Genomic DNA, 57671 nt, shown 5'->3' with positions numbered 1-57671 from the left:
CAACTCACATGCCTCTGCCTGTCAGGATTGTACCTGTGGCCCGCTGGACCAGTTTGAATCGGTGGTTTTATAGGCATGGAATACACTTTTAAAAGTGACCTACTTTATTATAAATTAATGTAAATCAGCCAGATGAGTGTGTTGTGGTGCTTGCCTGCTTACATTCTGTAAGTCAGATGCCTTCCTGCCTGCGGGGCTGACAGAGCGAGCATTACATAATCATTATTTTATTACACGACCTTCCCATCCTCTGAGGAAGGCTGCAACACAACACTGAGAACAGTCATTCCTCCTTTCACTTTTAACGTAAAGGAGATTCCCCATGAACACATCCCCCGCATTGCTGAACGACCAGCTTGTCGATATGACATTCATCACCACCTACACCGAAATGACGGATAAATGGTTCTACAAACTCATCAGCGAAGGCCAGTTCCCGAAGCCCATCAAGCTGGGTCGCAGTTCCCGCTGGCTGAAGAGTGAAGTCGAAACTTGGATGCAGCAACGTATTGCGGATTCACGCGGTAACTGATTATATCTGTCAGAACGAACCTCGAAATAAGTATTTTTTTTGTTGTGTTCTGATATGGCTAACCCTGGAGTAAAAAATGAGCGCGTTAAATATATGGCCCCGCACTAGAGAAGGCTTTGTTATATATTTATCGTGATTATCCGTACAGTATATATATTATATACACACTCATGCATGCACTTATATACTCATGGTATCTATTCACAATATACTCTTTTACAGGGTTAAGTATACAGGGTGAGAGTATACTGTTAAACAATGGTAATTAACACTGAAAGTTAACGAAACAATTTGAGTTAATGTTTAAATGAGATACTAGTCAGGGAGGCATTATCATGAAGTATGATTTTAATGCCTTCTTCAAAATTACACAAAAGGGTCCTCATAACGCATATAAATAATTCCCGCACGGGCTCCCTGGTAAGGTGGTTAATAAATTGCGATAACGGATAATGGTTAAGGTAAATCTCATTCAACATCATATGAATATCTGTCAGTTAAACATTCACCACCAGTAATCGCATCTGCGTTTGTTGATAAATATCCGACAGCACTCTGCCTTTCCACCCTCTGACACATTAATCCCCATTCGTGTATTCATCACTGCCATTCGTTATGGCAGGGAATTCGCTCGCCTGAAACAAACAAAAAGGAGTAACACTTATGACCAATAGTAAATTTGGCCCACTGAATTCTGGTTATATGAAACGTATCAGAGATGTCACCTACCTGGCGACAAATGCCCATGCCAGAACATGCGTATTCACCTTCGTTCTCAGACTGCCTGAGTATCGCGATAACGATGATAGCATTACCAGTACGCCTGACCTGAAGGCAGGGTTAATGGAACGTTTCACTGATGCACTGAGAGCCCGTATAACAGCCCATCAGAAACGACGTAAGCGGGAAGGCCTCCAGGTATGTCCAACGAACCTGAGATATGTCTGGGTACGTGAAACTGGAGAGCGCGACAAATCGCATTACCACGCTGCAATATTCGTTAACAAAGATACCTTCAACGGCTTAGGGAATTATTCAAAGGAAGGCCATAACCTGGGGAGTTACATCTGCGAGGCCTGGCTGAGTGCGCTGGGTCTGCTCGAATTTCCTGAATACCGAACGCTTGTTTCCCTCAACAACACGCCACACTATCTGGAGCGTCTTCGGGTGGACCGCTATAGTCAACAGTTACTGGAACTATGGCGCCATCTGGAATACTTTGCCAAAGAACGCACCAAGTCCTACAGCAAGGAAGAACGCTCATTCGGGGGAAGTGTCAGATAAGCAAAGAGAGCGTTGGGGGATACATTCTCCCTTGCAGTGATGCAGTTCATTTTCCTCCTGTTCAAGGTTATTCTAGAGGCATTCAGCTCGAGTCAACCATTCAGAAGCACAAAGACCAGCTCTCAAAGAAAAATCTTTCCAAACAAATAACCGGAGCTGTCGCTCCGGCTCGGATTCACTCATTACTCAAAGTAATCCATATCTAGCTTGGGCATTTTAACCAAACGGGAAGAAACACCGACTTCGTTCTCAATCATCAAATGAACCAGGCGTTCACCATCAACCAAAACCATGCCCTCAACGGAATGGGCAAAATCTCGTGCCTGAGAAGTAAAACCGGAAGTGGTGATAAACACGCCACGTTTGGCCTTTTGTCCCGCCAGCGCACCATAAAAAGCCTGGAGTTCCGGGCGGCCAACTGTGTTCTGCCAGCGTTTAGCCTGTACGTAAACCTTTTCGAGTCCCAGTTTATCGAGCGAGATGATACCGTCGATGCCACCATCACCGCTACCTCCCACACGTTGTAGGTCATCCCGATGTCCGCCATATCCCAGACGATGAAGAACATCCAGGACGATAACCTCAAAACGTGCTGGGGAGACTTGCAACAGATTTTCTAACAGCTCATCAGCAACCGCGTCCCGTAGCTCTTTTAACGCCTGATCAAGTCGATCATCCGGGCTGCTTTTTGCCAGCTCTTCCTGATTCAGTACCACTGGTCTTGGATCAAGATCGACAGCATCTGGCTGCTGTTTTAGCTTCACGTTCATGAAATTAAACGCCAGATGGTTCACTTCCCCGTCAGTGAGTGGCTGGGTATGGGCATGTACCCAATTAACCCCTTCTGGCGTTAAGCACCACTTTCCTCTGGATAAACTTTGCGATAAACCGGCTCGCTTCAGGCGGTCATGTGCCCAACCAGCCCGATTTTTATAAACTAACTGACCGCTGGCAATCACTTCTGCCCGCTGATTATCATCAAGATTAAGTGCATCAGCAGCGGCTTCGTGCGCATCGCGAGCCGGTACGCCATTGGGTTTATCAGCCAAATAGCGTAGCAATGGCTCAATAAATTTATCGTAGGTAGGAACAGCCATAGAAACATCCCTGATAATGTTTTTATTGGATAGGTTGGTAGCTTAGCGTGATGAACATGTATATGTACCCACTGTTACCAATTTAACTGACTAAGGTAAACCTCATCTCCACATCATAAATCAGAAAATATCATCCCAGCCATCCCATCCAATCTCTTCTTGGTCTTCTCCCAGTCCGGCATTACCTGTCCCATGAGCCGGTAGAAGCGTTCACTATGGTTATGCTCGGCCAGATGGCAGAGCTCATGCAAAATCACATAGTCGATGCATTCCCGGGGAGCTTTGACCAGGTTTGGGTTAAGGGTGAGCCGACCGTTAGGTGAGCAACTCCCCCACTGTGTTTGCATGGTGAGAATGCGCAATGGTGGCAGAGCGTTGACCCACAGAGCCTGCTCGAGCATGGCCTCAAGCCGTTTGGCGAAAACATCCTTGGCACGGGTTTTATACCAATCAATAAGAAGTTGCCGGACCTTTTCATGGCTCTTCTGACGCAAGGTAACTTCCAGCTTTCCGCGCAACATTTTTACGCGTTGTACCCCCGCAGGTTCTTCAATTACCTTCAGCAAGTATTGTTTGCCAAGGTAATAATGGCTCTCGCCGCTGATATACTTCCGTGGCGTAATATACTCAAGCTGTTTGCGGAAATCTCGAAGCTGCTGGTAAATCCAGCGTCCTCGCTTTTTCACTGCCGTCAGGACGGCCAGATCATCAGCCTCTTCAGGTGCAGAGACAACCACCCGGCAATCAGGATGCACCTTAATCAACACGCGGCTTCTTGCATAGGGACGAGGCTCACGATCAAAGTTGATCCACTCGTCTCCGTAGATAAAGCTCATAGCCTGCGTTTGCGTATGAATGGGCACAGCTTACACTCCACTCAATCCGACACGGGTAATTTGTACAATCATCTCGACGATCTTCTTCGCCTGGTCCATACCGCCGCCAATAGCTTTGCATTCTTTAAACATCAATGGCAGCAGCTTTTTCCTGATATCTGCTTCAATGTTCTGCGGGTTTATCGAGTTTTCGGCCACCGAGGTTTCAACTGAACGATCCACATCAAACGCCAGTTTTATCCACTTATCCTGAACTTGCGAATCGGTAATCGAGAAGACCTCTGGCAGAATTTTCTTGAATACGCCAAAGTAAGCCTGAGCATGGTGGTTACCGGCGAATGCATCTGGAATATCATTCAAACGGCGTTCCTGCACCTGCTCTTCAAACTCCCGGAAAAGCATATATTGCTTGAGCGGATGCTCGAATAACTTCTCAGCTTCTTCGATAGCTTGCCGTAATAGCTTAGAGAATGCCTCCTGCGCATAGGGATCATCACGCAGTTCTTGTTCGATCATACGAGTAACACGCGTTTTTATGATGTCGGTTTCGTTACGGATTTTATCTTCGCTCCACTTTTCTGGCTGCGCTTGTCCCATCTTGTTTACTTCGTAAACACCATCAGGTTCCCGAACTTCTACACCAACAACATGCTTATCGAGTAACTTTTTGACCTGCTCGGCATATTCATCATAGTCGATACGCTCACCGGCATCTTGCTGCACTAACTGGCGTAAACTGGAGAACTGCATCACCGTCTCTTTGTAATGACGGCGATCATCTTCACTAAAGCTCTTGTCTTCAAAGAAGGTGGCTGATTGCAATGCAACTTTTAAGCAACTGGCAAATTCAGTCAGTGCCTCGTAAAAGTCTTCACGTATTTTCAGGTGCACATCTACCAGTTCGCCATTTTTTTCTTCAATGCGTGGTACCAATACCTGACGCAGTTGCTCGGTATCTTGCCTATTCTTCACACCGTCAAAAATCGCCCACAGGTTTTTATAAAGCTGCGGTAGACGTTTGTATTCGGTGCTCATCTGATTATAGAGCCCGGCAAGATCATCAATCTCGTAACCACCCTGGGTGCGGGATGCGAGTTTCTGGTACTTCTCTATGGTGGTATCCAGCTCTTTAAGAATGCCGCGATAATCAATGAGCAGTCCGAATTTCTTCTTAGGGTGCAAACGGTTAACTCGTGCTATCGCCTGAATCAGGTTGTGTCCTTTGAGCTGCTTATCGATGTAAAGCACTGCGTTCTTGGGCTCATCAAAGCCGGTTAGCAGCTTATCGACCACAATCAGCAATTTCAGCGAATCGTCTTTATCAAAGCGGTCTATCACATTTCTGGTGTAGGATTGTTCATCCTGTTGACCGACATTCTCTTTCCACCATTTAACAACTTCAGGTGTGGTAGATTCATCAACTTCGGTGTTACCTTCACGAGTGTCAGGGGCGCTGATCACCACCGCGGATTCAAACAGCCCGACCTCATCCAGATATTTCTTGTACTTGATGGCAGCGGCTTTACTGTCACAAGCAAGCTGACCTTTTAAACCTTCGTCGATGTTTTTCACGAAGTGATTGGCAATATCTAATGCAATCAGACGAATACGATCGTCTGCGGTGTAGATCTGCCCTTTACTTGCATATTTGCGTTTAAGATCGGTTTTTTGCTGGTCGCTTAATCCTTCGGTGATTCGCTCAAACCAGCTATCGAGAGCACGTTCATTCACATCCAGATCGGGAATGCGCTCTTCATAAAGTAGTGGCGTTACGGCTTTATCATCCGTTGCTCGCTGCATCGTATAAGCATGGATGATAGAACCAAATTTATTGGTCGTTTTATCATCTTTCAGCAATGGAGTACCAGTAAAAGCAACGAATGCGGCTTTCGGCAACGCCTGCATCATGCGGATATGGTTTTCACCCCCCTGGCTACGGTGGCCTTCATCAATCAACACAATAATATCTGAACTGGTATTGATGCATTCAGGCTGCCTGATGGCGGTATTAAACTTCTGGATCAACGAGAAGATAATACGCTCAGTGCCCTTACCAATTTGTTCTGCCAAACGCCTGCCGGATGTCGCGATCGCCGCTGACTTGTCCCTCTTCCCAGAGAGCTCTCCACTGGAGATAAAGGTACGGCTAAGCTGGTTTTCCAAATCGACGCGGTCGGTAACTACCACAATGCGGCATTGCTTTAAGCTTTCATGCAAGATCAGCGCTTTACTCAGAAATACCATCGTCAACGATTTACCCGAACCGGTGGTATGCCAAATAACGCCACCTTCACGGCTACCATCAGGTCTTTTGGTATTGATACGCTCAATCAAGCGTTTGATACCAAAAACTTGCTGATAGCGAGCAACAACCTTGCCGACTTTTTTATCAAACAGCGTATAAAAGCGAATCATGTCCAGCAGACGTTCAGGCAATAATAGGCTGATTAACAGCTTATCTTGCCCGGTCACAGCCAACTCTCCCGCAGCGACCAAACCTTGGAACCAATCCCCAACAGCTACTGGTCGATGACCAAATAGCTTATCTAGCTGTTCAGGCAGAAGCTTTTGATTCTTGATGACATACATTTCAGCATCAGAAAGGTCCTCTTCACGCCAGGTGGCCCAGAATTTAGCCGACGTTCCACAGGTACCGTAACGGCCATCATGGCCATTAATCGACAACAGTAACTGACTGTAAACAAACAGGCGTGGAATTTCATCGTGGCGCTGGTTACGGAGAGTTTGTGATATCCCTTCACCAATGGTTGGCATTTTTTTTGCGTTTCCATCCGGACGCTTGGCTTCAATGACCACCAATGGAATACCATTCACAAAACAGACGATATCTGGCCTACGTGATTCAACGCCGTTAGCACGCGTTACCGTGAATTCCTCAGTAAAAACAAAACTGTTATTCGTTGGATGGTGCCAATCAATTAAGGCAATGGTTGGGTTTGCCTTTTTACCATCGATAAACTCGGTAACGGAAATACCGTACATCAAATGGTTATAGAGACGCTCATTGGCAGTGAGTAGCCCCTGATTCAAGGCAGGGCTGTTGACTTCAGCAATCAGATTATCAATAGCCTTGTCGGAAAGAGAATATTCTTTTCCACCATACGTAAAAGTACGCTTTGCCAGTTGCTCCCTGAGCAGGTGCGTCAACAAAACCTGATCAGGTTTGCCTGCTCGGGCAGCCAGAGCTTCTTCAGGAGAAAGGTAAGACCAGCCAAGGTTAGTCAGCAGCGCCAAAGCCGGAAGCTTAGCACTGTATTCTTCCTGAAATTTTGGGGCATATTGGGTGCTCATTTTACTCCCTTATCTTTAGGATCGACCTTCCACTGCAGCAACGCTGTAATATCCTGCCTCCCCTTCTGCTGCTTTCAAACGACGCTGTTGTTAGGCAAAAAGGTCATATTCAGCTTGGGTTTTATTATCCGCCATTTTCTTGATTACCTCTTCTGCCTGAGTAAGCCAAAGCGTGTCTGACTGAAAACGACACTCAACACGGGGGCGCGGCCATCGTCACTTTGAAACAGCAGGAACTCACCCACTGGGATTTGAGGTAGATGTTTATCCGTCACGCCGCATCCGTTTTCACCCGGCGTTTACCCGTGAGCAATTGCTGAATCAGCGCCTTTTTTTCTTGTTTTAAGTAGCTAATTTTTTGTTGTTGTACCGCAATCAGGTTATCAACCACAATCAGGACAGAAGCAATTTTTTGTTGTTCATCTAAGCATGGACATAAAAAGGTCAATTTTTCAAAATCCGATTTTGACAATTCTAAAAATGTCGAACCAGACGACTTCCTAACTAACTCTTTAACATTGAAATTAAAAAGATAGTAAAGAAAATCAACAGAAAAATTAGAGTTAGGAACTAGATTCTTAAATCCCTGATTGGTAGTTATTTCTGTTGTAGAAATAGCCATCGAACCAATAGTTGCTCTTGTACAAATAAGTAATGTTCCCTTGGGAAGCTTCTTGGCCGAACTGTTTTTTAAACCTTTTTCTGATATTGTCTTATTTGTACTAAACACATATCGACTCTTCAGGGATGTCACGTCAGTAGGTGTTAACCAGCTAATATTCCCGTTCCAATACTCTTTCTCAGTAGTATCCGGCGTACCTCCGGAAAAAATACTTCCCATTTCACTTACTTTAACTGTACTCCACGCCTGATTGAACCCCTCCAAGCGTTTCTTTCCTGTGAGTAGTTGCTGCATCAGTGCTTTTTTCTGCTGCTGACTATTGCTTAACAGTTTCTCAGTAATTGTGGTTGCCTTATCCCAAGTAGAAAGGATTTTAGCAATTTTCTTTTGTTCTGATAATGGTGGCACTAATGCTTCGACTTTTCTCAACTCTGAAAGAGAAATTTCTTGTAAAGCGGACCCCCCTACTCTGCGCATCAAGTCAGTTCGGAATTTTGTTGAGCGCAGCGCCCATAAAAGAAACTCTGGAACTATTTTACTTTTGTCTGCTGCTATTCTAGCTAATCCTCTAGTGATATTAATGCCAGAAAGACTTTCATCAATAAGATGAGCCAGCCCCACCTCACCACGTAGGGCCAGCACAATATCCCCCTCTTCGAGGATTGTTTTTTTATAAGCCTGATGAATTTCTAACGAGGTCTTGATCATATCATCAAGATTAATGTAATCTTTAGTTAAATCAATAACTCGGAGACAAGGAATACCTTTAGGTAAGTTGTCCCCCGTCTGAACAATTCCATATGAAATTTGCTTACTGCAAATTTCACTTAGCATGAAAATACCCCATCCCTTAGGCACCATATCCTAGTTCCTCCAGATACTTAGCCATTTCTATTTCCAACGTTGCCATCTGTCCTTTAAGTTGCTCGCGCTCGGCACGTACAATCATTAGATCAATTAGCTCTTCGTCTTCAAAGGTATCGACATAACGGGGAATATTCAGATTGTAGTCGTTATCGCGGATCTCTTGCAGGCTGGCAATATGGGCATACTTATCAATATTATCACCATTTCGATAAGCACTAACAATGTCACGAATATTATCACCAGTGAGCTGGTTTTGATTCTTACCCAGTTTAAACTCACGGCTGGCATCGATAAACAACACGTTATCGTCTACTTTCTGCTTTTTAAAGATCAGAATTGCAGCTGGAATACCCGTCCCGTAAAACAGTTTTTCAGGTAACCCAATCACTGCATCAAGCAAATTTTCTTCAATCAGCTTTTGGCGGATCTTACCTTCGCTAGAACCCCGGAACAACACACCATGTGGAACCACTACTCCCATACGCCCCGTTTTCGGCTTCATGGTCTCGATCATATGCAGAATAAAAGCAAAATCACCCTTAGTTTTTGGCGGCAAACCTCGACGAAAACGACCAAATTTATCGTTTTCTACCTCATCATGCCCCCATTTATCCAGCGAGAAAGGCGGGTTAGCGGTAACCACATCAAACAGCATTAGATCGCCATTCTTATCTAACAACTTCGGATTACGAATGGTGTCGCCCCACTCGATTTTGTGGTTATCCTCACCATGCAGGAACATATTCATTTTCGCCAATGACCAGGTTGAACCGATGGCTTCTTGGCCATAGAGTTCATACTGTTTGGAGCCATGATGCTGCACTACCTTACGACCACATTTCATCAGTAAGGACGCAGAACCGCAGGCGGGATCGCAAATAGTATCTCCCGGTCGTGGCTCTAAGAGTTCAGCCATAAGTTCAGACACTTCCGGTGGGGTATAGTACTCACCCGCCTTCTGACCACTGTTTGCAGCAAACTTTCCGATCAGGTATTCATACGCATTACCGATTACGTCCAGCCCGCCCACGCGACTAGGCTTAAGGTTCAGCTCTGGGTTAGCGAACTCCACTAGCAGGTCTTTGAGAATCCCGTTCTTTTGCTTCTCTTCACCTAGTTTATCTGTGTTAAAAGAGATATCTTGGAAAACGCTTTTCCCTGCATCTTTCAGCTTAGTACCATTGGCTTCTTCAATCGCGTGAAGGGCCTCGTCGATACGCTCGCCGTTACCAGGTTCATTACGACGCTCATACAGCGCATAAAAACTGGCCTCTTTTGGCAGAACGAATCGTTCGTTCTTCATCATTTCTTCGATCAGTTCCGGCTCGTCACCATACTCTTTTTTGTATCCATCATAGTGATCCTGCCACACATCAGAAATGTACTTCAGGAACAACATAGTAAGGATGAAGTCTTTATAGGTATCAGGGCTGATAGTGCCACGGAAGATATCGCACATGCCCCATAGCACCCTGTTAATACGGTCTTGATCTATTTTGTTGCTCATAACCTATTTATCCTTAAGTAATTTTTGCAAAATGCCAAGCTCAAGTTGGTGGCGATTATTTTGTAACTTACTGATAAGTTTATCTTCTTCCTGCCAGACTCGTTGAAGCTCAATAAGTTGTCGTTGCGTATGCGCAGATGGAACAGGAATCTCCACATCCAACAATGCTGCTTTAGTAATAAGCTGGATGTTTGTACCACTGCGATTAAACATCTGTTGTGTCATCGGGTGGTTAAGTACCCAACACAGGTATTCAGGAGCTATCTCGCGCTCTTCCCTTCGAAGGGTAACGATCAGAAACTGGCTGGTAGCTACCACTGGGATGTCACTGCTACAGACAACCGCGACGTTCCGGTTCCCCCTGGCGGCAACGACAATTTCACCTTGTCTGAGGAAAGGCGGCTCAACACGTTGCTCCCAACTAATCGCCGGTAAAGCTTCATAATCTCTCTGCCAATCCAGCTCGAGGTCCTTAATTTGTAATATGCGTACATCTCCGTCAGGTACTGGCTCTATCGCCCCTCGAAATGTATAGCCAGACCGGATAGTAGCGACATCACCTAACTTTATTAACGTTGTTGGCATAAAGACCTCGGTTAGGTGCACCATTCCTGATGCACTTGTCGTCAAGTAGGATTCAAGGGCCGGGGGTTTTGAACCCATTCTGGCCCTTTCGTTGATAATCCGTGCTCACTCCTGCCGCTTTAACTCTTGTTACTAAATCACCACCATAACCAGAACATTTTCGCGAATTTGCTCAGCAATTTGGTGAGAGACAATGATCCATGTAAAGTCATGGAGTTAGCATCAGGTCCTGCTTGGCGTGATTCAGTTGTTACGCGAAATGTGATAATCTGCTTTTGCAGATCATAAGAAATTTGATAAACTGCCATATGAACGACCTCCAATCCTAGTTTTAGACGCTTTGGGTTTGAGTCAACGCGACAGGTTGCCTCCTGTCGCACCACTCACATCACTGTCTGTACACTTGATACTGTAGTAAAAGTGAGTTGGTAGAAGCATCATGAAGTAAAAATAGAGTATCGTCAATAGCATTTTATCTACAGTATTCCTTCTACAGACAAGAGATGAACTGTAGTCAGCAATAAAATAGAATAATAAGGTAAGAAAAAACTCCCTATAACAAGCTGTTTTATAAAGATAATTATCTTGCATTTCTGACTTTTCAAATAAAGTAATCTCCTTTCCCAGCTATTGCTGAGGCCCAAAAAATTTTTATGCTTTTTTGTTAAACGAGCCAGCAAATACGTTTTCAGCGCTAGCAAGCCCATCAATGTGATCTCCATACCACTGCATCATCTCCCGTCTTCCCTCTAGATAATGCGCATGGTTGTACGTACCGCGAATCGCATTCTTATCCACATGAGCAAGCTGTGTCTCTATCAAGGCCGAGTGGCTCCTTGTATATATAGAACGATGCATACATTGCAGAAGAAGGCATTGTTGATCACCGTCTAAGCTTTGCATAGTCAAACGGCGTAATCCCCTTCTCCCGGTTCGCATCCAGAAAATCCGCCCACCACTGCAGCATCAACTTACGTTCGTCAATAAACTCCGCCTTATGGATATAAGCTGCTCGTACTGTGTTGCGTTCCATATGGCTCATCTGCCTTTCCACCGCATCCTTCGACCATAGTCCTGACTCAATTAACGAACTACAGGCCATTGTGCGGAAGCCGTGCCCGCAAACCTCAACCTTAGTATCATATCTCATGACCCGTAGCGCACCGTTTACGGTGTTTTCACTCATTGGCTTACGCGGATCATGATCGCCAATAAAGATCAGCTCATGTTCGCCACAGAACTGTTTTATTTGCTTCAGGATCGCCAGCGCCTGCTTTGAAAGCGGCACCAGATGAGGTGTACGCATTTTTGACCCTCTTTGAGAATGTTTCACGCCGGGAATAGGCTCTCGCACAGGCGGGATCGTCCACATTGACGTTTCGAAATCGATCTCCGACCAGCGAGCAAAACGCAGCTCACTGGAGCGAATAAAGATAAGCAGAGTGAGTTCGGTTGCCCAACGGGTTAGTGGCCTGCCGGTGTAGTCATCTATTTTCTGAAGTAATTCAGGGATGCGCTTTAACTCCAGCGCCGGACGGTGTTGCCGATTACTGGAAGCAACCGCCCCAGCCATCTCTTGCGCCGGGTTGTAATCAATCAACCCGCTTTGCACTGCATAACGCATGATAGCCGTGGTGCGCTGTTGAAGACGGGAAGCCACTTCAAGACGTCCAGATATCTCTACGGCTTTAATTGGAATTAACAGATCACGGGTACCCAGTTCAGCAATGTTGCAAGCACCAATTGCCGGGAAGATATTGTCCTCTAGGCTCTTTTTAACGCGATTAGCATGATCTTCCGACCATTTTTGGTTGGTCACGAGCCACTCTCTGGCAACCTTCTCGAAAGTAATAATCTCTTTCGCCTGCTCTTCTTTCACAGCACGTTTATGCTCACGAGGATCGATACCAGCAGCTACCAACCTTCTGGCCTCTTCTCTTTTCTTCCTGGCATCAGCCAGCGAAACATCCGGGTAAACACCGAATGCCATCAAATGTTGTTTACCACCAAAACGGAAACGAAATCGCCAATACTTAGAGCCGTTAGGTTTTACAAGTAAGAGCATGCCGTCGCCGTCAACAAGTGAATACTCTTTGTCTTCAGGTTTTGCAGAACGAACTTTAGTATCCGTTAGGGCCATAATGGACCTCCTTCCATTGGTATCTCGTGAGTATACAAGCAATATCGAATCGGCAAATATACTCATTAGTATACTCACAAGCTTGTTGATGTGGGTGGACTCAGGTTGACTTCAGTTGGGGAAAAAAGCTGGAAAAGACTTGTGTAGCGCGGAGTTCAGACATAAAAAAAGACCTCAGTTGAGGTCCATTTACATGCTTTTGGTGCCGAAGGCCGGACTCGAACCGGCACGTATTTCTACGGTTGATTTTGAATCAACTGCGTCTACCGATTTCGCCACTCCGGCACGGAAGGGATGCGGAAAACGTTGTGGATTATACCTGTCGTGCGCCACCATGCAAGCGCCAGCGTGTGTCTGGCTCGCTAAGTGTTGAAAATTTCAGCATTACCTTTCTTACCTGTAACCATCATCACAGTTTGCCCTCTTCTTAACCCCCCCTTCTGCGAGGCGTCCCGTTTCCCCATGCTCTACACTTCCAGTTCAACACCACACTGAGGGAAACACGATGTCGATGATAAAAAGCTACGCCGCAAAAGCGGCGGGCAGCGAACTCGAACTCTATGAATATGATGCGGGCGAGCTCAAGCCGGAAGATGTCGAAGTCCAGGTCGATTACTGCGGTATCTGCCATTCTGATTTGTCGATGATCGACAACGAATGGGGATTCTCTCAGTATCCGCTGGTTGCCGGGCATGAGGTGATTGGTCGCGTGGCGGCGCTCGGCAGCGCGGCGCAGGATAAGGGTCTGAAGGTTGGTCAGCGCGTCGGTATTGGCTGGACGGCGCGCAGTTGCGGGCACTGCGACGCCTGTATCAGCGGCAATCAGATTAACTGCCTGGAAGGTTCCGTTACCACTATTCTTAATCGCGGCGGCTTTGCCGAGAAGCTACGAGCCGACTGGCAGTGGGTGATCCCGCTGCCGGAGAGTATCGATCTGGCGGCCGCTGGCCCATTATTGTGCGGCGGCATTACGGTGTTCAAACCGCTGCTGATGCACCATATCACAGCCACCAGCCGTGTCGGGGTGATCGGCATCGGCGGGCTGGGGCATATCGCCATTAAGCTGTTGCATGCGATGGGCTGCGAAGTGACCGCGTTCAGCTCCAATCCGGCGAAAGAGCAGGAAGTGCTGGCGATGGGAGCGGATAAGGTGGTCAACAGCCGCGATCCGGATGCGCTAAAAGCGCTGGCGGGCCAGTTCGATCTCATTATTAACACAGTTAACGTCGATCTCGACTGGCAGCCCTATTTTGAAGCGCTGGCCTACGGCGGTAACTTCCATACCGTCGGTGCAGTGCTGAAGCCGCTGCCGGTACCGGCGTTCACCTTAATTGCCGGGGATCGTAGCATCTCCGGTTCGGCGACCGGGACGCCATTCGAGCTGCGCAAGCTGATGAAGTTTGCCGGGCGCAGCAAGGTGTCGCCTACCACCGAGCTGTACCCGATGTCGCAAATTAACGAAGCAATCCAGCATGTGCGTGACGGCAAGGCCCGCTACCGCGTGGTGCTGAAAGCCGACTTCTGATCGTCTTTGCCGGGAGGCGTAAGCTTCCCGGCTATTCTCCCCGCTATTCCAGGCAGGTAAAATTCTCCTCACAATCTCCGCAATTTAGCGGTGAAGAGTGCATCACGGTTGCCTATACTCCAGGCAGGATAAATGGAGGAAATCTCAATGAGCGCACCCCTGCTAATTGCCCGCACGCCGAACACCGAACTGTTTTTACTGCCAGGCATGGCCAACCGTCACGGGCTGATTACCGGCGCGACCGGGACCGGTAAAACCGTCACACTACAAAAGCTGGCCGAATCGTTGTCCGAGATTGGCGTACCGGTATTTATGGCCGATGTGAAAGGTGACTTAACCGGCGTAGCCGAAGAAGGACAAGCCTCTGAAAAGCTACTCGCCCGCCTGAAAAACATCGGCATTACCGACTGGCAACCGCATGGTAATCCGGTCACGGTGTGGGATATCTTCGGCGAAAAGGGTCACCCGGTGCGAGCCACGGTATCTGACCTCGGGCCGCTGCTGCTGGCTCGTCTGTTGAATCTCAACGACATTCAGTCCGGCGTGCTGGATATTATCTTCCGCATTGCCGATGACCAGGGCCTGCTGCTGCTCGATTTCAAAGACCTGCGGGCCATCACTCAGTACATCGGCGATAACGCTAAATCCTTCCAGAATCAGTACGGCAATATCAGCAGCGCTTCGGTCGGGGCTATCCAGCGCGGACTGCTGTCGCTGGAGCAGCAGGGAGCGGCACACTTCTTTGGCGAACCGATGCTGGACATCAAAGACTGGATGCGTACCGACGCCAGCGGCAAAGGGATGATTAATATCCTCAGCGCCGAGAAGCTCTACCAGATGCCCAAACTGTACGCCGCCAGCCTGCTGTGGATGCTCTCAGAACTGTACGAACAGTTGCCGGAAGCGGGCGATCTGGAGAAGCCAAAACTGGTGTTCTTCTTTGATGAAGCGCATCTGCTGTTCAACGATGCCCCGCAGGTGCTGCTGGATAAAATCGAACAGGTGATCCGTCTGATCCGCTCGAAAGGGGTCGGCGTGTGGTTCGTCTCGCAAAACCCGTCGGATATTCCGGACAACGTGCTTGGTCAGTTGGGGAACCGCGTGCAGCACGCCCTGCGCGCGTTCACGCCGAAAGATCAGAAAGCGGTGAAAACCGCGGCGCAAACCATGCGCGCCAACCCGGCATTTGATACCGAAAAAGCCATTCAGGAGCTGGGAACCGGCGAGGCGCTGGTGTCGTTTCTGGACGCCAAAGGCAGCCCGTCGGTGGTTGAACGGGCGATGGTGATTGCTCCCTGCTCACGGATGGGACCGGTGACGGACGACGAGCGCAACGGGCTGATTAATCACTCTTCGCTGTACGGCAAATATGAAGAAGATATCGACCGAGAGTCCGCCTATGAACGTTTACAGCAAGGTGTGCAGGCCAGTACCGAGCAGCAAAATACGCCTCCCGCCAACGGTAAAGCGGTCGAGGTGGACGGCGGTATTCTCGGTGGATTGAAGGATATTTTATTTGGCAGCACAGGGCCGCGCGGCGGCAAGCGCGATGGCGTGGTACAGAGCGTGGCGAAAAGCGCGGCGCGACAGGTTACTAATCAGATAATCCGCGGCATGTTGGGGAGTTTGATGGGCGGGAGAAAACGCTAGCCCGTATTACGTTGCCGGATGGCGGCTTAACGCCTTATCCGGCCTATGGGTCCGGAGTAGGCCTGAAAAGCGCAACGCCATCAGGCCTACGATTACTGTGATTACGATTTACGCAGCATCAGCCACAGGCTTATCAGGAAGAAGCTGGCGCTTGGCAGCAGCGCACCGATAATCGGCGGAATGCCGTACACCAGCGTCAGCGGGCCAAAGATTTGGTCCAGCACATAGAACACAAAACCGAAGCTAATCCCCGTCACCACACGCACCCCCATCGGGACGCTACGCAGCGGACCAAAGATAAACGACAACGCCATCAGCATCATGACCGCCACTGATAGCGGCTGGAAGACTTTGCTCCACATATTGAGCTGGTAGCGTCCGGCATCCTGGCCGCTCGACTTCAGGTACTTCACGTAGTTATGCAGACCGCTAATCGACAGCGCGTCAGGATCCAACGCCACGACGCCGAGCTTGTCGGGCGTCAGGTTGGTTTTCCAGGTGCCGCTCACCGTTTGCGAACCGGTGATTTGTTTCGGATCGGTCAGGTTGGATTCATCCACCTGCGACAAACGCCAGACCTTCTGCTCCGGGTCAAACGTCGCGCTCGCAGCGTAACGTACAGACTGCAGACGACGCTTGTCGTTAAACGAGTAGATGCTAATCCCGCCCAACTCGGCCTCGCCTTTCACCCGCTCGATGTAGACAAAGCTGTCACCGTCTTTCGCCCACAAACCCTGCTGGGTAGAGAGCAGCGAGCCGCCGTACATCTGCTGCGCACGGTAGTTACGCGCCATCTGTTCACCCTGCGGTGCGACCCATTCGCCAATGGCCATCGTCAGCAGCACCAGCGGAATCGCGGTTTTCATCACCGACAACGCCACCTGCATACGGGTAAAGCCAGAAGCCTGCATCACCACCAGTTCACTGCGCTGGGCCAGCATGCCCAGCCCCAGCAATGCCCCCAGCAGCGCCGCCATCGGGAAGAAGATCTGGATATCTTTCGGCGCACTGAGCAGGGTATACAGCCCGGCGCCCATCGCATCGTAGCTCCCCTGCCCGGCTTTTTTCAGTTGGTCAACGAACTTGATGATCCCGGAGAGCGACACCAGCATGAACAGCGTCATCATGATGGTGGTGAAAATGGTTTTACCGATATAGCGGTCAAGTACACCAAAAGGCTGCATTATACCGCTCCTTTACGCATAAAACGGGCACGCAAGCGGCGCATCGGCACCGTATCCCAGAGGTTAAGCACAATCGCCAGCGCCAGATAAGCCAGGTTAACCACCCACATCCAGAACACCGGATCCAGCTTACCTTTACCACCGTTCGACTTCAGCGATGTCTGAACCAGGAAGAACAGCAAATAGAGCAGCATTGCTGGCAGCATCGACAACACGCGACCCTGACGCGGGTTTACCACGCTCAGCGGTACAACCATCAGCGCCATCATAAATACGGTGAATACTAACGTGATACGCCAGGTCAGCTCCGCGCGGGCGCGATCGGTGTCGGTCGCCAGCAGCGTACGCATGGTCATCTGTTCGGTATCGTTTGGATCCAGCGCCACGGCCTGATGGCCGATAATCGCCTGATAATCCTGGAAGTCGGTAATGCGGAAATCGCGCAGCAGCGCGGTACCTTCAAAGCGCGTCCCCTGGTTTAGCGTCACAACCTGAGAGCCATCGCGCAATTGGGTAAGATGTCCGGAATCGGCTACGACGACCGAAGGACGAGCGTTGCCTTTCGGGCGGATTTGCGCGAGAAACACGTCTTTGAAGTTGCTGCCGTCAACGCTTTCGATAAACAGCACCGAACTGCCGTTGGTCGCCTGCTGGAATTGCCCCTGAGCAAGCGCCGCCATACCGGGGTTCGCTTTCGCCTCTGCCAGGACTTCGTCCTGATGTCTGGAGGACCACGGCCCGGCCCACATCACGTTGACCGCCGCAATAATACTGGTAAACAACGCCAGCACCATCGCCGCTTTAACAAGCACAGCCTTGCTCAGCCCACAGGCATGCATGACCGTAATTTCACTTTCGGTATACAGTTTGCCCAGCGTCATCAGCAGCCCGAGGAACAGGCTTAAGGGCAAGATAAGTTGCGCCATTTCTGGCACGCCCAGCCCCAGCAGCGAGAGCACCAGATTTGCCGGGATATCACCGTCAACAGCCGCACCAAGGATCCTGACCAACTTTTGACAAAAGAAGATCAAAAGCAGGATGAATAGGATCGCAAGTTGGCTTTTGAGCGTTTCCCGAACCAGATATCTTATGATTATCACTTTAAATACGCCCGTAAAAACCCGTCTTTTGCCGGAATTTAGCTTGTTTCATGGCTTAAACGTCATTTATTCTCTTGAGTCGTCGAAATCGTCGCTAAGATCATTATACTCAACGGATCCACCTCTCAGAAATTGTTCTGACGTGCCAATGCCGTAATAACGTTAAGATTAACACGAAGTCACCGCAACAGCGGGTATGAGTTACGAAAGCTTGCAATTCTATCCGTAGCCACCGCCGTTGTCTTTAAGATTCAGGAGCGTAGTGCATGGAGTTCAGTGTAAAAAGCGGTAGCCCGGAGAAACAGCGGAGTGCGTGCATCGTCGTGGGTGTCTTTGAACCACGCCGCCTCTCTCCGATTGCAGAGCAGCTCGACAAGATCAGCGACGGGTACATCAGCGCACTGCTGCGTCGTGGCGAACTGGAAGGCAAACCGGGTCAAACCCTGTTGCTGCACCATGTTCCTAACGTTCTGTCTGAGCGAATTCTCCTTATTGGTTGTGGCAAAGAGCGCGAACTTGATGAGCGCCAGTACAAGCAGGTCATTCAGAAAACCATCAATACGCTGAATGATACTGGCTCAATGGAAGCCGTCTGCTTTCTGACTGAGCTTCACGTCAAAGGGCGTAATAACTACTGGAAAGTGCGCCAGGCCGTTGAGACGGCACAGGAAACGCTGTACAGCTTTGACCAGTTGAAGACCAACAAAAGCGAGCCGCGTCGCCCGCTGCGTAAAATGGTCTTCAACGTGCCGACCCGCCGCGAGCTGACCAGCGGTGAGCGTGCGATCCAACACGGTCTGGCAATCGCCGCTGGCATTAAAGCGGCGAAAGATCTCGGCAACATGCCGCCAAATATTTGTAACGCAGCTTATCTGGCCTCTCAGGCGCGTCAGCTGGCAGACAGCTACAGCAAAAATGTGGTGACCCGCGTGATCGGCGAGCAGCAGATGAAAGAGCTGGGTATGCACTCTTATCTCGCCGTCGGTCACGGTTCGCAGAACGAGTCGCTGATGTCAGTCATCGAGTACAAAGGCAATCCGTCCGAAGACGCGCGTCCGATTGTGCTGGTCGGTAAAGGGTTAACCTTCGACTCCGGCGGTATCTCCATCAAACCAGCCGAAGGCATGGATGAGATGAAGTACGACATGTGCGGCGCGGCGGCTGTGTACGGCGTGATGCGCATGGTGGCCGAGCTTCAGTTGCCCATCAACGTCGTCGGCGTACTGGCGGGCTGCGAAAATATGCCGGGTGGCCGCGCGTATCGCCCAGGCGACGTGCTGACCACCATGTCTGGTCAGACCGTTGAAGTGCTCAATACCGACGCCGAAGGCCGTCTGGTGCTGTGCGACGTGTTAACCTACGTCGAGCGCTTTGAGCCGGAGGCGGTGATTGACGTTGCGACCCTGACCGGCGCGTGCGTGATTGCGCTGGGCCATCACATCACCGGCCTGATGTCGAACCACAACCCGCTGGCGCATGAGCTGATCGGTGCGTCCGAGCAGGCTGGCGACCGCGCGTGGCGTTTGCCGCTGGGTGATGAATACCAGGAGCAGTTAGAGTCTAACTTTGCGGATATGGCGAACATCGGCGGACGTCCTGGCGGCGCCATTACCGCGGGCTGCTTCCTGTCACGCTTTACCCGTAAGTACAACTGGGCGCACCTGGATATCGCTGGTACCGCATGGCGTTCAGGGAAAGCCAAAGGCGCAACCGGTCGTCCGGTTGCGTTACTGTCGCAGTTCCTGCTCAATCGCGCGGGTTTTAACGGCGAAGAGTAAGTTTAAGATTGCCCCGTAGGCCGGATAAGCGTAGTGCCATCCGGCAAAACGCCTGATGGCGGCGCTAATACGCCTTATCAGGCCTACGGTGTGCATCATGGCAACGCATTTAAATCCACCACAAGAAGCCCCATATATGAAGAATGCGACGTTCTATCTTCTGGACAACGACACACAACAAGATGGTTTAAGCGCCGTCGAGCAACTGGTGTGTGAAATTGCCGCAGAACGTTGGCGGGCTGGCAAGCGCGTGCTTATCGCCTGTGAAAACGAAAAGCAGGCTCTTCGACTGGATGAAGCCCTGTGGGCAAGACCGGCAGAAAGCTTTGTTCCGCATAATCTGGCGGGCGAAGGCCCCAGAGGCGGCGCGCCGGTAGAGATTGCCTGGCCGGAGAAACGCAATAGCAGCCCGCGCGACCTGCTCATCAGTTTGCGCGTTGGCTTTGCAGATTTTGCCACCGCTTTCACAGAAGTGATAGACTTCGTTCCTTACGAAGATTCTTTGAAACAATCGGCACGCGATCGCTACAAAGCTTACCGCGTGGCTGGTTTTAACCTGAATACGGCAACCTGGAAATAATGGAAAAGACATACAACCCACAAGATATCGAACAGCCGCTTTACGAGCACTGGGAAAAGCAGGGCTATTTCAAACCTAACGGCGATGAAAGCAAAGAGTCCTTCTGCATCATGATCCCGCCGCCGAACGTCACCGGCAGTTTGCATATGGGTCATGCTTTCCAGCAAACCATCATGGATACCATGATTCGCTACCAGCGCATGCAGGGTAAAAACACCCTGTGGCAGGCTGGTACCGACCACGCGGGTATCGCTACCCAGATGGTGGTTGAGCGTAAGATTGCCGCTGAAGAAGGTAAAACCCGTCATGACTACGGTCGCGAAGCGTTTATCGATAAAATTTGGCAGTGGAAAGCGGAATCCGGCGGCACCATTACCCGCCAGATGCGCCGTCTGGGCAACTCCGTTGACTGGGAGCGCGAGCGTTTCACTATGGACGAAGGTCTTTCCAATGCCGTGAAAGAAGTCTTTGTTCGCCTGTACAAAGAAGACCTGATTTACCGTGGCAAGCGTCTGGTCAACTGGGACCCGAAACTGCGCACCGCTATTTCTGACCTGGAAGTGGAAAACCGCGAGTCTAAAGGCTCGATGTGGCACATCCGCTATCCGCTGGCCGACGGCGCGAAAACCGCAGACGGTAAAGATTACCTGGTCGTCGCCACCACCCGTCCGGAAACCATTCTGGGCGACACCGGCGTGGCCGTGAATCCGGAAGATCCGCGCTATAAAGATCTGATCGGCAAATTCGTTATTCTGCCTCTGGTTGACCGCCGTATTCCGATCGTCGGCGACGAACACGCCGATATGGAAAAAGGCACCGGCTGCGTGAAGATCACGCCTGCGCACGACTTTAACGACTATGAAGTCGGTCGTCGTCACGCCCTGCCAATGATCAACATCCTGACCTTTGACGGCGACATCCGCGAAACCGCGGAAGTGTACGATACCAAAGGCGAAGAGTCTGACGTTTACTCCAGTGAAATCCCGGCTGAGTTCCAGAAGCTGGAACGCTTTGCCGCGCGTAAAGCGATCGTCGCTGCCATCGATGCGATGAGCCTGCTGGAAGAGATCAAACCTCACGATCTGACCGTTCCTTACGGCGACCGTGGCGGCGTGGTTATCGAACCGATGCTGACCGACCAGTGGTACGTCCGTGCCGACGTGCTGGCAAAACCGGCGGTTGAAGCGGTTGAAAACGGCGACATTCAGTTCGTACCGAAGCAGTACGAAAACATGTACTTCTCCTGGATGCGCGATATTCAGGACTGGTGTATTTCCCGTCAGCTGTGGTGGGGTCACCGTATCCCGGCATGGTATGACAACGACGGCAACGTATATGTTGGCCGTACCGAAGATGAAGTGCGTCAGGAAAACAACCTCGGCGCCGACGTTGCGCTGCGTCAGGACGAAGACGTTCTGGACACCTGGTTCTCCTCCGCGCTGTGGACCTTCTCTACCCTGGGCTGGCCGGAAAATACCGACGCGCTGCGTCAGTTCCACCCAACCAGCGTTATGGTTTCCGGCTTCGACATTATCTTCTTCTGGATTGCCCGCATGATCATGATGACCATGCACTTCATCAAAGATGAAAACGGCAAGCCGCAGGTTCCGTTCCATACCGTCTACATGACCGGTCTGATTCGCGACGACGAAGGCCAGAAGATGTCCAAATCCAAGGGCAACGTTATCGACCCGCTGGATATGGTCGACGGTATCTCACTGCCGGAGCTGCTGGAGAAACGCACCGGCAACATGATGCAGCCGCAGCTGGCTGAGAAGATTGCCAAACGTACCGAGAAGCAGTTCCCGAACGGCATCGAGCCGCACGGCACCGACGCCCTGCGTTTCACCCTGGCGGCGCTGGCCTCTACTGGCCGCGACATCAACTGGGATATGAAGCGTCTGGAAGGTTACCGTAACTTCTGTAACAAGCTGTGGAACGCCAGCCGCTTCGTGCTGATGAACACCGAAGATCAGGATTGCGGCTTCAACGGCGGCGAAATGACCCTGTCTCTGGCCGACCGCTGGATCCTCGCTGAATTCAACCAGACCATCAAAGCGTACCGCGAAGCGCTGGATAACTTCCGCTTCGATATCGCCGCGGGCATTCTGTACGAGTTCACCTGGAACCAGTTCTGCGACTGGTATCTGGAGCTGACCAAGCCGGTAATGACCGGAGGAACTGATGCTGAACTGCGCGGCACCCGTAATACGCTGGTCACCGTGCTGGAAGGCCTGCTGCGCCTGGCGCACCCGATCATCCCGTTCATCACCGAGACCATCTGGCAGCGCGTGAAAGTGATTTGTGGCAACACCGCAGATACCATCATGCTGCAGCCGTTCCCGGAATATAACGCGGCTCAGGTAGATGAAGCGGCGCTGGCCGATACCGAATGGCTGAAGCAGGCGATCGTTGCCGTACGTAACATCCGCGCGGAAATGAACATTGCCCCGGGTAAACCACTGGAGCTGTTGCTGCGTGGTTGCAGCGCGGATGCGATGCGTCGTGTGAACGACAACAAGAGCTTCCTGCTGAACCTGGCGCGTCTGGAAAGCATCACCGTGCTACCTGCCGATGACAAAGGTCCGGTCTCCGTGACCAAAATCATCGACGGCGCCGAGCTGCTGATCCCGATGGCTGGCCTCATCAACAAAGAAGATGAGCTGGCGCGTCTGGCGAAAGAAGTGGCTAAAATCGAAGGTGAGATTGCCCGTATCGAAGGCAAGCTCTCCAACGAAGGTTTCGTTGCCCGCGCACCGGAAGCGGTCATCGCCAAAGAGCGTGAGAAGCTGGACGGTTACGCAGAAGCCAAAGCGAAGCTGATTGAACAGCAGGCGGTCATCGCCGCGCTGTAATCATCGTGCCTGTACGTTTGCCGGATGGCGCTTGCGCTTATCCGGCCTACGGGCACCGTCAACGTAGGTCGGATAAGCGTAGCGCATCCGACGCCGCAGACAATAAAAGCCTCTGACGCATATGCTCAGAGGCTTTTTATTGAATTATCCTCGCTTGCGCTTCCCCTCACCGCAGTGGTATTAACTGCATATGTCTCACTTTTATGTCATGAGTTCGCTATGAGTGCCATTACCTCCGTCGCGGCAACGCTGCGCCGAATTTCTGCCGATGATAACGCCGCAATTGCCCGCGTTATCCGCAAAGTTTCCGCTGAATACGGCCTTACCGCCGATAAAGGCTACACCGTTGCCGACCCTGATCTGGACGAATTGTTCCAGGTTTACAGCCAGCCGGGCGCGGCCTACTGGGTGGTTGAGCAAAACGGTGAAGTCGTGGGCGGCGGCGGTGTTGCACCGTTAGGATGTAGTGAACCAGACATTTGCGAGCTGCAAAAGATGTACTTCCTGTCGAGCGCGCGCGGTCAGGGGCTGGCGAAAAAACTGGCGCTGATGGCGCTTGAACATGCCCGTGAGCAAGGTTTTAAGCAGTGCTATCTTGAGACCACGGCTTTTCTGACTGAGGCAATCCGCCTGTATGAGCATTTAGGCTTTGAGCATATCAGCGAAGCGCTGGGCTGTACCGGGCACGTAGATTGTGAAGTGCGAATGTTAAAGCCCCTCTGACCTTACGCCGAGAGGCTTTAACCGCGTTACTGCATCTCGGCTGAGAGCATCAGTCGAATAACGCCAGCCGCGCGAGCGGTTGGCAGCTTCAGCACCTGTGACCATAAATCTTGCACCATTTCACAGGCGACTTTCTCTTTGCCCACGCCTTTACTCGGATCGGCCATGATTTGGATATCCGGTCCAAAGCGTTGTACCAGCCCCGGACTGATGGATTGCAGATCCTGAAGCGCCAACTGTTTTTCTTCCGCCGTAACCGTATGTTTGTTCGGGCCATAGGCCGCGTGCATCATACTCATGTCGCTGGCCATACGACGGTTCATGAGCTCGCGCGGAATAATACGCACCGGGTTAATCCCGCCTTTCACTGCCGGGAACAAAAAGCGAAAACATTCGTCATTGCCCACTTTTGCCACCGCGGCAATCTGCTCGAGATTAATCTTCATATACTCGATCACGTTGGCATCAGGCGCTTGCTGCAAACGCGCCATCTGTACCTGTAGGATCTGCGGCTGAATAGCGTCGATAATCTGTTGCTCGCTTTTCCCCGCCTCTTTCAGCTGCGTTGCCTGGGTGAGGATGTTCTGCCACAGCGCTGGCTCCTGCTCCTTAAGCACCTGATAAACGGGCATGGACAGCATCGCGTTTTCAAATTTCTGCGCATCCGTCAGACCATAATCCGGGCTTTCGCGTGGGATCAGGTAGTGCACATCAAACAGATTCCACGCGATAATCGCCACCACAAAGACCACCGCGCCGGAGACCTTGCCCAGCCAGCCTTTTTTGCGAAACATGCCGACGACGATAGCAATCACCGCCCCGATATAACCTGCCAACAAAACGTGTACCCAGTTCATTAACCATCCTTATGCCAAATCGTCTCTGTTACAGGGATATATTTCCCCTTCGATGTTTTGATTATTACGGCAGCAGCGAGCTATTTCCAGCCACCAGATTTTGCTAACAGAAACAGGAAGGATTAAACCGCGCGGCGATGGGCACGCGCGTCAAAGAAAGGAACTAAGCTGGCACACCGCTGTGAAAGCGGAATTCATCGTCAGGAGAGGTGATCAACGCGGCTTCTACTTCGCCAAAAAACTGCACCCGGCTACTGATATCATCGGTTGAAACCTGCTGCGCCAGCGCCAGGTAATCCTGATAGTGCCGCGCCTCGGATCGCAGCAGCGACAGATAAAACGCCTGCAAATCGTCATCCAGATACGGTGCGAGCGCGGCGAACCGTTCACAGGAACGCGCCTCAATGTAAGCCCCGCAAATCAGTTTATCGATTAACGTCAGCGGCTCGTGGGTGCGCACCTCTTTGAGCATGCCTTTGGCGTAACGGCTGGCGGTAATCTTAATATAGGGAATGTTGCGTCTCATCATCGCCTCACGCACCTGCCAGAAATGATGCAGTTCTTCTTTGATCAGCAAAACCATGCTGTCGATAAGCTTGCGTCCCCACGGATCGTCGGTTTGCGGCATCACGCTTTTGCTTATCTGTTTATTCAGCGCGATAAAATCCGGCTCATCCCCTTCTCTGAAAGCAAACGCTTCATAGGGTTTCAGCCAGTCCAGCAGCGCCTGAGATCCCTGTTTATCTGCGACATACTTACGCACCAGCAGCATCGCCGTTTGCGCCGCTTTCAGCTCACAGACGAGGTGGTCGGTCAATAACAGAGGCAGATTAGCCGGGTCTCGCGCTTTATCAAGCCAGGCCTGGGGCGTTTTACAGTGCAGGAAATTGTGGATCGGGGAGAGTATTTGCAGATAATCCATACATTGTCCTTGGCCTGCGGCAGCCTGGGCTACCGCAGGTCAGTAGATGACTTAGTGACGCACGCCGTCATCATCTTCGTCGACGAGATCTTCATCGTCGCCGTCTTCACCTTCTTCGCCGTTCGGGTCTTCAAAATAGGTGCCCCAACCGTCGTATTCCACATCATATTTTTCAGCCAGGTTCATCAGTTGCTCAACCTGAGCATCGATCAACTCCGCATTCAGTGCACATTCGCTCAAAATGTCACAGCAAATAACCGTGTCGCCTTCTTCCACTTCCAGCTCTTCCGGCTCGGTCACTTCATAACCCAGCTTGAAGGCTTCTACTGCCGCTTTTTCCAGGGTTTCGAAGTCATCCGCGGAAAGGTGATGCTCAATGGTGTACAGCGCGTCTGGATCGCTGCCATCTTCGAGTAACTCTTCAATAATCAAGCGCGTTTCTTCACGCTGTTCTTCCAGTAGTTCCGGGTTTGCCATGGCTCGTTCCTCATAATGTCCTGCCGATACTCTTATTGTCACATACCGCTGTCATTGCCTCCACCTTTCCTGGAAAGATTTGTTAAACAAGGTTGCAAATGAATAAACATCCATATAAATTGAATTTTAATTCAATAAATGGCCTAAGCCATGTGAGGGAACCATGTCTGCGTTTTATCATAAACATTTTTTGAAACTGCTTGATTTCACCTCTGCTGAACTCACGTCACTGCTCCTGCTCGCCGCGCAGCTAAAGGCAGATAAGAAAAACGGCACTGAAGTCGCAAAGCTCACCGGTAAAAACATCGCGCTCATCTTCGAAAAAGACTCAACCCGCACCCGTTGCTCTTTCGAAGTTGCCGCATACGACCAGGGCGCTCGCGTGACGTATCTCGGGCCAAGCGGCAGCCAGATTGGCCATAAAGAGTCGATCAAAGACACCGCCCGCGTGCTCGGCCGCATGTACGACGGTATTCAGTATCGGGGACACGGCCAGGAGATTGTCGAGACGCTGGCGGAATATGCCGGAGTTCCGGTGTGGAACGGATTAACCAACGAGTTTCATCCCACCCAGCTGCTGGCGGATCTGTTAACTATGCAGGAACACCTGCCGGGTAAAGCGTTTAATGAGATGACGCTGGTCTACACCGGTGATGCCCGCAACAATATGGGCAATTCCATGCTGGAAGCCGCTGCGTTAACCGGGCTGGATCTGCGCCTGGTCGCACCGCAGGCCTGCTGGCCAGAGGAAAGTCTGGTTGCAGAGTGCAAAGCGCTGGCGCAGAAAAACGGCGGCAATATTACGCTGACCGAAGATGTCGCCGCGGGCGTGAAAGGTGCGGACTTTATCTATACCGACGTCTGGGTATCAATGGGCGAAGCAAAAGAGAAGTGGGCCGAACGTATTGCGCTGCTGCGTAAGTACCAGGTTAATAGCACGATGATGGCGTTGACCGGCAATCCACAGGTGAAATTCCTGCACTGCCTGCCCGCGTTTCATGACGATCAAACCACGCTTGGCAAACAAATGGCACAGGAATATGGTCTGCACGGCGGTATGGAAGTGACCGATGAGGTCTTTGAATCACCCGCCAGCATCGTATTTGATCAGGCGGAAAACCGGATGCACACCATCAAAGCGGTGATGGTGGCGACGCTGGCGAAGTGAGGGCATGGATGAAAAGAATGCCGGATGGCGATGCTAAGCATCTTATCCGGCCTACAACCGCGCTCTCGTAGGCCGGGCAAGGCGAAGCCGCCCCCGGCAAATACGCTTATGCCACTTGCATTTTCACTACGGCTTTGCGTACCAGCGCTGGAGCACCGACCGCGCACAGCGGTTTATGCACTTCACCCGGATAGAACACCACGAAATCACCTTCGTTCAGCACCACCGTTTTCTCCTGTACCCCTTCCGGCAGGAAGGCGATATCTTTATCCGCCAGCCAGTCAGTTTCCGGCGCGCCCGCAGGCTGCGTGCTGAAGGCCATTCCTTCCTGGCCTTTGAGCAGGATCTGAATATCCAGATAGCGAGCGTGATATTCGGCGCGGCGCTGTGCAAACGGCTCCGTCATATCTTCGGCAATCAGATAAAACAGGCGATCGCCGTCAATGTCGTGCTTACCTTTTTCCGTCGCATCCGTCACATGCGCTTTAATGTGTTCAATTGCCTGACGCAGCTCTTCCGGCAGCCAGGCATCCAGGTTGTGAATATTGCCAACAATCATCTCAAACCCCTTAATTAAAACATCGTTTCATTTTAGTTGTTATACGAAAAAACGGCCTGCCATACTACTGCTATTTGCCGATATTTTGCGTCAACGCATGTTTATCGCTGATGGTGTTAAATAATTGCTAACTCTCAGCAACAGGTTATGCATAAACTTTGCATAACTTTCGGCTACCCTTTTTCAACCAGATCAGTAACCAACTGTTATTAAAAGTTTTATTAGAAAAACCAGCTATCGATCACAGTTCACCTCTCCTTCGCTATCCTTCTTCATCGTCATATTTATTTTGAAATGAACTTTACCGCGCAAATAATAAAATCATATATTCGCATAATAATTCACAACACAGAAAAAAGCACAAATAAATCAATGTATTACTTATATTACAGCACACTAAAAGTGTACATAAAATTAACACCGATAAATAACAAGACATATTCCCGCGTAGTAATTCAATTATTCATGTTTTTATTTTATTAATTCTCCGAGCCATATCATAAATTAAACATCAAAAGTCAAATATCGACCTGACTGTGAAATAAATCACGTTTCCTCATCAAATAAGATCTAAATATAGATTCCGAAATCAGCTGAAAAGTCATGACTGCAATAAATATTATTTGCAGGCACATCCTCTTTATTTTTTAAAATCGTATTAAAGGAATAATGATGGAAAAGCATTATGTCGGGTCTGAAATCGGTCAATTACGTAGCGTAATGCTACATCGCCCTAATCTCAGCTTAAAAAGGCTGACGCCATCAAATTGCCAGGAACTGCTTTTTGATGATGTTCTTTCGGTAGAGCGTGCAGGAGAAGAGCATGACATTTTCGCCAACACGTTACGTCAGCAAGGGATTGAGGTTCTGTTACTCACTGATTTATTGACACAAACCTTAGATGTCCAAGATGCCAAAGACTGGTTGCTGGAGACACAAATCTCTGATTATCGCCTTGGCCCCGCTTTCGCCACGGATATTCGTGCCTGGCTTGCAGATATGCAGCATCGGGAACTCGCCCGGCATTTAAGCGGTGGGCTAACCTACGGAGAAATTCCTGCCTCAATCAAAAATATGGTGGTCGATACTCACGATATTAATGACTTTATTATGAAGCCATTACCAAACCACTTATTTACCCGCGACACCTCATGCTGGATATATAACGGTGTGTCAATTAACCCAATGGCAAAAACCGCGCGGCAAAGAGAAACCAATAACCTGCGGGCGATCTACCGTTGGCACCCTCAATTTGCTGATGGTGAATTTATTAAATATTTCGGCGATGAAAATATTAATTACGACCACGCCACATTAGAAGGTGGAGATGTGCTGGTCATTGGTCGCGGCGCGGTACTCATCGGTATGTCGGAACGCACCACGCCGCAGGGCATTGAATTCCTTGCCCAGTCGCTGTTTAAGCATCGCCAGGCTGAACGCGTCATCGCGGTTGAACTGCCGAAACATCGCTCCTGTATGCACCTCGATACCGTCATGACCCACATTGATATCGATACCTTCTCCGTCTACCCGGAAGTGGTACGCCCGGATGTCCAGTGCTGGACCCTGACGCCAGACGGGCGCGGCGGCTTGAAACGCACCCAGGAAAGTACTCTGGTACATGCCCTCGAAAAAGCGCTGGGCCTTGACCAAATCACGCTGATAACCACCGGAGGCGACGCCTTCGAAGCTGAACGCGAACAGTGGAATGACGCCAACAACGTCCTGACGCTACGCCCCGGTGTGGTCGTGGGCTACGAGCGCAACATCTGGACCAACGAGAAATACGACAAAGCGGGCATCACCGTTTTACCCATTCCTGGCGACGAACTTGGACGCGGACGCGGCGGCGCACGCTGCATGAGCTGCCCACTGGAACGCGACGGTATTTAAGGAAAAGTCATGGAAAACAAACCTACTCTGGTTGTGGCGTTGGGCGGCAATGCGCTGCTCAAACGCGGCGAGCCGCTGGAAGCTGACATCCAGCGCAAGAACATTGAGCTGGCGGCAAAGACTATCGCTCAGCTCACACAGCAATGGCGCGTAATTCTGGTGCACGGCAATGGCCCGCAGGTTGGACTTTTGGCGTTGCAAAACAGTGCGTATGCCAGCGTCACCCCCTATCCGCTCGACATTCTCGGCGCGGAAAGTCAGGGAATGATTGGCTATATGCTGCAACAGGCGCTGAAAAACCAGCTTCCACAGCGTGAAATTAGTGTGCTGCTGACTCAGGTTGAAGTCGATGCCCGCGATCCAGCCTTCAGCAATCCGACCAAATATATCGGACCGATTTACGACGACGCTCAGGCTAAAACGCTACACGCGGAAAAGGGCTGGATTTTCAAAGCCGATGGCAAAGCGTTCCGCCGCGTTGTGCCCTCTCCACAACCCAAACGTATCGTTGAAAGTGATGCCATTCGTACATTGATCGCCCGCGATCATCTGGTGATTTGCAACGGCGGAGGCGGCGTACCGGTGGTGGAAAAAGCCGATGGCTACCACGGCATTGAAGCGGTGATCGACAAGGATCTCTCCGCCGCCCTACTCGCCCGCCAACTCCATGCCGATGCGTTGCTGATCCTCACCGATGCTGATGCCGTGTACCTCGACTGGGGCAAACCTACCCAGCGCCCGCTGTCCCAGGTCACCCCGGAACTGCTCGGTGAAATGCAATTCGACGCCGGTTCAATGGGCCCCAAAGTCACCGCCTGCGCGGAATTCGTCTCTCACTGTCGGGGAATTGCTGGCATCGGTTCACTGGCCGACGGTCCGGCCATTCTCGCCGGCGACAAAGGCACGCTAATTCGTCTCGAAACCACCGACGCTAACGCGTAGGACTTTTTTTTGCCGGATGACGGCTTCGCCTTATCCGGCCTACATAAGGACATTTTCATGACTGTTAACCTGAAAAATCGCAATTTTCTCAAACTGCTGGACTACACCCCGACGGAAATCCAGTACCTGATCGATCTGGCTATCGAGTTAAAAACGGCAAAAAAGGCCGGGCGCGAAAGACAGACGCTGGTCGGTAAAAATATCGCGCTGATCTTCGAAAAAACCTCAACCCGTACCCGCTGTGCCTTTGAAGTCGGCGCTTTCGATCAAGGCGCGCAGGTGACCTATCTCGGCCCAAGCGGATCGCAGATCGGCCATAAAGAATCAATGAAAGATACTGCCCGCGTGCTAGGCCGCATGTACGACGGCATTGAATATCGCGGATACGGCCAGGACATTGTGGAGGAACTGGGGCAATTTGCCGGAGTTCCTGTTTGGAATGGACTGACAAATGAATTTCACCCCACCCAGATCCTCGCGGATCTGATGACCATGCTGGAACACGCCCCGGGTAAAACCTTGCCGGAACTGAGTTTCGCTTATCTCGGTGACGCCCGCAATAACATGGGTAATTCGCTGATGGTTGGCGCAGCGAAAATGGGGATGGATATCCGTCTGGTCGCACCTAAATCCTTCTGGCCTGACGAGGCACTGGTTGCCGAATGCCGTGAAATTGCCAGCGTGACTGGCGCACGCATTACGCTCACAGAGGATGTTGAGGAAGGCGTATACGACGTCGATTTCCTCTACACCGATGTCTGGGTCTCTATGGGCGAACCCAAAGAAGCCTGGGCAGAACGCGTTAGCCTGATGACGCCCTATCAAATTAACCAGCGGGTCATCAACGCAACCGGTAACCCCAATGTGAAATTTATGCACTGTCTGCCCGCCTTCCATAACGAGCACACAAAGGTTGGACGTGAAATCGAAATGGCCTACGGCCTGAAAGGGCTTGAAGTCACGGAAGAGGTTTTTGAGTCAGCTCATTCCATCGTCTTCGACGAAGCAGAGAACCGGATGCATACCATTAAAGCGGTAATGGTAGCGACCCTCGGCGACTAACCCCAGCGGGCGTATGTCGCCTGACGGCATATGCCCAAGCTATCCGGAGAACATCATGGGCAAATTCAAATTTCCCAGCGCATATACCATCCTGTTTATTCTCATTGCACTCGTCGCGGTTATGACCTGGATAGTCCCGGCAGGGAAATACCAGATGGCGATGAATGCTACTCTGGGCAAAGAAGTGCCAGTTGCCGGTACTTATGCCCCCACAGAGGCGCACCCGCAAGGTTTTACCGCTGTACTGCTGGCCCCGATTGACGGTCTTTACAACCACGAAACCTATACCGCAGGCGCTATTGATGTGGCGTTGTTTGTCCTGATTATTGGTGGGTTTCTCGGCGTAGTAAACAAAACAGGCGCCATCGACGCAGGTATCGAGCGCGTGACGGTCAGGTTGAACGGTAAAGAGGAGTGGATGATCCCCATTCTGATGGGACTTTTCGCCGCCGGAGGTACGATTTACGGGATGGCGGAGGAATCACTCCCTTTTTACACATTGCTGGTTCCGGTCATGATGGCCGCACGCTTTGATCCGTTGGTTGCCGCCGCCACCGTTCTGCTCGGCGCGGGCATTGGCACACTCGGCTCGACAATCAACCCTTTCGCAACGGTTATCGCGGCTAACGCCGCCGGGATCCCCTTCACCCAGGGAATGCTGATGCGCATTCTGCTGCTGGTCGTCGGCTATGTTATCTGTGTGGTGTGGGTCATGCGTTATGCGCGCAAAGTCCGCAATCACCCGGAGTTGTCGATTGTGGCGGATAAAATGGAGGAAAACCGTGCGCATTTTCTCGGCAATCGCGGCAATACCAATCTTGAATTCACAGCCACGCGTAAGTGGATCCTGCTGATATTCGCCGCCGCCTTTGCGGTAATGATTTATGGCGTCGCGGTACTCGGATGGTGGATGGCAGAAATATCCGCAGTCTTTCTGGGTTCCGCTATTATCGTCGGCGTGATTGCCCGCATGAGTGAAGAAGCCTTCACCAGTACCTTCATTGACGGTGCGCGGGACCTGCTTGGCGTGGCGCTGATTATCGGCATTGCACGCGGTATCGTCGTGGTGATGGACAACGGCATGATCACCCACACTATTTTGCACAGCGCCGAAAATTTAGTCTCCGGTCTGTCCACCACCATTTTCATCAATGTAACCTACTGGCTGGAAGTATTGCTCTCCTTCCTGGTCCCTTCCTCGTCTGGCCTGGCGGTGCTCACGATGCCCATTATGGCCCCGCTGGCCGACTTCGCGCATGTACAGAGGGATCTGGTCGTCACCGCGTATCAATCCGCTTCCGGCATTGTGAATCTGATTACACCCACCTCAGCCGTCGTGATGGGTGGGTTAGCCATCGCCCGTGTTCCTTACGTGCGCTACCTGAAATGGGTCGCCCCGCTCCTGCTCATTTTGACGTTACTGAACATGGCCGTCCTGAGTATCGGCGCGATGTTGTAGCCCTTTTAGCCGTCGGATCCCGACGGCTTTTTTGAGCGCATTCTCGTTTTTCTGCGCAACCGCCCGTTTGAGCCGTTATTGATACTGCAAATGTGGTGAATTTCGCCATCACATTGATACAAATGATAAACTTAGGGTGTATTTATGAAGGAATTCGATGATTACTCGACCAAAGAGCAGAAACAATTGGCGATTTGTCAGCGCCTGATTAGCGAAAAAAGCTACCTTTCTCAGGAAGCGCTTCGCCGCGATCTCCAACACCATGGTTTTACCGGAATTAGTCAGTCAACGGTATCCCGTCTGCTGAAACTGCTCGGGGCTATAAAAATAAGAAATACAAAAGGGCAAAAAATTTATTCTGTAAATCCGCAGTCGCGCCCCGCTCCTGATGCTGCCCGATCGATTGCTGAAATGGTGGTCAGCGTTGAGCACAATAGCGAATTTATCCTCATCCACACGGCGGCAGGTTATGGCCGTGCCGTTGCCAGAATCCTCGATTACCACGCGTTACCAGAGATTCTGGGTGTCATCGCTGGCAGCAGTATTGTCTGGGTTGCGCCGCGAGTTGTGCAGCGAACGGGGCTGGTGCACAAGCAGATTAACTATCTATTTAAAATGAATTAAAATTCATAAGAACCGTTTGCGGTGAATAAATTGTGCATTTTCCGCTTGATCCCATAACGGAGCTGAGTATAATCGCGGACAATTTGCCGGGAGGATGTATGGTTCAGTGTGTACGACATTTTGTCTTACCGCGTCTGAAAAAGGACGCTGGCCTGCCGTTTTTCTTTCCGTTGATCACCCATTCCGAGCCCCTCAATTGAGGGGCTTTTTTTTTGCCCAGGCGTCAGGAGATAAACATGGCTAACCCGCTCTATCAAAAACACATCATTTCCATAAACGACCTCAGCCGCGATGACCTCAATCTGGTCCTCGCGACGGCGGCGAAATTAAAAGCTAACCCACAGCCGGAGCTGTTAAAGCATAAGGTTATCGCCAGTTGCTTCTTTGAAGCGTCAACCCGCACCCGTTTATCCTTTGAAACCTCCATGCACCGCCTGGGCGCCAGCGTGGTGGGTTTTTCTGACAGCAGCAACACGTCGCTGGGCAAAAAAGGCGAAACCCTGGCCGATACCATTTCCGTCATCAGCACCTATGTCGACGCCATCGTCATGCGTCATCCGCAGGAAGGCGCCGCACGTCTGGCTACAGAGTTCTCCGGTAACGTTCCGGTACTGAACGCAGGCGACGGCTCCAACCAACATCCCACCCAAACGCTGCTGGACCTGTTTACCATTCAGGAAACGCAGGGTCGCCTGGACAATCTGCACATCGCCATGGTGGGTGACCTGAAATATGGCCGTACCGTCCACTCCCTGACCCAGGCGCTGGCGAAGTTCGAAGGTAACCGTTTCTACTTCATCGCCCCGGACGCACTGGCCATGCCGCAATACATTCTGGATATGTTGAACGAAAAAGGTATCGCCTGGAGCCTGCACGGCACTATCGAAGAGGTGATGGCGGAGGTCGATATCCTCTACATGACCCGCGTACAAAAAGAGCGTCTGGACCCGTCCGAATACGCCAACGTGAAAGCACAGTTTGTCCTGCGCGCCAGCGATTTGAACGGCGCCAGAGCAAACATGAAGGTGCTACATCCGCTGCCGCGCATCGATGAAATCACCACCGACGTCGATAAGACGCCGCACGCCTGGTATTTCCAGCAGGCTGGCAACGGCATCTTCGCCCGCCAGGCGTTACTGGCACTGGTACTGAATAACGAACTGGCACTGTAAGGGAGAAAAAAAGATGACACACGATAACAAACTGCAGGTTGAAGCCATCAAACGTGGCACCGTGATTGACCACATTCCCGCACAGGTTGGTTTTAAGCTGCTGACGCTGTTCAAACTGACGGAAACCGACCAACGTATCACCATCGGTCTGAACCTGCCGTCTGGCGAGATGGGCCGTAAGGATCTGATTAAAATCGAAAACACGTTCCTGACCGACGAGCAGGTAAACCAGCTCTCCCTGTACGCCCCGCAGGCAACGGTAAACCGCATTGACGATTACGACGTAGTGGGTAAATCACGTCCGAGCCTGCCTGAGCGTATCGATAACGTGCTGGTTTGCCCGAACAGCAACTGCATCAGTCATGCTGAGCCGGTTTCTTCCAGTTTTGCAGTGAAAAAACGTGCCGATGACATCGCACTCAAATGCAAATACTGTGAAAAAGAGTTTTCGCATTATGTGGTGCTGGCCAACTAATTGGGGTTGGTTATGAGATCCCGGCTCCCGTTACACATAAGCATTCGCAATGCATCGAGGCGGCAAGTCCGATTATCACTGGGAGCATAGTAAACTATGTGACCAGGGTAAGAGGACGTAGCCAACGAAGAGGCAGTGTGAAGGATGACGTGTATAATGGGCGGGAACATTCTACTACCGCTGTAAATTCAGGAGAAATCATGAGCAAGACTATCGCGACGGAAAATGCACCAGCAGCAATCGGCCCATACGTTCAGGGCGTTGACCTGGGTAGCATGGTAATCACTTCCGGTCAGATCCCGGTCGATCCGAAAACCGGTGCCGTAGCGGAAGACGTATCCGCTCAGGCACGTCAGTCGCTGGAAAACGTAAAAGCTATCGTTGAAGCAGCAGGCCTGAAAGTGGGCGACATCGTAAAAACGACCGTTTTCGTTAAAGACCTGAACGATTTCGCCACCGTAAACGCGACCTACGAAGCATTCTTCACCGAGCACAACGCGACCTTCCCGGCGCGTTCTTGCGTAGAAGTTGCCCGTCTGCCGAAAGACGTGAAAATCGAGATTGAAGCGATCGCCGTTCGTCGCTAAGTCTCCTTGTGCCGGATGGCGGCTTCGCCTTATCCGGCCTACGCAAGCGTAGTTTGTAGGCCCGGTAAGCGTGAGCGCCACCGGGCATTTATCACATCACGCCAAACAATTTCGGCAGGAACAGCGAAATCGCCGGAATGTACGTCACCAACATCAACACCAGGAATAGCACAAGGTAGAACGGCAGCATCGCCTTTACCACCTGTTCTATTTTCTGCTTACTCACCGCACTGGCCACAAACAGCACCGACCCTACCGGTGGCGTAATAAGGCCGATCCCTAAGTTCACCAGCATGATCATGCCAAAATGGACTGGATCAATGCCGAGTGCGTTGGTCACTGGCAGCAGAACCGGCGTCAAAATCAGGATCAGCGGCGCCATATCCATCAGCGTACCGATCAGCAGCAGCATGATGTTAATGCACATCAGAATGACGTATTTGTTGTCCGAGATGCTGGTGAAAGCTTCAGTGATACGCATCGGCAATTGCATATAGGTCATAACGGCGCCGAACGCAGCGGCAAAGCCTATCAGGATCATGACGATCGTGACCGTTTTCACCGTGCGGAACATCAGCTTTGGCAGCTCAGACCATTTATAGTCACGATAGATAAACATGGTGACAAAGAAGGCCCAAAGGCAGGCAATCGCCGCAGATTCCGTCGCGGTAAAGATACCTGACAGGATGCCGCCCATGATGATCACAACCGTCATCAGGCCCCACAGCGTATCGACGAAAATCTTCAGCGCCTGGCGAAACGGTACGCGTTCCCCTTTTGGATAACCGCGCTTGTGCGCAAAAGCCACGCACATTACCATCAGACTGAAACTTAACAGCAGGCCCGGTAGGATCCCGGCGATAAACAGTGCGGCAATCGACACCGTTCCGCCTGTAGCCAGCGAGTAAATAACCGAGTTATGGCTGGGCGGCGTAAGAATCGCCTGCACCGAACCACTGGCCGTTACCGCCGCGGCAAAGTCGCGCGGATAACCTTTTTTATCCATTTCCGGGATCATTACCGAACCAATGGATGCGGTATCCGCTACAGACGATCCAGAAATAGCGCCAAAAAAGGTTGATGCCACAATGTTTACCAGCGACAGTCCGCCGCGAATAAAGCCAACAAAAATATAGGCAAAGTTCACCAGTCGCCGCGCAATTCCCCCTTCGGCCATAATAGCCCCGGCCAGAATAAAGAACGGGATCGCCAGCAGGGAGAACTTATTCACCCCGCTGGTCAGTTGGATCATCACAGCTTCCAGCGGAATATCAATGTACCAGGCGCCAATAATGGCGCTAATCCCTACCGCGTACGCTACCGGTACCCCAATTGCCAGCATAATGCCGAGCGTAAAGACGAGAATAAATGCATCCATCTGCTTTCCTTTCTGAAATGGGGGCGGTAACTAGCTGGTCGATCCCAGCATGACAACGGGACGTTGGTACTGTGGACCACGGAAAATCTTTTCTGCGATAAACAGCAGCGTTATGGCAGAGCCAATCGGCAATGGAAGGTAGTTTTGCCCGGCGCTTAAAAGCGGGAATTCGGCCACGGGCTGTCCCCACAGCTCAAGACAGAGATTGGTTCCGTACCAGAGGATAAAAAGGCTTATCGCCACTAACATAACGTCAGCGATTACAGAGCAATAACGGCGGGAAGCATCACCCAGACGGTCAATCACCATACTTACCGCGATATGCGAGCCTGCGCGATAGCTCACCGCCGCGCCAATAAAGGTGAATGTCACCATACACAGAATAGCGACGGGTTCAGGCCATGACAGGGCGTTATTCAGAACATAACGCGCGAATATACCAATGGGGATAATGGCGACCATGACTAATAATGCGATACCGGCAATCCACATTGACACCCGATAAAGAAAATCCATTACCGATGAATAGCATTCACCCATAATCATCACCTCGAATTAATCAAAAGATTCAGGCGGAGGGTTGATATCCTCCACCTGATGAATTACTTCACATCCTGAATTCGTTTGATCAAATCCTGGTGGTCTTTACCGTAATTATCCCGCACTGACTGCGTGGCTTTATAAAAATAGTCCGTATCAATATCGTGGAACTGAACGCCGTTGGCTTTCATGGTCTCCAGCGATTTTGCATTATAATCCTGCCAAAGTTTTCGTTGCTCTACCTGTGCTTCTTTGGCGAGTTTAATAATGAGGTCCTGGTCTTCTTTTTTCAACTTATCCCATTTGGCTTTCGAGAACAGAAAAAGCTCAGGAATAATAAAGTGTTTGCTCCAGGTATAGTTTTTCACGACCGGCAAATAGTTATGCGCAACAAACGTTGGCGGGTTATTTTCCGTGCCATCAATAACGCCGGTCTGCATACCGCTAAATACTTCACTGACGCCCATGACAACGGAGTTAGCGCCCATCGCTTTCAGGGTATCCAGCGCTATCGGACTCCCTTGAACACGGATTTTCATACCGTGTAAATCTTCCGGTTTCACCACTGGATTTTTGGTGATCAGGTTGCGCGTTCCGGCATCCATCCAGCCGAGGAACACCAGCCGCGATTTGGCGTTGGCCGTCAGGCGGTCGCCAATCTCCTGACCAATCATGCCGTCGAGAACCTTATGCAGATGGTCTTCATCACGGAAAATATATGGCAGGGTAAACACGTTAATTTCAGGGAGAATAGCGGCGACTGGTGTCATTGAGACACGAATAATATCGATAGCGCCTAATTGTGCCTGCTCAATCATCTGTTTTTCGTCGCCTAACACGCCACCGGGAAAGGTTTTAATCTCCAGACGACCTTCGGTGGCGGCGCTAAGTTTTTCCCCCATATGTTTCACGGCAACAACGTTCGGGTAATCAGCCGGATGCACATCTGCGGCGCGAAAGGTTTGTGCCAGCGTTGCATGACTCGCCAGTAATACAGACGCGCCAATACACAGACTTAACAGGTTTTTTGTCAGTTTCATTTGTCCTTCTCCAGAAGTTCATAATATCCATTAACAGGAATAGCTTGCAGAGCAAATGACTGCCGGAATTAAAAACGGGCAGCGAGAAACTTTCTTAACGACGTTACCTGCGCAGACTAACTGGTGTAACAATTTATTTCGATGACTACGTTCACAAAAAATCGCAGATAGTTAAATTTTTTAGCACACTGTTTCATTTTTGCAATGTAGATCGTTTTATTGATAAAAAAACAACGCAAGAAAGGCGATTTGATACTAACAACCCGCGTTAGTATTTCAATAAAAATAAAACACCAATATTTCGGGAGAATATCTTTCGAATGAAAAAGTGAAATGCAGGATGGTATTAACACCATCCTGCAGAAGAGAAGTTGAGGATTACTGCCAGCCGTAGCGGCGGCTATAAAAACCTTTCACAAGCTGGGTTAATGTCATGTAACCCGCCAGAATCGCAATCAGCCACGGGAAGTAGCTCAGCGGCAGCGCCTGCAATTGCAGATAGCTGGCCAGCGGCGAGAACGGTAATGCAATGCCCACCACCATTACCACCAGCGTCATCAGCATCAGCGGCCATGCGGCGCGGCTTTGGATGAACGGCACGCGACGGGTACGGATCATATGCACAATCAGCGTTTGCGACAGCAGGCCCACCACGAACCAGCCAGACTGGAACAATGTCTGATGTTCAGGCGTATTGGCATGGAAGACGAACCACATCAGGCAGAAAGTCAGAATGTCAAAGATCGAGCTGATCGGTCCAAAGAAGATCATAAAGCGGCCCAACTCGGCGGGATTCCAGCGCTGCGGCTTTTTGATCTGCTCTTCATCAACGTTATCAAACGGAATCGCCACCTGGGATACATCGTACAGCAGGTTCTGAATCAGTAAGTGCAACGGCAACATCGGCAGGAACGGTAAGAAGGCGCTCGCCACCAGCACGCTAAACACATTACCGAAGTTAGAACTGGCCGTCATTTTGATGTACTTCAGCATGTTAGAGAAGGTACGGCGTCCTTCGATTACCCCTTCTTCCAGCACCATCAGGCTCTTTTCCAGCAGGATGATATCAGCCGCTTCACGGGCAATATCAACCGCACCATCAACGGAGATACCAATGTCCGCCGCGCGCAGCGCCGGAGCGTCGTTAATGCCATCCCCCATAAAGCCGACCACATGACCTTCGCGCTTGAGCAGTGTGACAATACGCTCTTTGTGCATTGGTGTCAGGCGGGCAAACAGCGTGGTGCGCTGGGCAAGCGTTGCCAGTTCGTCATCGCTTAACCCCTCAATGCTGCTACCGATAACCACATCGCCCGCATCCAGTCCCACTTCATGACACACTTTCGCCGCCACCAGCTCGCTATCGCCCGTCAGAATTTTCACCGTAATACCGCTGGCTTTCAGCGCTTTAAGCGCCGGTGCGGTGGTCTCTTTCGGCGGATCGAGGAACGCGATATAGCCTTCGAGGATCAGATCGGATTCATCAATACGCTGGTAATCCCCCTCACGCGCTGGCAGGTATTTCGTCGCCACCGCCACCACGCGCAGCCCCTGGCGGTTCAGCGTGTCCGTGACGCGTTTCACCCGACGCAGCATGTTGTCATCTAACGGAACAATCTTACCATTGTGGCGCACCTGGGTACACACGCTGAGGATCTCCTGTAGTGCCCCTTTACAGACCAACTGGTGCACATCGGTTTCTTCTGCCACCACCACCGACATGCGGCGACGTTCGAAATCAAACGGGATCTCATCGACTTTTTGCCAGCGGGTAGAGAGCCGGCGGGCGGATTCTTCGTCCACGCCTTCCAGCACTGCCGTATCCAGCAGATTCTTCAGCCCGGTCTGGTAGTGGCTGTTCAGCCACGCAGAATGCAGGACGTGTTCGCTGGGCTTTCCAGATATATCAGTATGATTCTCCAGCACTATTTTATCTTGTGTCAGAGTGCCGGTTTTATCGGTGCACAGAATATCCATCGCGCCAAAGTTCTGGATAGCGTCGAGGTGTTTAACGATAACCTTTTGTTTTGACAGCTTCACCGCCCCACGCGCCAGCGTCGAGGTGACGATCATCGGCAGCATTTCTGGAGTCAGTCCCACCGCCACAGACAGCGCAAACAGCGCCGCTTCCCACCAGTCACCTTTGGTGTAGCCATTGATGATAAGCACGATGGGCGCCATCACCAGCATAAAGCGGATCAGCAGCATGCTGACGCGGCTGATCCCTTTCTGGAAGGCATTCTGCTCGCTTTCCTGCTCGCTGACGCGGCCCGCCAGTTGCCCGAACCAGGTATTGGCCCCGGTCGCAATCACGATGGCCTGCGCCGTGCCGCTCACCACATTGGTGCCCATAAAGCACAGGGTATCGCATTCCAGCGGGTTGCTTTGCTGCGGGTCGCGGCTGGTTGCAACTTTCTCTACCGGCAGCGATTCACCGGTCAGCGAAGCCTGAGCCACAAACAGGTCACGAGCCTGTACCACGCGCAGATCGGCCGGGATCATATCCCCTGCCGCCAGTTTGATAATATCGCCAGGAACCAACTGATCGATCGGCAGTTCAACCCAACCGTTCTCCCCTTTCTCGTTGATAACGCGCAGCACCGTGGCGGTGTTGCTGACCATCGCTTTCAACGCATCCGCCGCTTTGGTGGAACGCGCCTCCTGCACAAAATTCAGCAGCGTCGAGATGGCGACCATCAGCGCGATGACGCCGGCAGCGAACAGATCCTCAGTGGCATAGGAAATCGCACCAAGGATGGTCAGCAGAATATTAAACGGGTTGCGGTAGCAGACCCACAGATGCACCCACCAGGGCGACGGCTTCTGCGCCGGCAACTGGTTTTCGCCATGGATTTCGCGAGCTTTCTCGACTTCTGCGGCGTTCAACCCTTCTGGGTGCGCGCCGAACGTTTTCCACAGCGCTGCTTCGTCCATCAGCGCCATTTTCAGGCAATGTTCGCTCAGCGAGGGTGGGATCGGCGTGCTGGCAACGGTCTGCGCATTGGGTAGCGGATCGCGATGCACCAGACGATGCGGTAGATGGCGGTTTAGCCGGGCAAATAGCTGGCGAGTAATATTTTTGAACATAGGCAGTCCCCCTGCACCAGTATAAACAGGCGCAGTAAATCCTTCAGGCGTGGCAAAGCCTTGCCTGATGGCAATCTCAAAATCGTAACAGGGACGTCAGAACGTCACTGTCTTACGCATCCGGTAAGACAGTGAAAGACAGGCTTACCGGAAAGGGTTGTTTCTCCGTCTCGGGAGAGGGGTGGGATCGGGATCCATATAGCCTCCGGTAAGTGAAAGATTTGCGCTGCGGATTATACGCAGAAAACCATAAGGTTTGTGGCAATTATGGCGGTATGATACAGCACGGAAACTAAACCAAATGTATACCAGACTTTGCCCATTGCACTGCGCTTGAGTAAAGTTATTCTCTATTTGGCATAACTTCACACGCAACATGGGAAAACAGGATGCAAAATCGGCTGACCATTAAAGACATCGCCCGCTTAAGCGGTGTGGGAAAATCAACCGTTTCCCGTGTGCTCAACAATGAAAGCGGCGTGAGTGAACGCACCCGCGAGCGCGTTGAAGCGGTGATGAATCAGCACGGTTTTTCCCCTTCTCGCTCCGCACGCGCCATGCGTGGGCAAAGCGACAAGGTAGTGGCGATTATCGTCACGCGTCTGGACTCACTTTCGGAAAATCTCGCCGTGCAGACTATGCTGCCCGCCTTTTATGAACAGGGTTACGATCCGATCATGATGGAAAGCCAGTTCTCACCCGAACTGGTTGAAGAACATCTCGGCATGCTCCGACGCCGTAATATTGACGGCGTGGTGCTGTTTGGTTTTACCGGCATTACTGAATCCATGCTCACCACCTGGCAGGATTCGCTGGTGCTGCTGGCAAGAGATGCCAAAGGCTTTGCCTCGGTCTGCTATGACGATGAGGGTGCCATTCGCACCCTGATGCAGCGTTTATATGAACGCGAGCATCGCCATATTAGCTTTCTTGGCGTTCCTCATAGCGACGTGACCACCGGTAAGCGCCGCCATGAAGCTTATCTGGCATTTTGTAAGAAACACAAATTGCATCCGGTTGCCGCGCTGCCGGGTCTGGCCATGAAGCAGGGCTATGAGCAGGCCGCCAGTGTCATCACCCCGGAAACCACCGCATTAGTCTGCGCGACGGACACCCTCGCCCTTGGGGTCAGCAAATACCTGCAGGAGCAGCGAATTGAGAACCTGCAGTTGGCGAGCGTGGGCAGCACGCCGCTGATGAAATTCCTCCATCCGGAAATTATCACCGTCGACCCAGGATACGCCGAAGCCGGGCGACAAGCGGCCTCTCAGCTGATCGAGCAGATCAACGGCCGCAGTGAACCACGACAAATCGTTATTCCTTCCACCCTCTCCTGACCGCTTTCTGAGCGTTAATTTGTGATCTTCGCTGCGTTTCGGGAACGTTCCCATTTTTAAATATTCATCGACGATATACTCTGGCGCCAACAACGCGAGAGTTGCCGGATGGCGACCTAACGCGTCTTATCCGGCCTACGGGGAACACACGTCATCATGAGCAAAATAAAACAAGCAGACATCGACCGGCTGATTGAGCTGGTAGGCGGGCGCGACAATATCGCCACGGTAAGTCACTGCATTACTCGCCTGCGTTTTGTGCTGAATCAGCCTGCGAACGCCAGGCCGAAAGATATCGAACAGTTGCCGATGGTCAAAGGCTGCTTCACCAACGCCGGGCAATTTCAGGTGGTGATTGGCACCGAGGTAGGTGATTACTACAAAGCACTGCTGGCAACTACCGGACAAGCCAGCGCCGACAAAGAGCAGGCGAAAAAAGCGGCGCGGCAGAATATGAAATGGCATGAACAGCTGATTTCTCATTTTGCGGAGATCTTCTTCCCGCTGCTGCCCGCGCTGATTAGCGGCGGCTTGATCTTAGGCTTCCGTAACGTGATCGGCGATCTGCCGATGAGCAATGGCCAGACGCTGGCGCAGATGCATCCTTCGCTGAAAACCCTTTACGACTTCCTGTGGCTGATTGGCGAGGCGATCTTCTTCTATTTGCCGGTCGGAATCTGCTGGTCGGCGGTGAAGAAAATGGGCGGTACGCCGATCCTCGGTATTGTGCTGGGCGTAACCCTGGTTTCACCGCAGTTAATGAACGCTTATTTGCTCGGTCAGCAGGCACCGGAAGTGTGGAACTTCGGCCTGTTCAGCATTGAGAAAGTGGGCTACCAGGCGCAGGTTATTCCAGCGTTGCTGGCGGGTCTGGCGCTTGGATTGATTGAAACACGCCTGAAACGCATCGTCCCGGACTACCTGTATCTGGTGGTGGTTCCGGTATGCTCACTGATCCTCGCAGTGTTCCTCGCCCACGCGTTTATTGGTCCGTTTGGTCGCTGGATTGGCGACGGCGTCGCCTTTGCCGTTCGCCACCTGATGACCGGTAGCTTTGCCCCAATTGGCGCGGCCCTGTTCGGCTTCCTGTACGCCCCGCTGGTGATCACCGGTGTGCATCAGACCACGCTGGCTATCGACATGCAGATGATTCAGAGCATGGGCGGCACGCCGGTATGGCCACTGATCGCACTGTCGAATATCGCTCAGGCTTCTGCGGTGGTCGGGATCATTATCTCCAGTCGCAAGCACAACGAACGTGAAATCTCCGTTCCTGCCGCGATCTCTGCTTATCTTGGAGTAACTGAACCAGCAATGTACGGGATCAACCTGAAATACCGCTTCCCGATGCTGTGCGCGATGATCGGCTCCGGTCTCGCCGGACTGCTGTGCGGCCTGAACGGTGTGCTGGCAAACGGGATTGGCGTCGGCGGTTTGCCGGGCATCCTCTCCATCCAGCCGACTTATTGGCAGGTATTTGGCATGGCGATGGTCATTGCGATTGTTATCCCAATGATACTGACCTCATTTGTTTACCAGCGTAAATACCGTCTGGGCACATTACAAATTATCTAACTTTTCTTCGGGGCGCAGTTGCGCCCCAGCGTATTTCCAGGAAACAACCATGAATATTCCCCACTGGTGGCAAAACGGCGTTATCTATCAGGTTTACCCCAAGAGTTTTCAGGACACTACCGGCAGCGGCACCGGCGATTTACGCGGCGTGACGCAGCGTCTCGACTATCTGCAAAAACTGGGCGTTGATGCCATCTGGCTGACGCCGTTCTATATTTCGCCGCAGGTTGATAACGGCTACGACGTCGCGGATTACCTGTCTGTCGATCCGGCCTACGGTACGCTGGAAGATTTTGACGAACTGGTGGCGCAGGCGAAAGCCCGCGGCATCCGTATTATTCTCGATATGGTGTTTAACCACACCTCAACCCAGCACGCCTGGTTTCGTGAAGCGCTGGATAAAGACAGCCCGTATCGTCAGTTTTATCTCTGGCGCGACGGCACGCCAGACAGCCCGCCGAATAACTGGCGTTCCAAATTTGGCGGTAACGCCTGGGGCTGGCACGCCGAAAGCGAGCAGTACTATCTGCACCTCTTTGCTCCGGAGCAGGCCGATCTGAACTGGGAAAATCCGGCGGTACGCGCCGAGCTAAAAAAAGTCTGTGAGTTCTGGGCCGATCGCGGCGTGGACGGATTGCGCCTCGACGTGGTGAATCTTATCTCTAAAGATCAGGACTTCCCGAACGATCCCGACGGCGATGGGCGGCGTTTTTATACCGATGGCCCGCGCGCGCATGCGTTTTTACGCGAGATGAACCGCGACGTCTTCACGCCACGCGGCCTGATGACGGTGGGCGAGATGTCTTCCACCACACTGGAAAACTGCCAGCAGTACGCCGCTCTCGATGGCAGCGAACTGTCGATGACCTTTAACTTTCACCACCTGAAAGTGGATTACCCCAACGGTGAGAAGTGGACGTTAGCCAAACCCGATTATGTCGCGCTGAAAACCCTGTTCCGTCACTGGCAGCAGGGCATGCACAATCAGGCCTGGAACGCGCTGTTCTGGTGTAACCACGATCAGCCGCGCATCGTGTCGCGTTTTGGCGATGAAGGTAAATACCGCATTCCGTCGGCCAAAATGCTGGCGATGGTGCTGCATGGCATGCAGGGCACGCCCTATATCTACCAGGGTGAAGAGATCGGCATGACCAATCCGCACTTCAGCCAGATTACCGATTATCGCGATGTGGAAAGCCATAACATGTTTGCCGAACTGAACGGTCAGGGGCGAGATGCCGACGAACTGCTGGCGATCCTCGCCAGTAAATCCCGCGATAACAGCCGCACGCCGATGCAGTGGGATGCCAGCCAACACGCGGGCTTTACCGAGGGCGAGCCATGGATCAATCTGTGTGACAACGCGGCGGAGATCAACGTGGTTGCAGCACTGAACGATACCGACTCGGTGTTCTACACCTATCAGAAACTGATCGCATTGCGCAAAGTGGAGCCAGTTATTACCTGGGGCGACTATCAGGATCTGTTACCGGACAGCCCACATCTGTGGTGTTACCAACGCGAGTGGCAAGGGCAGCGACTGCTGGTCATTGCTAATCTGAGCGATACCTTCCAGAACTGGCAGCCAGTCCAGGCCGATGGAAACTGGCAGGTGCTGATGCACAACTATGCCGAGGTCGCCAGCCAACCTGGGGACATGACACTACGTCCTTTTGAGGCCGTCTGGTGGTTGCAGAAGTAACGCCGCAAAGATACGGATAAGCATCTTTATCCGTATCTTTTATTATTCAATTCAGGAGTGACGTATAGCGATACCTGAAATGTACCATGATAAAATTTACAAGCGCTGGAGAATAAAACAAAAATACCCCTGCCTCTTATTATATAACCCGGCAGGATATTATGAAAAATCTTATTAGAACATGTTCTCTTTCAGCATTACTGATTAGCAGCCAGGGATGGTGTGGAAATACTGCTGTTGATTTACGCTTTGGTCATAACACCAACTCTGACGTTAATGACTCACGTATTAAAGTCATGCACCAGGCCGATAATGGATTTTATTTTTCCGTTGAGGCTGCACAAAATCACAATGACACATTTTTTGGCGATACCGATCGTAACGACCCCGATGATAAAGGTGTCACTGAAGCCGCTCAAGAAATAGAAACACGCTGGCGTTTTGATTTAGGCGATGGTTATGCAATTGCGCCGGGGATGGTTACTGTATTTACCACCAGCAACACGCATTACCGTCCCTTTATTCAGGGATGGAAGTCTTTTGATAATGGACTTAATCTCTCCGCGCGTTATCGCTATAACACCGTAAATGACTCACACAGTGACAGAGAATTAGACGGCAGCGGTTACACTCGCCGTCAATCTCACCAGTTCGATATCTGGTTTGCCTATAATATCGGCAAGTTTGGCATGTCTTATAATCCCCGCTTCCGCTGGCAGGATGGTGTCGACCAGGGAACGGGTGATGATACGTATTGGGAGCATACCGTGGCGTTCAATTATAAACTGGACGATGGCTGGACCCCGTATGTTGAGCTAGTGTCTCTTGATAAAACCTACATCAATGACCACGGAAATCATGAAAATGATTACGCCGTGCGTCTGGGTATCGTTAAGCAACTCTGATGTTTTACGCCGCATCGTGTTGCAACAAATAGCAACCGATGCGGTCAACAACGGTCAACAACTCCAGTTGACCTTCCCGTTGGTACAAGGAAATCGCATCGATATCAATGTCCAGGGGCCAACACAGCGTAGCCAGCGCCGCTAACGACGATTCTCTCCTGGTAATCGCAATTATTTTTAGCCCTTTTCGCAAAGCATTTCTTGCCATCTCAACTAAAGAAGCGGTTTCTCCCGATTTACTGATCAGCACCAGCGTTCCTCGCGAGACCCGGGTAAGCTGATGAATATCATTGAGAATTAAATGGGGTAAACTCGCCAGTGAAAGAAAGCGAGAAAGGTAATTCAAACTGGTCAGCGATGCACCACGTGAATATAAAAATATATGACTTGAATTACTCAGCAGGTTACATAATTGTATAATTAGTTCTGTTTTTTCGTTGCCAACACTATATTTTACCGGTTCGGCAACACGTCTGTCTCGTGAAAATTTATAACGCAGTTCGGTATAACTCTGATACCCCATTTTCTTACACACCCGATTCACCGACGTCGTCGTCGTGAAGGTCTCGGTCGCAATCACTTTAGCGGAAATATCAGAAATTTCATGTGCATGGCACTGTATATATTCGAATATTAATCTTTCACTACCTTGAAAAGAATTCATAAAACAGCACTCTTTAACTAAAGATAGAATAATCATACTCGTATCTTATACCTGACACTGCAATGCGAATCACACTATCAGGATACAGGTATGCCCATACGCAATTAGTATCACCAAACGTTTAATGGTTCTTTTATTTCTCTTTATAATTTCCGCAGTCCTATTTTTAGAGATTTTACAATGACAAAACTAAAAATTGTTGCAGTAACGGCGTGCCCTACAGGTATCGCCCATACATTTATGGCGGCCAACAAAATTGTCACCTGGGCGAAAGAAAATGGCTTTGACGTTAAGGTAGAAACACAAGGAAGCGATGGGGTCAAAAATAAGCTTTCCCGGCAAGATATCGCCAGCGCTGACGCTGTCATACTGGCAACGGACGTTCCTATCCAGGATGCTGAACGATTCGCAAACACGCTACATCTTAAAATTCGTACCCAGGAACTGATTAAGAATACCGAGCGCTATATTCGCCAGGCGCTAGCCTTGAGCAAAGGCTCCACCCAAATAACTGACGAACCCGAAGAGCATCGTTCCGCATGGCAGATATTTATTGGCCATATTATGGCAGCAATCAGCTATATGCTGCCTGTTGTCGTTCTCGGTGGATTACTTATGGCGGTGGCGAAAATAACCGGGCAATTTATTCCCATCGCCGGAACGCCGTTCGAGGTGCTGGATAAACTGGGCTTTATGGTCATCAAGTTTATGTACCCGGTATTTGCCATGTACCTCGCCTTTTCAATTGCCGGGAAACCCGCACTGATACCTGGTCTTATCGGCGGAATTATGTCTGACGAAGTCTACAAGCGCTTTTTTAATCTCGAAGGTTTTATGCCCTCGGGATTCTTTGGCGCAATCGCCATCGGCTTTTTTGTCGGTCATCTGGTGCAATGGCTCAACGATACAATAAAAGTACGTCAGCAAATCACCACCATAAAAACCATGCTGATCGTGCCGCTGTGTACCGGTATTACACTGGTTATTGTGATGCAGTATCTGATTAACCCCATTTTTGGCGCGCTGAATCAGGCGATGGTGGCCTTTTTTACTTCCGCCGGAGAATCCGGGCGCAGCTTTTACTCGCTGATGATCGCAGCAGGTACCGCTTTCGACCTCGGCGGGCCAATTAACAAAGCTGCGGGGTCGGTGGCGCTGGGACTTAACGGCGTGAGCGATACCTTCGATTTAACAGCCAGAGAACTGGCTATCGTCATCCCTTCAATCGGCGTCGGCATTGCCGCATTGCTCAATAACCGCTTCGGTCTTCCTGATGTGTTCAATAATGAAGAAAAAACTATCGGTAGTACCTCACTACTGCTGGGATTCATTGGCATTTCCGAAGGCGCGATCCCCTTTATTCTGAAAAACCCGCGTCTGATCCCCGTCTTTATGGTCGGCGCAATGTCTGGCGCATTCATCGCCACAACGTTAGGTGTCAAACAATCCTTACCGCTACCTGCCGTTTGGGGATGGCCGCTCGCCACCAACGTCACCGGCTATCTGGTAAGCGTTTTCGCAGGCTCTCTGGTGTGCGCGTTGGGCGTACTTTTCTTCAGCCCGAAACTGGCAACAAATTCAGGAAAGTAAAATGAGTCATATCCATGTCATCGCCCACACGCACTGGGATCAAGAGTGGTATTTCACGTTGCAGGACAGCAATATCCTGGCATCGCGAAACTTTGCCGATGTTATTGATACATTAGAACGTTACGCCGATTACACCTGTTACCATTTCGACGGACAAACCGCCGTGGTTGAGGATTTTCTGGCCGTCAATCCGCAATACGCTGACCGCCTGAAGCTGCTGGTCAAAAACAAGCGGCTTTACATCGGCCCGTGGTACACCCAGACGGATACGTTCAACGTTCACGGCGAATCGATTATCCGCAACCTGAAGTACGGCATACTTTCCGCGCGTAAACTGGGCCACGCCATGATGGTGGGATATCTGCCCGATACCTTTGGTCATAACAGCCAGCTCCCGACGCTGCTTCGCGGATGCAACCTGGACAACATCGTGTTCTGGCGCGGCATTGATCATGACACGCAGGTTGCACAGAGCCAGTTTATCTGGCGTGCGCCGTCAGGTTCGCAAGTCATTGCCTGCGCAATGCTGTTTGGCTACGGGGCAGCCAAAAATATTCAACCGGACGATGCCCACCTGCAGGAAAAAATCTTTCCAATGGTGAATCTCATCCGCCAACGCGCCGGTCTGCATGACTTACTCCTGCCCTGCGGCGGCGATCAGGTCAATATTGATCCTCTGTTACCCGAGATTCTGCAGACGGTCAGCGAACGCTCCCCTACAGGCGATCGGTTCCAGATATCATCGCTGGAAGCGTTTGTTGATACGCTTCGTCAGCAAGCCGATGGATTTACCTGCTGGCAAGGCGAACTGAAATCCCCGCGCTATACCAGGATCCACAAAACCATCGGCTCCGTTCGTTACGACATTAAAAAGAAAAATTACGATATCGAACAATTTTTGTTGGGCAAGCTGGAACCGACTATTGCGCTGGCCCGCCATCATGATATTCACGTCAACCTCCAGTGGGTTGATCGAATCTGGAAAAACCTGTTACGCAACCATGCCCATGACTCCATAGGCGGGTGTAACAGTGATGCCACCAACCGGGATATTCTGCATCGCCTGGAACAGACGGAACAGCTCAGCCATAGCCTGTGGAATCTGGTGATTAAAGAGCTGGCCATTGCCAGCAGCCAGGAGAACGACCTCTTTGTGGTGACCCCTGGCGCGACGCCCTGGTCCGGGGTTGTCAACGCCACGCTATATACCAGCACACCATCCCTTGAACTCTGCGCTGGCGAGCAGACTCTCTCATTTAGCATTATTGAACAAACAGAGCTTTCCGGTGGACGCGTGATTCAGGTTACGCCGCAGGGAGAAAAAGAGGTTGAGCTTCCGCCTTATTATCGCTCGCAGGTCGCTATCGACACGCAGGAACTGCCCGCACTGGGTTATATCAATATTGCCGTTCGCGAGGGCACGCACACGGTTTCTACGCTGCGCCCTTATGCCGAAAACCATATTGAAAATGACCATTATCGACTCAGCCTTGATGACGGAACACTGACGCTACGGGATAAACGTACCGGCAGAACTCTCTCCGACCTGCTGACCTTCGAAGATTGTGCGGATGCAGGTGACAGTTATGATTTTTCACCGCTGCAAGGTGATATCCCCCAAAAGTTCAATCACTTCACACTTCTCGCCTGCGAAAAGAGCCAGCACGTCGAGCGCTTAACGCTGGGCATCACGCTCAACCTGCCTTATTCATTAAGCCAACGCGCAACACAAGAATGCCCGGTACAGGTTGTTTGCGAACTCCGTCAGGGCGAAGCCCATCTTTTTATTGATGCCCGTTTAGAAAACAACGTTTGCGACCACCGCCTGCGCCTGCTGATCAACAGCGATATTCATACCCAGGAATCAATAGCCTCTCAGCCTTTCGGCATTATTCACCGCCCCATTGCCGACGCCCCTGCGAACTGGCAGCAAAACTATCGTGAGAAACCTGTCGATATCGAAACCAGCGAGGGAATTATCGCCATTGCGGAAAACGACAACGCTCTGGTCATAAACAGCCTGGGCATGAAAGAGTATCAGATCCTGCAAAACACAACATCGCAGGTGGCGCTGACGCTCTTCAAATCGACAGGCGTTCTGGGACGCGACGATCTGGCCTGGCGCCCCGGACGCGCTTCCGGCATCAATAATACCGTCGTTTACACGCCCGAGGCCCAGCTCCACAAGCCCCTGATCTTTAACCTGACCCTGACACTTAGCGAGCGTGCCGACCATCTGACATTACGCCGCCTTGAGGAAAGAGCTTTACGTCAGCCTTTCAGCTGGCAGAACCAGAAATTGAATACGCTGGACAACCGTCTGGAGCGCTTCACGCTCAATTTCACACCGCGTTCACTGCCAGAAACTTTCAGTCTGCTGACGTTGCCTGAGCCGCTCATGCTCTCGGCGCTGCCACACGCCCAGACGATAAATGGAACAATATTACGTATTTTCAATGCCGGTGAGCATCCTGTTGAACTCCCACCATTGCTGCAAGAAATGCCGCAGATTAACTATCTGGAAGAACCCGTTAAGCACTGCCGCGAAATTGCGCCTTTCGCCACATGCGATTTCCTTTTCTCACTGCCGGAGCGTGACGCAAAAGTATGAATATCTCCCCACATAAAGCATTTATCCGCGACACGCTGGCACAGCTCTATCCGCAAGCGGATCATCAGGCAATCGCAGCGAAGATTGAACAGCTTATCCAACGCTGGAAACCCAAAACGCAAACGACGATTCCGTTAGATCAAAGCCGTATCTGGATGATCGCCTATGGTGATAGCATCTGCGCGCAAGGGGAAAATCCCCTATCGATTCTCCACCAGTTTGCAAAACTGTGGTTGAAGGGGACGATCAGTGACATTCACCTGCTGCCGATGTTCCCCTGGACCTCCGATGACGGTTTTAGCGTGGTGGATTACCGACAGGTTGATCCACATCTTGGGCAGTGGTCAGATATTGCCGCGCTGGCGGGCGATTTCAATTTAATGTTCGATTTTGTGATTAACCATATTTCACAGCAAAGCCGTTGGTTCCAGGGCTATTTGCATGGTGAGCCTCGCTACCAGAACTACTTTATCAACGCCGATCCGGATGAAAATTACAGCCGGATCACACGTCCGCGTACATCTCCTTTATTAACGCCATTCACGCTTAAAACAGGGGAAACGGCGCATATATGGACCACATTCAGCGCCGATCAAATCGATCTTAACTTCCGTGAACCCGAGGTTTTACTGGAAAGTATTGATATTCTTTTGGAGTATGCTTCACGCGGTGCCCAGGCAATTCGACTCGATGCCGTCGGTTTCTTGTGGAAAGAGAAAAACAGCCGCTGCATTCATCTGCCGCAGACCCATCAGGTAATCAAACTCTGGCGGGCGATCCTGGAAGAGATCTGGCCTGACTGCCTGCTGATTACCGAAACCAATGTGCCACATCAGGAAAACATCAGCTATCTGGGTGCCGGGGATGAGGCTCATATGGTGTATCAATTCCCGCTACCACCGCTGACACTGCATGCCTGCCTGCGCGGCAACGCACGCTGGCTACGCCAGTGGGCGCAAAGCCTGGAGCAAGAAACCTTTCCTGCCAACACCACATTTTTCAATTTCCTCGCTAGCCATGACGGCATTGGCCTGCGACCTGTCGAAAACATCCTCTCGACGGAAGAAAAAGCGTTCCTGGTCAGTGAAGTAGAACGTAAGCAAGGACGAATTTCCTGGCGCACCAATCCAGACGGCAGCCAGTCGCCGTACGAGATGAACATTAACTTTCTGAGCGCGTTAAGCGAACCGGGAGAAGCTCCCGACACGCAGGTTGCCAGATTTGCCGCCGCTCACGCCATCCTCTTTATGTTGCAGGGCGTTCCTGCAATTTACTACCACAGCCTTCTCGGTAGCGAAAATGATATCGCAGGGTTGAACGCGTCAGGGATCAATCGCCGTATTAACCGTGAAAAACTGGATTTCGCCACCACGCATCAGGCATTAGTCACGCCAGAATCCCGACAAGCGAAGATCTATGCCGCACTAACGACATTACTGCGCATTCGCCAACAACATCCCGCGTTCTCACCGGCAGCAGCTCAGCAAGTCCTTACACTGCCGGATGCGCTATTTGGCGTCAAACGCCACCACCAGACAGAGGAAGAAACTGTCTACGGTATTGTGAATGTCACTGGCGCATCACAAACACTTTTCTTACCCGTGACGGGGACAGATCTCCTGACAGGAACCCCCTTTAATGGCGTTTGCGAACTGGCGGGCTGGCAAACGATCTGGATCCACGTCAAGGCACAACCGGAGGCATAAAACATGGAATTGTCTACACTGACTCGTCAGACGCTAATTTTTATCGATCCGCCGCAATCGTCTCCCGATGCGATCATCCGGTATATGTCTTCAGCATTGTCTGAATGCGGACTCATTACCAATAAAGACGCTTTTATTGACAACGTTCTGCGCCGTGAAAATGAAGGACCAACCGCGCTGGGAGAAGAGCTGGCCGTCCCTCACGGAAAATGTGATTCCGTCGTGCAGGCGTCGTTCTGCGTCGCCCTTTTTCCCGAGCCAATACTGTGGCCGGGTCTTGAAGGACCTGAACCAGTACGGTTAGTGTTCCTGCTGGCGATCCCGCCAAATGAAGCGGGTACAACGCATATGCAACTGCTCACCCAGCTCACCTCGTCGCTGGTTGAGGATGAGATGCGAAACGCCATGCTTAACGCTACGTCTGCCGAAGAAGTACTGGCGCTGCTCTCGACTGGAACGACACCAGCTCAGGAAGTGCCAGAAAACCGCGTGAAGAGCAGTTACCTTGTACCACTCATTCTGGGTCTCGTCGCCTCGGCAGCCTTCATTAATGCAGGTATCCACTGGATGCAGTCGCTGTCGTCATAGTGTGTTCCGGGCAGCAGATGCCTGCCCGGCTTTACCTTCCTGTTTTTGTTGAATAATTAATCAGAATTTTCTGCCCATAATTTACAATCGCTGTACTGCCCGTCATCTGTACGCTCCGATTTTTACTTTGCGCTACATCAAATAAACCGTAAACATCCTTGATGCAAATCACTACATATAGAACTTAAAATGCACGCCGACCCAATATGTTGTATTAATCGACTACAATTGCTACAACTACAGTGCACCGCTTTACGGTGAAATTGTGGATAAAGTGGGTCAGGATTGCGGGAAGTCATTGGCAATAGAGATGAATAAAGCCATGGCCGCTTCCCCAACCTCTGTGGATAACCTGTTCTTATAAATATGGAGTGATCATGACACCGCATGTGATGAAACGAGATGGCTGTAAAGTGCCGTTTAAATCAGAGCGCATCAAAGAAGCCATTCTGCGTGCAGCTAAAGCAGCGGGAGTCGATGACGCAGATTACTGTGCCACCGTCGCAGAAGTCGTTAGTAGCCAGATGAATGAGCGCAGCCAGGTCGATATCAACGAGATCCAGACAGCGGTAGAAAACCAGCTGATGTCTGGTCCGTACAAACAACTCGCCCGTGCGTACATCGAATATCGCCACGACCGTGATATACAGCGTGAAAAGCGTGGCCGTCTGAACCAGGAAATTCGTGGTCTGGTTGAGCAAACCAACTCTGCTCTGCTGAACGAAAACGCCAACAAAGACAGCAAAGTGATCCCGACCCAGCGTGACCTGCTGGCCGGTATCGTCGCCAAACACTATGCGCGTCAGCACCTGCTGCCGCGTGATGTCGTCCAGGCGCACGAGCGTGGTGATATTCACTATCACGATCTCGACTACTCTCCGTTCTTCCCAATGTTTAACTGCATGCTGATCGACCTGAAAGGCATGCTGACGCAGGGCTTTAAGATGGGTAACGCGGAGATTGAGCCGCCAAAATCCATCTCCACCGCTACGGCCGTCACCGCGCAAATTATCGCGCAGGTTGCCAGCCATATTTATGGCGGTACCACCATTAACCGTATTGACGAAGTTCTCGCACCATTCGTGACCGAGAGCTTTAACAAGCATCGCAAAACCGCTGAAGAGTGGCAGATCCCGGATGCCGACGGTTATGCGCATTCCCGTACCGAGAAAGAGTGCTACGACGCATTCCAGTCCCTCGAGTATGAAGTGAATACCCTGCATACCGCTAACGGCCAGACGCCGTTCGTCACCTTCGGTTTTGGCCTGGGAACCAGTTGGGAATCGCGTTTGATCCAGCAGTCCATTCTGCGTAACCGCATTGCGGGTCTCGGTAAAAATCGTAAAACCGCCGTGTTCCCGAAACTGGTGTTCGCCATTCGCGACGGCCTGAACCACAAGTTTGGCGATCCGAACTACGACATCAAACAGCTGGCGCTGGAATGTGCAAGCAAGCGCATGTATCCGGACATCCTGAACTACGATCAGGTAGTGAAAGTGACCGGTTCGTTCAAAACGCCGATGGGCTGTCGCAGCTTCCTCGGCGTGTGGGAAAACGAGAACGGCGAACAGATTCACGACGGGCGTAACAACCTCGGCGTTATCAGCCTCAACCTGCCGCGTATCGCGCTGGAAGCCCACGGCGATGAAGCCACCTTCTGGAAACTGCTCGACGATCGACTGGTGCTGGCACGTAAAGCGCTGATGACCCGCATTGCGCGTCTGGAAGGCGTGAAAGCTCGCGTGGCGCCAATCCTGTATATGGAAGGTGCCTGCGGCGTGCGTCTGAAAGCGGACGATGACGTGTCAGAAATCTTTAAAAATGGCCGCGCGTCTATCTCGCTGGGTTACATCGGCATTCACGAAACCATTAACGCACTGTTTGGTGACAAACATCTGTACGACAGCGAGCAGCTTCGCGCCAAAGCTATCGCCATTGTCGAACGCCTGCGTCAGGCAGTCGATCAGTGGAAAGACGAGACCGGCTACGGCTTCAGCCTGTACAGCACGCCGAGCGAAAACCTGTGCGATCGTTTCTGCCGTCTGGATACCGCCGAGTTTGGTGTGGTGCCAGGCGTGACCGATAAAGGTTACTACACCAACAGCTTCCACCTCGACGTGGAGAAAAAGGTTAACCCGTACGACAAGATCGATTTCGAAGCGCCATACCCGCCGCTGGCGAACGGAGGCTTCATTTGCTACGGCGAATACCCGAATATTCAGCACAACCTGAAAGCACTGGAAGACGTCTGGGATTACAGCTATCAGCACGTGCCGTATTACGGGACCAACACGCCAATTGATGAATGCTACGAGTGCGGCTTTACCGGTGAGTTCGAGTGCACCAGCAAAGGCTTTACCTGCCCGAAATGTGGTAACCACGACGCCGCGCGCGTGTCGGTCACCCGCCGCGTCTGCGGTTATTTAGGCAGCCCGGACGCCCGTCCGTTTAACGCCGGTAAGCAGGAAGAAGTGAAGCGCCGCGTTAAGCATTTGGGTAACGGGCAGATAGGTTAATCCGCTGTTACGTTAATGCCCGGTGGCGCTGCGCTTACCGGGCCTACGGACCGCACTC

The 57671-nt window shown here is 51.3% G+C and carries 50 protein-coding genes, 1 tRNA gene and 2 pseudogenes; 29 read left to right on the top strand and 24 right to left on the bottom strand.

Annotated features, from left to right (window positions below):
• The first annotated feature begins 322 nt into the window (after nucleotides 1-322).
• Nucleotides 323-532, top strand: coding sequence for a helix-turn-helix transcriptional regulator (locus tag OGV57_RS12280; protein WP_250856823.1), 210 nt, complete (start codon nucleotides 323-325; stop codon nucleotides 530-532).
• A gap of 663 nt (nucleotides 533-1195) precedes the next feature.
• Nucleotides 1196-1816 carry an inovirus Gp2 family protein gene (locus OGV57_RS12275; protein WP_250856824.1) on the top strand — a complete coding sequence of 207 codons (621 nt, stop codon included), beginning with the start codon at nucleotides 1196-1198 and terminating at the stop codon, nucleotides 1814-1816.
• Nucleotides 1817-1998: 182 nt separating this feature from the next.
• Here OGV57_RS12275 and OGV57_RS12270 read toward each other — a convergent pair whose 3' ends face one another.
• From OGV57_RS12270 to OGV57_RS12230, 10 genes and pseudogenes are all read right to left on the bottom strand, one after another.
• The gene (locus OGV57_RS12270; protein ID WP_061584400.1) at nucleotides 1999-2913 is read right to left on the bottom strand and encodes a restriction endonuclease; all 915 of its coding nucleotides are present in this window, start codon (nucleotides 2911-2913) and stop codon (nucleotides 1999-2001) included.
• Nucleotides 2914-3026: 113 nt separating this feature from the next.
• A complete protein-coding gene (locus OGV57_RS12265; protein ID WP_061584405.1) occupies nucleotides 3027-3749 on the bottom strand; it encodes a M48 family metallopeptidase in 723 nt (240 codons plus the stop codon).
• Between the two features lie 30 nt (nucleotides 3750-3779).
• Nucleotides 3780-7061, bottom strand: a complete 3282-nt coding sequence (locus tag OGV57_RS12260; protein WP_250856825.1) for a type I restriction endonuclease subunit R — start codon at nucleotides 7059-7061, stop codon at nucleotides 3780-3782.
• 153 nt (nucleotides 7062-7214) lie between these two features.
• Nucleotides 7215-7336: pseudogene (locus OGV57_RS23710) on the bottom strand (hydroxyacid dehydrogenase); the annotation flags it as partial.
• Nucleotides 7333-8517, bottom strand: a complete 1185-nt coding sequence (locus OGV57_RS12255) for a restriction endonuclease subunit S (RefSeq protein ID WP_233618156.1) — start codon at nucleotides 8515-8517, stop codon at nucleotides 7333-7335. The pseudogene OGV57_RS23710 and the gene OGV57_RS12255, both read right to left, overlap by 4 nt.
• A 16-nt stretch (nucleotides 8518-8533) precedes the next feature.
• Entirely contained in the window at nucleotides 8534-10057 is a 1524-nt protein-coding gene (locus OGV57_RS12250) for a type I restriction-modification system subunit M (protein WP_200005802.1), read from the bottom strand.
• A gap of 3 nt (nucleotides 10058-10060) precedes the next feature.
• Entirely contained in the window at nucleotides 10061-10642 is a 582-nt protein-coding gene (locus tag OGV57_RS12245) for a restriction endonuclease subunit S (RefSeq protein ID WP_200005803.1), read from the bottom strand.
• 651 nt (nucleotides 10643-11293) lie between these two features.
• Nucleotides 11294-11473 (bottom strand): annotated as a pseudogene (locus tag OGV57_RS12240) (integrase); the annotation flags it as partial.
• 52 nt (nucleotides 11474-11525) lie between these two features.
• Nucleotides 11526-12782, bottom strand: a complete 1257-nt coding sequence (locus tag OGV57_RS12235) for a tyrosine-type recombinase/integrase (RefSeq protein ID WP_200005804.1) — start codon at nucleotides 12780-12782, stop codon at nucleotides 11526-11528.
• A gap of 200 nt (nucleotides 12783-12982) precedes the next feature.
• Nucleotides 12983-13067, bottom strand: a tRNA-Leu gene (locus tag OGV57_RS12230).
• A gap of 220 nt (nucleotides 13068-13287) precedes the next feature.
• Between OGV57_RS12230 and ahr the strand changes: the two genes are divergently transcribed.
• On the top strand, nucleotides 13288-14307 hold the full coding sequence (gene ahr, locus OGV57_RS12225; protein ID WP_054528004.1) for an NADPH-dependent aldehyde reductase Ahr: 1020 nt from the start codon (nucleotides 13288-13290) through the stop codon (nucleotides 14305-14307).
• Between the two features lie 147 nt (nucleotides 14308-14454).
• The gene (locus OGV57_RS12220) at nucleotides 14455-15957 is read left to right on the top strand and encodes a helicase HerA-like C-terminal domain-containing protein (protein ID WP_054528665.1); all 1503 of its coding nucleotides are present in this window, start codon (nucleotides 14455-14457) and stop codon (nucleotides 15955-15957) included.
• Nucleotides 15958-16058: 101 nt separating this feature from the next.
• Here the strand turns inward: OGV57_RS12220 and lptG are convergent, their stop codons facing one another.
• The 3 genes from lptG to OGV57_RS12205 all read right to left on the bottom strand — a co-directional run bounded on the left by lptG (nucleotide 16059) and on the right by OGV57_RS12205 (nucleotide 18354).
• On the bottom strand, nucleotides 16059-17141 hold the full coding sequence (lptG, locus tag OGV57_RS12215) for an LPS export ABC transporter permease LptG (RefSeq protein WP_003025875.1): 1083 nt from the start codon (nucleotides 17139-17141) through the stop codon (nucleotides 16059-16061).
• Complete coding sequence (gene lptF / locus OGV57_RS12210) at nucleotides 17141-18241, bottom strand: LPS export ABC transporter permease LptF (RefSeq protein WP_003839630.1); 1101 nt, start codon at nucleotides 18239-18241, stop codon at nucleotides 17141-17143. Before lptF ends, lptG begins: the two co-directional genes overlap by 1 nt.
• Before the next feature lie 62 nt (nucleotides 18242-18303).
• Nucleotides 18304-18354 (bottom strand): hypothetical protein, encoded by a 51-nt coding sequence (locus OGV57_RS12205; RefSeq protein WP_212723231.1) that lies wholly within the window; start codon nucleotides 18352-18354, stop codon nucleotides 18304-18306.
• 153 nt (nucleotides 18355-18507) lie between these two features.
• On the opposite strand from OGV57_RS12205, the gene pepA reads away from it, so the two are divergent.
• From pepA to OGV57_RS12185, 4 genes are all read left to right on the top strand, one after another.
• Nucleotides 18508-20019: a leucyl aminopeptidase gene (gene pepA / locus OGV57_RS12200; protein ID WP_003025870.1), complete on the top strand. Its 1512-nt coding sequence runs from the start codon at nucleotides 18508-18510 to the stop codon at nucleotides 20017-20019.
• A gap of 136 nt (nucleotides 20020-20155) precedes the next feature.
• Nucleotides 20156-20599: a DNA polymerase III subunit chi gene (gene holC, locus OGV57_RS12195; protein ID WP_003025862.1), complete on the top strand. Its 444-nt coding sequence runs from the start codon at nucleotides 20156-20158 to the stop codon at nucleotides 20597-20599.
• Nucleotides 20599-23454, top strand: coding sequence for a valine--tRNA ligase (locus tag OGV57_RS12190; protein WP_054528003.1), 2856 nt, complete (start codon nucleotides 20599-20601; stop codon nucleotides 23452-23454). Before holC ends, OGV57_RS12190 begins: the two co-directional genes overlap by 1 nt.
• Before the next feature lie 219 nt (nucleotides 23455-23673).
• Nucleotides 23674-24177 carry a GNAT family N-acetyltransferase gene (locus OGV57_RS12185; RefSeq protein WP_003844894.1) on the top strand — a complete coding sequence of 168 codons (504 nt, stop codon included), beginning with the start codon at nucleotides 23674-23676 and terminating at the stop codon, nucleotides 24175-24177.
• Nucleotides 24178-24203: 26 nt separating this feature from the next.
• On the opposite strand, the gene OGV57_RS12180 is transcribed toward OGV57_RS12185, so the two are convergent.
• From OGV57_RS12180 to rraB, 3 genes are all read right to left on the bottom strand, one after another.
• Nucleotides 24204-25034 (bottom strand): hypothetical protein, encoded by an 831-nt coding sequence (locus OGV57_RS12180; protein WP_048216911.1) that lies wholly within the window; start codon nucleotides 25032-25034, stop codon nucleotides 24204-24206.
• 163 nt (nucleotides 25035-25197) lie between these two features.
• On the bottom strand, nucleotides 25198-25956 hold the full coding sequence (gene miaE / locus OGV57_RS12175; protein ID WP_048216912.1) for a tRNA isopentenyl-2-thiomethyl-A-37 hydroxylase MiaE: 759 nt from the start codon (nucleotides 25954-25956) through the stop codon (nucleotides 25198-25200).
• A gap of 51 nt (nucleotides 25957-26007) precedes the next feature.
• A complete protein-coding gene (gene rraB / locus OGV57_RS12170) occupies nucleotides 26008-26433 on the bottom strand; it encodes a ribonuclease E inhibitor RraB (protein ID WP_003025845.1) in 426 nt (141 codons plus the stop codon).
• A 98-nt stretch (nucleotides 26434-26531) separates the two neighbouring features.
• Between rraB and argL the strand changes: the two genes are divergently transcribed.
• Together argL and argF (OGV57_RS12165) are read left to right on the top strand one after the other, a co-directional pair.
• Nucleotides 26532-26627, top strand: coding sequence for a putative translational regulatory protein ArgL (gene argL, locus OGV57_RS23815; protein ID WP_371303384.1), 96 nt, complete (start codon nucleotides 26532-26534; stop codon nucleotides 26625-26627).
• Complete coding sequence (gene argF / locus OGV57_RS12165) at nucleotides 26597-27601, top strand: ornithine carbamoyltransferase (RefSeq protein WP_003839620.1); 1005 nt, start codon at nucleotides 26597-26599, stop codon at nucleotides 27599-27601. The genes argL and argF (OGV57_RS12165) overlap by 31 nt, the downstream gene beginning before the upstream one ends.
• Nucleotides 27602-27707: 106 nt before the next feature.
• Here argF (OGV57_RS12165) and OGV57_RS12160 read toward each other — a convergent pair whose 3' ends face one another.
• Nucleotides 27708-28160, bottom strand: a complete 453-nt coding sequence (locus OGV57_RS12160; protein WP_048234069.1) for a YhcH/YjgK/YiaL family protein — start codon at nucleotides 28158-28160, stop codon at nucleotides 27708-27710.
• Nucleotides 28161-28832: 672 nt separating this feature from the next.
• On the opposite strand from OGV57_RS12160, the gene arcA reads away from it, so the two are divergent.
• The 5 genes from arcA (at nucleotide 28833) to OGV57_RS12135 (ending at nucleotide 34140) form a co-directional block, all read left to right on the top strand.
• The gene (gene arcA, locus OGV57_RS12155) at nucleotides 28833-30053 is read left to right on the top strand and encodes an arginine deiminase (protein WP_003025834.1); all 1221 of its coding nucleotides are present in this window, start codon (nucleotides 28833-28835) and stop codon (nucleotides 30051-30053) included.
• A gap of 9 nt (nucleotides 30054-30062) precedes the next feature.
• Nucleotides 30063-30995, top strand: coding sequence for a carbamate kinase (gene arcC, locus OGV57_RS12150; protein ID WP_048234071.1), 933 nt, complete (start codon nucleotides 30063-30065; stop codon nucleotides 30993-30995).
• A 57-nt stretch (nucleotides 30996-31052) separates the two neighbouring features.
• A complete protein-coding gene (argF, locus tag OGV57_RS12145) occupies nucleotides 31053-32057 on the top strand; it encodes an ornithine carbamoyltransferase (RefSeq protein ID WP_003025826.1) in 1005 nt (334 codons plus the stop codon).
• A gap of 55 nt (nucleotides 32058-32112) precedes the next feature.
• Complete coding sequence (locus OGV57_RS12140; RefSeq protein WP_003839611.1) at nucleotides 32113-33516, top strand: YfcC family protein; 1404 nt, start codon at nucleotides 32113-32115, stop codon at nucleotides 33514-33516.
• 144 nt (nucleotides 33517-33660) lie between these two features.
• Nucleotides 33661-34140, top strand: coding sequence for an arginine repressor (locus OGV57_RS12135; RefSeq protein WP_003839609.1), 480 nt, complete (start codon nucleotides 33661-33663; stop codon nucleotides 34138-34140).
• Here the strand turns inward: OGV57_RS12135 and OGV57_RS12130 are convergent.
• Nucleotides 34137-34259: a hypothetical protein gene (locus OGV57_RS12130; RefSeq protein WP_085951582.1), complete on the bottom strand. Its 123-nt coding sequence runs from the start codon at nucleotides 34257-34259 to the stop codon at nucleotides 34137-34139. The genes OGV57_RS12135 and OGV57_RS12130 overlap by 4 nt on opposite strands.
• On the opposite strand from OGV57_RS12130, the gene pyrL reads away from it, so the two are divergent.
• The 5 genes from pyrL (at nucleotide 34239) to ridA (ending at nucleotide 36374) form a co-directional block, all read left to right on the top strand.
• Entirely contained in the window at nucleotides 34239-34340 is a 102-nt protein-coding gene (gene pyrL / locus OGV57_RS12125; RefSeq protein ID WP_003025819.1) for a pyr operon leader peptide, read from the top strand. The genes OGV57_RS12130 and pyrL overlap by 21 nt on opposite strands.
• Entirely contained in the window at nucleotides 34321-34374 is a 54-nt protein-coding gene (locus OGV57_RS23705; protein WP_106875647.1) for a pyrBI operon leader peptide, read from the top strand. Before pyrL ends, OGV57_RS23705 begins: the two co-directional genes overlap by 20 nt.
• Nucleotides 34375-34376: 2 nt before the next feature.
• Entirely contained in the window at nucleotides 34377-35312 is a 936-nt protein-coding gene (gene pyrB, locus OGV57_RS12120; RefSeq protein ID WP_008786058.1) for an aspartate carbamoyltransferase, read from the top strand.
• A 13-nt stretch (nucleotides 35313-35325) separates the two neighbouring features.
• Complete coding sequence (gene pyrI, locus OGV57_RS12115; protein ID WP_003025816.1) at nucleotides 35326-35787, top strand: aspartate carbamoyltransferase regulatory subunit; 462 nt, start codon at nucleotides 35326-35328, stop codon at nucleotides 35785-35787.
• Nucleotides 35788-35987: 200 nt separating this feature from the next.
• The gene (ridA, locus tag OGV57_RS12110; RefSeq protein WP_000047544.1) at nucleotides 35988-36374 is read left to right on the top strand and encodes a 2-iminobutanoate/2-iminopropanoate deaminase; all 387 of its coding nucleotides are present in this window, start codon (nucleotides 35988-35990) and stop codon (nucleotides 36372-36374) included.
• Between the two features lie 91 nt (nucleotides 36375-36465).
• On the opposite strand, the gene OGV57_RS12105 is transcribed toward ridA, so the two are convergent.
• From OGV57_RS12105 to mgtL, 5 genes are all read right to left on the bottom strand, one after another.
• Nucleotides 36466-37752: a TRAP transporter large permease gene (locus tag OGV57_RS12105; protein WP_003839607.1), complete on the bottom strand. Its 1287-nt coding sequence runs from the start codon at nucleotides 37750-37752 to the stop codon at nucleotides 36466-36468.
• A 30-nt stretch (nucleotides 37753-37782) separates the two neighbouring features.
• On the bottom strand, nucleotides 37783-38292 hold the full coding sequence (locus tag OGV57_RS12100; protein WP_003839606.1) for a TRAP transporter small permease: 510 nt from the start codon (nucleotides 38290-38292) through the stop codon (nucleotides 37783-37785).
• A gap of 62 nt (nucleotides 38293-38354) precedes the next feature.
• The gene (locus tag OGV57_RS12095) at nucleotides 38355-39332 is read right to left on the bottom strand and encodes a TRAP transporter substrate-binding protein (protein WP_003839604.1); all 978 of its coding nucleotides are present in this window, start codon (nucleotides 39330-39332) and stop codon (nucleotides 38355-38357) included.
• Nucleotides 39333-39710: 378 nt separating this feature from the next.
• Nucleotides 39711-42419, bottom strand: coding sequence for a magnesium-translocating P-type ATPase (gene mgtA, locus OGV57_RS12090; RefSeq protein WP_054528002.1), 2709 nt, complete (start codon nucleotides 42417-42419; stop codon nucleotides 39711-39713).
• 144 nt (nucleotides 42420-42563) lie between these two features.
• Nucleotides 42564-42617, bottom strand: coding sequence for a mgtA regulatory leader peptide MgtL (gene mgtL, locus OGV57_RS23700; protein ID WP_191229402.1), 54 nt, complete (start codon nucleotides 42615-42617; stop codon nucleotides 42564-42566).
• A 191-nt stretch (nucleotides 42618-42808) separates the two neighbouring features.
• Here mgtL and treR point away from each other — a divergent pair, with 191 nt between their 5' ends.
• The 4 genes from treR (at nucleotide 42809) to OGV57_RS12070 (ending at nucleotide 47938) form a co-directional block, all read left to right on the top strand.
• A complete protein-coding gene (gene treR / locus OGV57_RS12085) occupies nucleotides 42809-43756 on the top strand; it encodes a trehalose operon repressor TreR (protein ID WP_003025788.1) in 948 nt (315 codons plus the stop codon).
• A 156-nt stretch (nucleotides 43757-43912) separates the two neighbouring features.
• Entirely contained in the window at nucleotides 43913-45331 is a 1419-nt protein-coding gene (treB, locus tag OGV57_RS12080; protein WP_054528001.1) for a PTS trehalose transporter subunit IIBC, read from the top strand.
• A gap of 49 nt (nucleotides 45332-45380) precedes the next feature.
• Nucleotides 45381-47033 carry an alpha,alpha-phosphotrehalase gene (gene treC / locus OGV57_RS12075; RefSeq protein WP_054528000.1) on the top strand — a complete coding sequence of 551 codons (1653 nt, stop codon included), beginning with the start codon at nucleotides 45381-45383 and terminating at the stop codon, nucleotides 47031-47033.
• Nucleotides 47034-47194: 161 nt separating this feature from the next.
• Nucleotides 47195-47938 (top strand): oligogalacturonate-specific porin KdgM family protein, encoded by a 744-nt coding sequence (locus OGV57_RS12070; protein WP_003839593.1) that lies wholly within the window; start codon nucleotides 47195-47197, stop codon nucleotides 47936-47938.
• 4 nt (nucleotides 47939-47942) lie between these two features.
• Here OGV57_RS12070 and OGV57_RS12065 read toward each other — a convergent pair whose 3' ends face one another.
• A complete protein-coding gene (locus OGV57_RS12065) occupies nucleotides 47943-48602 on the bottom strand; it encodes a MurR/RpiR family transcriptional regulator (RefSeq protein WP_003839591.1) in 660 nt (219 codons plus the stop codon).
• Between the two features lie 180 nt (nucleotides 48603-48782).
• Between OGV57_RS12065 and OGV57_RS12060 the strand changes: the two genes are divergently transcribed.
• The 5 genes from OGV57_RS12060 (at nucleotide 48783) to nrdD (ending at nucleotide 57613) form a co-directional block, all read left to right on the top strand.
• Nucleotides 48783-50192, top strand: a complete 1410-nt coding sequence (locus OGV57_RS12060) for a PTS fructose transporter subunit IIC (RefSeq protein ID WP_071593166.1) — start codon at nucleotides 48783-48785, stop codon at nucleotides 50190-50192.
• 1 nt (nucleotide 50193) lies between these two features.
• On the top strand, nucleotides 50194-52803 hold the full coding sequence (locus tag OGV57_RS12055) for a glycoside hydrolase family 38 N-terminal domain-containing protein (RefSeq protein WP_054527999.1): 2610 nt from the start codon (nucleotides 50194-50196) through the stop codon (nucleotides 52801-52803).
• On the top strand, nucleotides 52800-54509 hold the full coding sequence (locus OGV57_RS12050) for a sugar phosphorylase (protein ID WP_054527998.1): 1710 nt from the start codon (nucleotides 52800-52802) through the stop codon (nucleotides 54507-54509). The genes OGV57_RS12055 and OGV57_RS12050 overlap by 4 nt, the downstream gene beginning before the upstream one ends.
• Nucleotides 54510-54512: 3 nt before the next feature.
• Nucleotides 54513-55097 carry a fructose PTS transporter subunit IIA gene (locus tag OGV57_RS12045; protein ID WP_054527997.1) on the top strand — a complete coding sequence of 195 codons (585 nt, stop codon included), beginning with the start codon at nucleotides 54513-54515 and terminating at the stop codon, nucleotides 55095-55097.
• Nucleotides 55098-55474: 377 nt separating this feature from the next.
• The gene (gene nrdD / locus OGV57_RS12040) at nucleotides 55475-57613 is read left to right on the top strand and encodes an anaerobic ribonucleoside-triphosphate reductase (protein WP_003025782.1); all 2139 of its coding nucleotides are present in this window, start codon (nucleotides 55475-55477) and stop codon (nucleotides 57611-57613) included.
• Nucleotides 57614-57671: the final 58 nt, after the last annotated feature.

The organism is Citrobacter sp. Cf087 (genome assembly GCF_030334285.1).
Classification (GTDB): Bacteria; Pseudomonadota; Gammaproteobacteria; order Enterobacterales; family Enterobacteriaceae; genus Citrobacter; species Citrobacter freundii.
Note: the sequence above shows the minus strand (reverse complement) of the source record. Positions and strands in the feature narration are given on the sequence as shown.

Bases quoted from the DNA above. Each gene is read 5' to 3' on its own strand.
- OGV57_RS12280 (WP_250856823.1), top strand. From the start codon at position 323: ATGAACACATCCCCCGCATTGCTGAACGACCAGCTTGTCGATATGACA.
- OGV57_RS12275 (WP_250856824.1), top strand. From the start codon at position 1,196: ATGACCAATAGTAAATTTGGCCCACTGAATTCTGGTTATATGAAACGT.
- OGV57_RS12270 (WP_061584400.1), bottom strand. From the start codon at position 2,913: ATGGCTGTTCCTACCTACGATAAATTTATTGAGCCATTGCTACGCTAT.
- OGV57_RS12265 (WP_061584405.1), bottom strand. From the start codon at position 3,749: ATGAGCTTTATCTACGGAGACGAGTGGATCAACTTTGATCGTGAGCCT.
- OGV57_RS12260 (WP_250856825.1), bottom strand. From the start codon at position 7,061: ATGAGCACCCAATATGCCCCAAAATTTCAGGAAGAATACAGTGCTAAG.
- OGV57_RS12255 (WP_233618156.1), bottom strand. From the start codon at position 8,517: ATGCTAAGTGAAATTTGCAGTAAGCAAATTTCATATGGAATTGTTCAG.
- OGV57_RS12250 (WP_200005802.1), bottom strand. From the start codon at position 10,057: ATGAGCAACAAAATAGATCAAGACCGTATTAACAGGGTGCTATGGGGC.
- OGV57_RS12245 (WP_200005803.1), bottom strand. From the start codon at position 10,642: ATGCCAACAACGTTAATAAAGTTAGGTGATGTCGCTACTATCCGGTCT.
- OGV57_RS12235 (WP_200005804.1), bottom strand. From the start codon at position 12,782: ATGGCCCTAACGGATACTAAAGTTCGTTCTGCAAAACCTGAAGACAAA.
- ahr (WP_054528004.1), top strand. From the start codon at position 13,288: ATGTCGATGATAAAAAGCTACGCCGCAAAAGCGGCGGGCAGCGAACTC.
- OGV57_RS12220 (WP_054528665.1), top strand. From the start codon at position 14,455: ATGAGCGCACCCCTGCTAATTGCCCGCACGCCGAACACCGAACTGTTT.
- lptG (WP_003025875.1), bottom strand. From the start codon at position 17,141: ATGCAGCCTTTTGGTGTACTTGACCGCTATATCGGTAAAACCATTTTC.
- pepA (WP_003025870.1), top strand. From the start codon at position 18,508: ATGGAGTTCAGTGTAAAAAGCGGTAGCCCGGAGAAACAGCGGAGTGCG.
- holC (WP_003025862.1), top strand. From the start codon at position 20,156: ATGAAGAATGCGACGTTCTATCTTCTGGACAACGACACACAACAAGAT.
- OGV57_RS12190 (WP_054528003.1), top strand. From the start codon at position 20,599: ATGGAAAAGACATACAACCCACAAGATATCGAACAGCCGCTTTACGAG.
- OGV57_RS12185 (WP_003844894.1), top strand. From the start codon at position 23,674: ATGAGTGCCATTACCTCCGTCGCGGCAACGCTGCGCCGAATTTCTGCC.
- OGV57_RS12180 (WP_048216911.1), bottom strand. From the start codon at position 25,034: ATGAACTGGGTACACGTTTTGTTGGCAGGTTATATCGGGGCGGTGATT.
- miaE (WP_048216912.1), bottom strand. From the start codon at position 25,956: ATGGATTATCTGCAAATACTCTCCCCGATCCACAATTTCCTGCACTGT.
- rraB (WP_003025845.1), bottom strand. From the start codon at position 26,433: ATGGCAAACCCGGAACTACTGGAAGAACAGCGTGAAGAAACGCGCTTG.
- argL (WP_371303384.1), top strand. From the start codon at position 26,532: ATGAATAAACATCCATATAAATTGAATTTTAATTCAATAAATGGCCTA.
- argF (WP_003839620.1), top strand. From the start codon at position 26,597: ATGTCTGCGTTTTATCATAAACATTTTTTGAAACTGCTTGATTTCACC.
- OGV57_RS12160 (WP_048234069.1), bottom strand. From the start codon at position 28,160: ATGATTGTTGGCAATATTCACAACCTGGATGCCTGGCTGCCGGAAGAG.
- arcA (WP_003025834.1), top strand. From the start codon at position 28,833: ATGGAAAAGCATTATGTCGGGTCTGAAATCGGTCAATTACGTAGCGTA.
- arcC (WP_048234071.1), top strand. From the start codon at position 30,063: ATGGAAAACAAACCTACTCTGGTTGTGGCGTTGGGCGGCAATGCGCTG.
- argF (WP_003025826.1), top strand. From the start codon at position 31,053: ATGACTGTTAACCTGAAAAATCGCAATTTTCTCAAACTGCTGGACTAC.
- OGV57_RS12140 (WP_003839611.1), top strand. From the start codon at position 32,113: ATGGGCAAATTCAAATTTCCCAGCGCATATACCATCCTGTTTATTCTC.
- OGV57_RS12135 (WP_003839609.1), top strand. From the start codon at position 33,661: ATGAAGGAATTCGATGATTACTCGACCAAAGAGCAGAAACAATTGGCG.
- pyrL (WP_003025819.1), top strand. From the start codon at position 34,239: ATGGTTCAGTGTGTACGACATTTTGTCTTACCGCGTCTGAAAAAGGAC.
- OGV57_RS12130 (WP_085951582.1), bottom strand. From the start codon at position 34,259: ATGTCGTACACACTGAACCATACATCCTCCCGGCAAATTGTCCGCGAT.
- pyrB (WP_008786058.1), top strand. From the start codon at position 34,377: ATGGCTAACCCGCTCTATCAAAAACACATCATTTCCATAAACGACCTC.
- pyrI (WP_003025816.1), top strand. From the start codon at position 35,326: ATGACACACGATAACAAACTGCAGGTTGAAGCCATCAAACGTGGCACC.
- ridA (WP_000047544.1), top strand. From the start codon at position 35,988: ATGAGCAAGACTATCGCGACGGAAAATGCACCAGCAGCAATCGGCCCA.
- OGV57_RS12105 (WP_003839607.1), bottom strand. From the start codon at position 37,752: ATGGATGCATTTATTCTCGTCTTTACGCTCGGCATTATGCTGGCAATT.
- OGV57_RS12100 (WP_003839606.1), bottom strand. From the start codon at position 38,292: ATGGGTGAATGCTATTCATCGGTAATGGATTTTCTTTATCGGGTGTCA.
- OGV57_RS12095 (WP_003839604.1), bottom strand. From the start codon at position 39,332: ATGAAACTGACAAAAAACCTGTTAAGTCTGTGTATTGGCGCGTCTGTA.
- mgtA (WP_054528002.1), bottom strand. From the start codon at position 42,419: ATGTTCAAAAATATTACTCGCCAGCTATTTGCCCGGCTAAACCGCCAT.
- treR (WP_003025788.1), top strand. From the start codon at position 42,809: ATGCAAAATCGGCTGACCATTAAAGACATCGCCCGCTTAAGCGGTGTG.
- treB (WP_054528001.1), top strand. From the start codon at position 43,913: ATGAGCAAAATAAAACAAGCAGACATCGACCGGCTGATTGAGCTGGTA.
- treC (WP_054528000.1), top strand. From the start codon at position 45,381: ATGAATATTCCCCACTGGTGGCAAAACGGCGTTATCTATCAGGTTTAC.
- OGV57_RS12070 (WP_003839593.1), top strand. From the start codon at position 47,195: ATGAAAAATCTTATTAGAACATGTTCTCTTTCAGCATTACTGATTAGC.
- OGV57_RS12065 (WP_003839591.1), bottom strand. From the start codon at position 48,602: ATGAATTCTTTTCAAGGTAGTGAAAGATTAATATTCGAATATATACAG.
- OGV57_RS12060 (WP_071593166.1), top strand. From the start codon at position 48,783: ATGACAAAACTAAAAATTGTTGCAGTAACGGCGTGCCCTACAGGTATC.
- OGV57_RS12055 (WP_054527999.1), top strand. From the start codon at position 50,194: ATGAGTCATATCCATGTCATCGCCCACACGCACTGGGATCAAGAGTGG.
- OGV57_RS12050 (WP_054527998.1), top strand. From the start codon at position 52,800: ATGAATATCTCCCCACATAAAGCATTTATCCGCGACACGCTGGCACAG.
- OGV57_RS12045 (WP_054527997.1), top strand. From the start codon at position 54,513: ATGGAATTGTCTACACTGACTCGTCAGACGCTAATTTTTATCGATCCG.
- nrdD (WP_003025782.1), top strand. From the start codon at position 55,475: ATGACACCGCATGTGATGAAACGAGATGGCTGTAAAGTGCCGTTTAAA.